65 protein-coding genes (1 of these 65 cut by a window edge) are annotated in these 53,434 nt (G+C 69.7%); 31 read left to right on the top strand and 34 right to left on the bottom strand.

The window, feature by feature from the left end; all coding sequences use genetic code 11:
• The 9 genes in view from BHQ18_RS22250 to BHQ18_RS22210 are tightly spaced (at most 21 nt apart) and all read right to left on the bottom strand, a layout consistent with a single transcriptional unit that may run on beyond the window.
• Positions 1 to 2 carry a 2-nt sliver of an Rv1363c family protein gene (locus tag BHQ18_RS22250; RefSeq protein WP_069415821.1) on the bottom strand. 652 nt of this gene lie to the left of the window's left edge, so only 2 of the gene's 654 nt are visible here; the start codon is cut by the window's left edge — 2 of its three bases fall inside, at positions 1 to 2; the stop codon falls past the left edge of the window.
• Positions 3 to 23: 21 nt separating this feature from the next.
• Positions 24 to 1,274: an MlaD family protein gene (locus BHQ18_RS22245; RefSeq protein ID WP_069415820.1), complete on the bottom strand. Its 1,251-nt coding sequence runs from the start codon at positions 1,272 to 1,274 to the stop codon at positions 24 to 26.
• Positions 1,271 to 2,521: an MCE family protein gene (locus BHQ18_RS22240; protein WP_069415819.1), complete on the bottom strand. Its 1,251-nt coding sequence runs from the start codon at positions 2,519 to 2,521 to the stop codon at positions 1,271 to 1,273. The genes BHQ18_RS22245 and BHQ18_RS22240 overlap by 4 nt, the downstream gene beginning before the upstream one ends.
• The gene (locus tag BHQ18_RS22235; protein WP_069415818.1) at positions 2,518 to 3,636 is read right to left on the bottom strand and encodes an MCE family protein; all 1,119 of its coding nucleotides are present in this window, start codon (positions 3,634 to 3,636) and stop codon (positions 2,518 to 2,520) included. Before BHQ18_RS22235 ends, BHQ18_RS22240 begins: the two co-directional genes overlap by 4 nt.
• Positions 3,633 to 4,661, bottom strand: coding sequence for an MCE family protein (locus BHQ18_RS22230; RefSeq protein WP_069415817.1), 1,029 nt, complete (start codon positions 4,659 to 4,661; stop codon positions 3,633 to 3,635). Before BHQ18_RS22230 ends, BHQ18_RS22235 begins: the two co-directional genes overlap by 4 nt.
• Positions 4,654 to 5,709, bottom strand: a complete 1,056-nt coding sequence (locus tag BHQ18_RS22225) for an MCE family protein (RefSeq protein ID WP_069415816.1) — start codon at positions 5,707 to 5,709, stop codon at positions 4,654 to 4,656. Before BHQ18_RS22225 ends, BHQ18_RS22230 begins: the two co-directional genes overlap by 8 nt.
• Complete coding sequence (locus BHQ18_RS22220) at positions 5,706 to 7,301, bottom strand: MlaD family protein (protein WP_069415815.1); 1,596 nt, start codon at positions 7,299 to 7,301, stop codon at positions 5,706 to 5,708. The genes BHQ18_RS22225 and BHQ18_RS22220 overlap by 4 nt, the downstream gene beginning before the upstream one ends.
• Positions 7,302 to 8,156 carry an MlaE family ABC transporter permease gene (locus tag BHQ18_RS22215; RefSeq protein WP_069415814.1) on the bottom strand — a complete coding sequence of 285 codons (855 nt, stop codon included), beginning with the start codon at positions 8,154 to 8,156 and terminating at the stop codon, positions 7,302 to 7,304. It abuts the gene before it with no gap.
• 1 nt (position 8,157) lies between these two features.
• A complete protein-coding gene (locus BHQ18_RS22210; protein ID WP_069415813.1) occupies positions 8,158 to 8,997 on the bottom strand; it encodes an MlaE family ABC transporter permease in 840 nt (279 codons plus the stop codon).
• Between the two features lie 287 nt (positions 8,998 to 9,284).
• Here BHQ18_RS22210 and fadD8 point away from each other — a divergent pair, with 287 nt between their 5' ends.
• Positions 9,285 to 10,883 (top strand): fatty-acid--CoA ligase FadD8, encoded by a 1,599-nt coding sequence (gene fadD8 / locus BHQ18_RS22205; protein ID WP_069415876.1) that lies wholly within the window; start codon positions 9,285 to 9,287, stop codon positions 10,881 to 10,883.
• A gap of 15 nt (positions 10,884 to 10,898) precedes the next feature.
• Here the strand turns inward: fadD8 and BHQ18_RS22200 are convergent, their stop codons facing one another.
• From BHQ18_RS22200 to BHQ18_RS22190, 3 genes are read right to left on the bottom strand one after another with little or no spacing between them, the layout of a single operon-like run.
• Positions 10,899 to 11,495, bottom strand: a complete 597-nt coding sequence (locus BHQ18_RS22200; RefSeq protein WP_069415812.1) for a nucleoside/nucleotide kinase family protein — start codon at positions 11,493 to 11,495, stop codon at positions 10,899 to 10,901.
• Positions 11,479 to 11,688 carry a ribosome modulation factor gene (locus BHQ18_RS22195; RefSeq protein ID WP_069415811.1) on the bottom strand — a complete coding sequence of 70 codons (210 nt, stop codon included), beginning with the start codon at positions 11,686 to 11,688 and terminating at the stop codon, positions 11,479 to 11,481. Before BHQ18_RS22195 ends, BHQ18_RS22200 begins: the two co-directional genes overlap by 17 nt.
• 41 nt (positions 11,689 to 11,729) lie before the next feature.
• Positions 11,730 to 12,332 (bottom strand): anthrone oxygenase family protein, encoded by a 603-nt coding sequence (locus tag BHQ18_RS22190; RefSeq protein ID WP_109789377.1) that lies wholly within the window; start codon positions 12,330 to 12,332, stop codon positions 11,730 to 11,732.
• A 122-nt stretch (positions 12,333 to 12,454) separates the two neighbouring features.
• On the opposite strand from BHQ18_RS22190, the gene BHQ18_RS22185 reads away from it, so the two are divergent.
• The 10 genes from BHQ18_RS22185 to BHQ18_RS22140 all read left to right on the top strand — a co-directional run bounded on the left by BHQ18_RS22185 (position 12,455) and on the right by BHQ18_RS22140 (position 20,923).
• On the top strand, positions 12,455 to 13,600 hold the full coding sequence (locus BHQ18_RS22185) for a sensor histidine kinase (protein ID WP_069415809.1): 1,146 nt from the start codon (positions 12,455 to 12,457) through the stop codon (positions 13,598 to 13,600).
• On the top strand, positions 13,597 to 14,253 hold the full coding sequence (locus BHQ18_RS22180; RefSeq protein ID WP_069415808.1) for a response regulator: 657 nt from the start codon (positions 13,597 to 13,599) through the stop codon (positions 14,251 to 14,253). The genes BHQ18_RS22185 and BHQ18_RS22180 overlap by 4 nt, the downstream gene beginning before the upstream one ends.
• A 62-nt stretch (positions 14,254 to 14,315) precedes the next feature.
• The gene (locus BHQ18_RS22175) at positions 14,316 to 15,506 is read left to right on the top strand and encodes an RNA polymerase sigma factor (protein ID WP_069415875.1); all 1,191 of its coding nucleotides are present in this window, start codon (positions 14,316 to 14,318) and stop codon (positions 15,504 to 15,506) included.
• Positions 15,507 to 15,516: 10 nt separating this feature from the next.
• The gene (locus BHQ18_RS22170; protein WP_069415807.1) at positions 15,517 to 16,203 is read left to right on the top strand and encodes an HAD family hydrolase; all 687 of its coding nucleotides are present in this window, start codon (positions 15,517 to 15,519) and stop codon (positions 16,201 to 16,203) included.
• Between the two features lie 2 nt (positions 16,204 to 16,205).
• A complete protein-coding gene (locus tag BHQ18_RS22165) occupies positions 16,206 to 16,646 on the top strand; it encodes a nitroreductase family deazaflavin-dependent oxidoreductase (protein ID WP_069415806.1) in 441 nt (146 codons plus the stop codon).
• Between the two features lie 10 nt (positions 16,647 to 16,656).
• Positions 16,657 to 17,115 (top strand): nitroreductase family deazaflavin-dependent oxidoreductase, encoded by a 459-nt coding sequence (locus tag BHQ18_RS22160; protein WP_069415805.1) that lies wholly within the window; start codon positions 16,657 to 16,659, stop codon positions 17,113 to 17,115.
• On the top strand, positions 17,112 to 18,023 hold the full coding sequence (locus BHQ18_RS22155; protein WP_069415804.1) for a 1,4-dihydroxy-2-naphthoyl-CoA synthase: 912 nt from the start codon (positions 17,112 to 17,114) through the stop codon (positions 18,021 to 18,023). Before BHQ18_RS22160 ends, BHQ18_RS22155 begins: the two co-directional genes overlap by 4 nt.
• 81 nt (positions 18,024 to 18,104) lie before the next feature.
• A complete protein-coding gene (locus tag BHQ18_RS22150) occupies positions 18,105 to 18,989 on the top strand; it encodes an SDR family oxidoreductase (protein ID WP_069415803.1) in 885 nt (294 codons plus the stop codon).
• 1 nt (position 18,990) lies between these two features.
• Positions 18,991 to 20,532 (top strand): long-chain-fatty-acid--CoA ligase, encoded by a 1,542-nt coding sequence (locus tag BHQ18_RS22145; protein ID WP_069415802.1) that lies wholly within the window; start codon positions 18,991 to 18,993, stop codon positions 20,530 to 20,532.
• 19 nt (positions 20,533 to 20,551) lie between these two features.
• On the top strand, positions 20,552 to 20,923 hold the full coding sequence (locus BHQ18_RS22140) for a VOC family protein (RefSeq protein WP_069415801.1): 372 nt from the start codon (positions 20,552 to 20,554) through the stop codon (positions 20,921 to 20,923).
• Between the two features lie 4 nt (positions 20,924 to 20,927).
• Here BHQ18_RS22140 and BHQ18_RS22135 read toward each other — a convergent pair whose 3' ends face one another.
• From BHQ18_RS22135 to BHQ18_RS22125, 3 genes are read right to left on the bottom strand one after another with little or no spacing between them, the layout of a single operon-like run.
• Positions 20,928 to 21,230: a DUF3349 domain-containing protein gene (locus tag BHQ18_RS22135; RefSeq protein ID WP_069415800.1), complete on the bottom strand. Its 303-nt coding sequence runs from the start codon at positions 21,228 to 21,230 to the stop codon at positions 20,928 to 20,930.
• A 13-nt stretch (positions 21,231 to 21,243) separates the two neighbouring features.
• Complete coding sequence (locus tag BHQ18_RS22130) at positions 21,244 to 21,516, bottom strand: hypothetical protein (protein ID WP_069415799.1); 273 nt, start codon at positions 21,514 to 21,516, stop codon at positions 21,244 to 21,246.
• Between the two features lie 4 nt (positions 21,517 to 21,520).
• Positions 21,521 to 22,762, bottom strand: coding sequence for an inorganic phosphate transporter (locus tag BHQ18_RS22125; protein WP_069415798.1), 1,242 nt, complete (start codon positions 22,760 to 22,762; stop codon positions 21,521 to 21,523).
• 223 nt (positions 22,763 to 22,985) lie between these two features.
• Between BHQ18_RS22125 and BHQ18_RS22120 the strand changes: the two genes are divergently transcribed.
• Genes BHQ18_RS22120 through BHQ18_RS22110 form a run of 3 tightly spaced genes read left to right on the top strand, consistent with a single transcriptional unit; the run spans position 22,986 to position 25,111 of the window.
• Positions 22,986 to 23,300 carry a DUF3349 domain-containing protein gene (locus BHQ18_RS22120; RefSeq protein WP_069415797.1) on the top strand — a complete coding sequence of 105 codons (315 nt, stop codon included), beginning with the start codon at positions 22,986 to 22,988 and terminating at the stop codon, positions 23,298 to 23,300.
• A 59-nt stretch (positions 23,301 to 23,359) separates the two neighbouring features.
• Positions 23,360 to 24,436 (top strand): o-succinylbenzoate--CoA ligase, encoded by a 1,077-nt coding sequence (gene menE / locus BHQ18_RS22115; RefSeq protein ID WP_069415874.1) that lies wholly within the window; start codon positions 23,360 to 23,362, stop codon positions 24,434 to 24,436.
• A 60-nt stretch (positions 24,437 to 24,496) separates the two neighbouring features.
• Positions 24,497 to 25,111, top strand: coding sequence for a pyridoxamine 5'-phosphate oxidase family protein (locus tag BHQ18_RS22110; protein ID WP_069415796.1), 615 nt, complete (start codon positions 24,497 to 24,499; stop codon positions 25,109 to 25,111).
• 11 nt (positions 25,112 to 25,122) lie between these two features.
• Here the strand turns inward: BHQ18_RS22110 and BHQ18_RS22105 are convergent, their stop codons facing one another.
• Together BHQ18_RS22105 and BHQ18_RS22100 are read right to left on the bottom strand one after the other, a co-directional pair.
• On the bottom strand, positions 25,123 to 25,884 hold the full coding sequence (locus BHQ18_RS22105) for an SDR family NAD(P)-dependent oxidoreductase (protein ID WP_069415873.1): 762 nt from the start codon (positions 25,882 to 25,884) through the stop codon (positions 25,123 to 25,125).
• Positions 25,885 to 26,044: 160 nt separating this feature from the next.
• Positions 26,045 to 26,626: a TetR/AcrR family transcriptional regulator gene (locus BHQ18_RS22100; protein WP_069415795.1), complete on the bottom strand. Its 582-nt coding sequence runs from the start codon at positions 26,624 to 26,626 to the stop codon at positions 26,045 to 26,047.
• A 348-nt stretch (positions 26,627 to 26,974) separates the two neighbouring features.
• Here BHQ18_RS22100 and BHQ18_RS22095 point away from each other — a divergent pair, with 348 nt between their 5' ends.
• A complete protein-coding gene (locus tag BHQ18_RS22095; protein WP_069415794.1) occupies positions 26,975 to 28,330 on the top strand; it encodes a hypothetical protein in 1,356 nt (451 codons plus the stop codon).
• Between the two features lie 9 nt (positions 28,331 to 28,339).
• Here the strand turns inward: BHQ18_RS22095 and BHQ18_RS22090 are convergent, their stop codons facing one another.
• From BHQ18_RS22090 to BHQ18_RS22080, 3 genes are read right to left on the bottom strand one after another with little or no spacing between them, the layout of a single operon-like run.
• The gene (locus tag BHQ18_RS22090) at positions 28,340 to 28,969 is read right to left on the bottom strand and encodes a methyltransferase domain-containing protein (RefSeq protein ID WP_069415872.1); all 630 of its coding nucleotides are present in this window, start codon (positions 28,967 to 28,969) and stop codon (positions 28,340 to 28,342) included.
• Entirely contained in the window at positions 28,969 to 29,625 is a 657-nt protein-coding gene (locus tag BHQ18_RS22085) for a TIGR04282 family arsenosugar biosynthesis glycosyltransferase (RefSeq protein WP_069415793.1), read from the bottom strand. Before BHQ18_RS22085 ends, BHQ18_RS22090 begins: the two co-directional genes overlap by 1 nt.
• A complete protein-coding gene (locus tag BHQ18_RS22080) occupies positions 29,622 to 30,278 on the bottom strand; it encodes a glycosyltransferase family 2 protein (protein ID WP_069415792.1) in 657 nt (218 codons plus the stop codon). Before BHQ18_RS22080 ends, BHQ18_RS22085 begins: the two co-directional genes overlap by 4 nt.
• Positions 30,279 to 30,379: 101 nt before the next feature.
• On the opposite strand from BHQ18_RS22080, the gene BHQ18_RS22075 reads away from it, so the two are divergent.
• From BHQ18_RS22075 to BHQ18_RS22065, 3 genes are all read left to right on the top strand, one after another.
• On the top strand, positions 30,380 to 31,081 hold the full coding sequence (locus BHQ18_RS22075; protein ID WP_069415791.1) for a response regulator transcription factor: 702 nt from the start codon (positions 30,380 to 30,382) through the stop codon (positions 31,079 to 31,081).
• On the top strand, positions 31,081 to 32,103 hold the full coding sequence (locus BHQ18_RS22070) for a sensor histidine kinase (protein WP_069415790.1): 1,023 nt from the start codon (positions 31,081 to 31,083) through the stop codon (positions 32,101 to 32,103). The genes BHQ18_RS22075 and BHQ18_RS22070 overlap by 1 nt, the downstream gene beginning before the upstream one ends.
• A gap of 133 nt (positions 32,104 to 32,236) precedes the next feature.
• Positions 32,237 to 32,689: a nitroreductase family deazaflavin-dependent oxidoreductase gene (locus tag BHQ18_RS22065; protein WP_069415789.1), complete on the top strand. Its 453-nt coding sequence runs from the start codon at positions 32,237 to 32,239 to the stop codon at positions 32,687 to 32,689.
• A 53-nt stretch (positions 32,690 to 32,742) separates the two neighbouring features.
• Here the strand turns inward: BHQ18_RS22065 and BHQ18_RS22060 are convergent, their stop codons facing one another.
• The 5 genes from BHQ18_RS22060 to BHQ18_RS22040 are packed head-to-tail and all read right to left on the bottom strand — an operon-like array spanning position 32,743 to position 36,709.
• On the bottom strand, positions 32,743 to 33,870 hold the full coding sequence (locus BHQ18_RS22060) for an NAD(P)H-dependent flavin oxidoreductase (protein ID WP_069415788.1): 1,128 nt from the start codon (positions 33,868 to 33,870) through the stop codon (positions 32,743 to 32,745).
• A gap of 10 nt (positions 33,871 to 33,880) precedes the next feature.
• Positions 33,881 to 34,690 (bottom strand): alpha/beta hydrolase, encoded by an 810-nt coding sequence (locus BHQ18_RS22055; RefSeq protein ID WP_069415787.1) that lies wholly within the window; start codon positions 34,688 to 34,690, stop codon positions 33,881 to 33,883.
• Entirely contained in the window at positions 34,690 to 35,721 is a 1,032-nt protein-coding gene (locus BHQ18_RS22050) for an NAD-dependent epimerase/dehydratase family protein (protein ID WP_069415786.1), read from the bottom strand. Before BHQ18_RS22050 ends, BHQ18_RS22055 begins: the two co-directional genes overlap by 1 nt.
• Complete coding sequence (locus tag BHQ18_RS22045; protein ID WP_069415785.1) at positions 35,718 to 36,494, bottom strand: S-methyl-5'-thioadenosine phosphorylase; 777 nt, start codon at positions 36,492 to 36,494, stop codon at positions 35,718 to 35,720. Before BHQ18_RS22045 ends, BHQ18_RS22050 begins: the two co-directional genes overlap by 4 nt.
• Positions 36,491 to 36,709 (bottom strand): hypothetical protein, encoded by a 219-nt coding sequence (locus tag BHQ18_RS22040; RefSeq protein ID WP_069415784.1) that lies wholly within the window; start codon positions 36,707 to 36,709, stop codon positions 36,491 to 36,493. Before BHQ18_RS22040 ends, BHQ18_RS22045 begins: the two co-directional genes overlap by 4 nt.
• 68 nt (positions 36,710 to 36,777) lie before the next feature.
• On the opposite strand from BHQ18_RS22040, the gene BHQ18_RS22035 reads away from it, so the two are divergent.
• Positions 36,778 to 37,650, top strand: a complete 873-nt coding sequence (locus BHQ18_RS22035; RefSeq protein WP_069415783.1) for a 1,4-dihydroxy-2-naphthoate polyprenyltransferase — start codon at positions 36,778 to 36,780, stop codon at positions 37,648 to 37,650.
• 41 nt (positions 37,651 to 37,691) lie between these two features.
• Here the strand turns inward: BHQ18_RS22035 and BHQ18_RS22030 are convergent, their stop codons facing one another.
• Together BHQ18_RS22030 and BHQ18_RS22025 are read right to left on the bottom strand one after the other, a co-directional pair.
• Positions 37,692 to 38,792 carry a DUF1214 domain-containing protein gene (locus BHQ18_RS22030; protein ID WP_069415782.1) on the bottom strand — a complete coding sequence of 367 codons (1,101 nt, stop codon included), beginning with the start codon at positions 38,790 to 38,792 and terminating at the stop codon, positions 37,692 to 37,694.
• Positions 38,789 to 39,364 carry a TetR/AcrR family transcriptional regulator gene (locus tag BHQ18_RS22025; protein WP_069415781.1) on the bottom strand — a complete coding sequence of 192 codons (576 nt, stop codon included), beginning with the start codon at positions 39,362 to 39,364 and terminating at the stop codon, positions 38,789 to 38,791. The genes BHQ18_RS22030 and BHQ18_RS22025 overlap by 4 nt, the downstream gene beginning before the upstream one ends.
• 105 nt (positions 39,365 to 39,469) lie before the next feature.
• On the opposite strand from BHQ18_RS22025, the gene BHQ18_RS22020 reads away from it, so the two are divergent.
• Entirely contained in the window at positions 39,470 to 40,636 is a 1,167-nt protein-coding gene (locus BHQ18_RS22020; protein WP_084294268.1) for a sulfotransferase family protein, read from the top strand.
• A gap of 9 nt (positions 40,637 to 40,645) precedes the next feature.
• Here BHQ18_RS22020 and BHQ18_RS22015 read toward each other — a convergent pair whose 3' ends face one another.
• From BHQ18_RS22015 to BHQ18_RS22005, 3 genes are read right to left on the bottom strand one after another with little or no spacing between them, the layout of a single operon-like run.
• Positions 40,646 to 41,260 (bottom strand): DUF5994 family protein, encoded by a 615-nt coding sequence (locus BHQ18_RS22015; protein ID WP_372516609.1) that lies wholly within the window; start codon positions 41,258 to 41,260, stop codon positions 40,646 to 40,648.
• Positions 41,257 to 43,008 (bottom strand): aa3-type cytochrome oxidase subunit I, encoded by a 1,752-nt coding sequence (gene ctaD, locus BHQ18_RS22010; RefSeq protein WP_084294253.1) that lies wholly within the window; start codon positions 43,006 to 43,008, stop codon positions 41,257 to 41,259. The genes BHQ18_RS22015 and ctaD overlap by 4 nt, the downstream gene beginning before the upstream one ends.
• A gap of 42 nt (positions 43,009 to 43,050) precedes the next feature.
• On the bottom strand, positions 43,051 to 43,389 hold the full coding sequence (locus BHQ18_RS22005) for a DUF2249 domain-containing protein (RefSeq protein WP_234794267.1): 339 nt from the start codon (positions 43,387 to 43,389) through the stop codon (positions 43,051 to 43,053).
• 47 nt (positions 43,390 to 43,436) lie between these two features.
• On the opposite strand from BHQ18_RS22005, the gene fdxA reads away from it, so the two are divergent.
• From fdxA to BHQ18_RS21960, 9 genes are all read left to right on the top strand, one after another.
• Positions 43,437 to 43,781 (top strand): ferredoxin, encoded by a 345-nt coding sequence (gene fdxA, locus BHQ18_RS22000; RefSeq protein ID WP_069415778.1) that lies wholly within the window; start codon positions 43,437 to 43,439, stop codon positions 43,779 to 43,781.
• Entirely contained in the window at positions 43,778 to 44,464 is a 687-nt protein-coding gene (locus tag BHQ18_RS21995) for a helix-turn-helix transcriptional regulator (RefSeq protein ID WP_069415777.1), read from the top strand. The genes fdxA and BHQ18_RS21995 overlap by 4 nt, the downstream gene beginning before the upstream one ends.
• A complete protein-coding gene (locus BHQ18_RS21990; RefSeq protein WP_069415776.1) occupies positions 44,461 to 44,760 on the top strand; it encodes a hypothetical protein in 300 nt (99 codons plus the stop codon). Before BHQ18_RS21995 ends, BHQ18_RS21990 begins: the two co-directional genes overlap by 4 nt.
• A gap of 142 nt (positions 44,761 to 44,902) precedes the next feature.
• Positions 44,903 to 45,901 (top strand): AAA family ATPase, encoded by a 999-nt coding sequence (locus BHQ18_RS21985; protein ID WP_069415775.1) that lies wholly within the window; start codon positions 44,903 to 44,905, stop codon positions 45,899 to 45,901.
• Positions 45,902 to 45,907: 6 nt separating this feature from the next.
• Complete coding sequence (locus tag BHQ18_RS21980; RefSeq protein ID WP_069415774.1) at positions 45,908 to 46,780, top strand: DUF58 domain-containing protein; 873 nt, start codon at positions 45,908 to 45,910, stop codon at positions 46,778 to 46,780.
• A complete protein-coding gene (locus tag BHQ18_RS21975) occupies positions 46,770 to 47,243 on the top strand; it encodes a hypothetical protein (RefSeq protein WP_069415773.1) in 474 nt (157 codons plus the stop codon). The genes BHQ18_RS21980 and BHQ18_RS21975 overlap by 11 nt, the downstream gene beginning before the upstream one ends.
• Before the next feature lie 53 nt (positions 47,244 to 47,296).
• Positions 47,297 to 48,238: a hypothetical protein gene (locus tag BHQ18_RS21970; RefSeq protein WP_234794266.1), complete on the top strand. Its 942-nt coding sequence runs from the start codon at positions 47,297 to 47,299 to the stop codon at positions 48,236 to 48,238.
• The gene (locus BHQ18_RS21965) at positions 48,235 to 49,167 is read left to right on the top strand and encodes a vWA domain-containing protein (protein ID WP_069415771.1); all 933 of its coding nucleotides are present in this window, start codon (positions 48,235 to 48,237) and stop codon (positions 49,165 to 49,167) included. Before BHQ18_RS21970 ends, BHQ18_RS21965 begins: the two co-directional genes overlap by 4 nt.
• A complete protein-coding gene (locus BHQ18_RS21960) occupies positions 49,164 to 49,868 on the top strand; it encodes a hypothetical protein (protein ID WP_084294249.1) in 705 nt (234 codons plus the stop codon). The genes BHQ18_RS21965 and BHQ18_RS21960 overlap by 4 nt, the downstream gene beginning before the upstream one ends.
• Here BHQ18_RS21960 and BHQ18_RS21955 read toward each other — a convergent pair.
• Complete coding sequence (locus tag BHQ18_RS21955) at positions 49,865 to 50,209, bottom strand: ester cyclase (protein WP_069415770.1); 345 nt, start codon at positions 50,207 to 50,209, stop codon at positions 49,865 to 49,867. The genes BHQ18_RS21960 and BHQ18_RS21955 overlap by 4 nt on opposite strands.
• On the opposite strand from BHQ18_RS21955, the gene BHQ18_RS30185 reads away from it, so the two are divergent.
• Complete coding sequence (locus BHQ18_RS30185) at positions 50,208 to 50,381, top strand: hypothetical protein (RefSeq protein ID WP_165614587.1); 174 nt, start codon at positions 50,208 to 50,210, stop codon at positions 50,379 to 50,381. The two genes, BHQ18_RS21955 and BHQ18_RS30185, sit on opposite strands and share 2 nt — an antisense overlap.
• Positions 50,382 to 50,450: 69 nt before the next feature.
• Here the strand turns inward: BHQ18_RS30185 and BHQ18_RS21950 are convergent, their stop codons facing one another.
• Together BHQ18_RS21950 and BHQ18_RS21945 are read right to left on the bottom strand one after the other, a co-directional pair.
• Positions 50,451 to 51,491 (bottom strand): aminotransferase class V-fold PLP-dependent enzyme, encoded by a 1,041-nt coding sequence (locus BHQ18_RS21950; RefSeq protein WP_069415769.1) that lies wholly within the window; start codon positions 51,489 to 51,491, stop codon positions 50,451 to 50,453.
• Positions 51,488 to 51,796, bottom strand: a complete 309-nt coding sequence (locus BHQ18_RS21945; protein ID WP_069415768.1) for a DUF4229 domain-containing protein — start codon at positions 51,794 to 51,796, stop codon at positions 51,488 to 51,490. The genes BHQ18_RS21950 and BHQ18_RS21945 overlap by 4 nt, the downstream gene beginning before the upstream one ends.
• Positions 51,797 to 51,846: 50 nt before the next feature.
• Here BHQ18_RS21945 and BHQ18_RS30180 point away from each other — a divergent pair, with 50 nt between their 5' ends.
• On the top strand, positions 51,847 to 52,008 hold the full coding sequence (locus BHQ18_RS30180) for a hypothetical protein (RefSeq protein WP_165614586.1): 162 nt from the start codon (positions 51,847 to 51,849) through the stop codon (positions 52,006 to 52,008).
• On the opposite strand, the gene BHQ18_RS21940 is transcribed toward BHQ18_RS30180, so the two are convergent.
• Entirely contained in the window at positions 52,005 to 53,198 is a 1,194-nt protein-coding gene (locus tag BHQ18_RS21940) for a MinD/ParA family ATP-binding protein (RefSeq protein ID WP_069415869.1), read from the bottom strand. The two genes, BHQ18_RS30180 and BHQ18_RS21940, sit on opposite strands and share 4 nt — an antisense overlap.
• Positions 53,199 to 53,434: the final 236 nt, after the last annotated feature.

The following is a 53,434-nucleotide window of genomic DNA, read 5'->3' as shown; positions in this document are numbered from 1 at the left end:
ATACTCATCTCCTAGCGTTGCGCTCAGCGCGGCGGCTCGATCGGAAGCGTCGGGCCACCGTAGGGCGTCGGAATCGTGTAGCGCCCCTTGGGTGTCGGATCGGTCTGGCGGCCGAGGTCGGCACCCGGCGGCGGTCCTGCGGTGTCGTCGCCGGCGGGCCGGGGCGCGTTCTTGGCGCCGCGGACCAGCACGCCCGGGTGGTCGTCGCGGCAGTAGGTGTACATGAACGGCTCCGGGTAGTCCGCCGATGACGGCGGGCGCTTCGGTGTGCCGTAATCACAGGTGTACCGCGGATAGATCTCGGCGGTGCCCCACAGCCCGCCGGTGTGCATCGCGGTGCCGAGCGCGTCGAGCACCGAGGTGCGGTAGCTCGGGAACAGCGCGTTGAGCGCAGGCACCCGCAGATACAGCAGCCGCGACGTGGTTGTCAGGTTGCCCAGCAGCTGCACCATGGTGTCGGAGTTGTCGACGAACAGGTTGTCGACCTTGGCGAGCGCGTCCGGGGTCTGGTTGGTCAGCCGCCGGTAACCCTCCTTCATCCGGTTGATGCCGTCGAAGGTCTCGGTGAGATTGTCTGAGGCGGCGTCGATTCCGGCGTTCTTGTCGGCGACCATGGTGAACACCACCTGGCTGGTCCGCAGCAGCGAACTGGTTTCCGGCAGCACCGAGTCCAGGGTGGACAGCAGGAACGTGCCGCCGTCGACGATGTCGGCTAGTTTCTGCGGTCCGGCTTCGCTGAGGCTCAGCTCTTTCCGGATGAGTTCGAGCTTTTCGGTGTCGGCCTGGGCCAGCGCGCCGTCGGCGTTGGCGAGCAGTTCGGCGAGGCTGACCGGGACGGTGGCGGTGCCCTGGCCGATGTGCGCGCCGTCGGCCAGGAACGGCCCGGTCTCCGCCTCGGGGACGAAGTCGATGTACTGCTCACCGGCCGGCGACAGCCCCGACACCCGCACCGCCGAGGACTGCGGGATCTGCACCGAGGACCTGACGTTGACGATCGCGTCGACCCCGTCGGGAGTGATATCGAGCCGTTCGACCCGCCCGACCTGCACCCCCCGCAGCGTCACGTCCTGGTTGGGCAACAGCCCCGCCGACTCCGGCAGCGCCACGGTGAGCCGGTAGCTCGAGGCGAACGGGTTCACCCGCAGCGCCCCGAACAACAGGTACGCGGTCGCGACGACGAGCACCATCACCAGCCCGATCGCCGAGAGCCAGGCCCGGCGGCGGTAGCCGAACCGGACGACGTCGACGATCCGGTCGGCGGCCGCGGCGATCATCGGGGCGCCTCGGCGGGCAGATGCGCCGGCGCCGCCGGCGCAGGTACTGCGGGTGGTGCGGGCGCTGCGGGCTGGGGCGCCACGATGATCTCCCCGGGTTCGGTGGGGCTCGGGATCACCGGAACTTGCGGCACGCCAGGGCCTTTGCCGACGACGCGCTCCTGCAGCCGCCACAGCGTGTACTTCAGCGTGCCGACCAGCTGATGCCAGTCGTGCCGTTTCGGACCGTGCAGGCCGGGGTCGCCGGCGTAGCTGATGTCGGGGATGGAGCCGAGCACCAACCGGTCCACGCTGGCGTCGAGGGCGATCGCGTTGCTGGTCATGGTCTTGATGAACGGCGGCAGCAACCGGTTCAGCGCGTACAGCGTGGCGTCCGGTGCCAGTGCCACGTCGTTCCAGGCCTTGGCGACGGTGTTGGCGTCGGCGATGACGCTGCGGCCGCTGGTGTCGGTGCCCGCGATCGAGGGGAACTTGCGGGCCTGATCGGAGACGCCGCCGAAACGTTGGATCAGATCGGCGATGTCGGTCGCGTGCGTGGCGAGGGTGTCGGTGGCCGGGCGGGCTTCGGCCATCACCTCGGCCAGCGCCTGGTTCTTCGCGGCGATCTCGTTGGCCAGCCGCGACGTCTCGCTCATCGCTGTCGAGATCTCGTCCGAGCGTGCGTTGAGCTTGCCCAGCGTGTGGTTGGTCTTGCGGATCAGCGTGCCGAAAGCCTGGCCCTGGTCCCCGGTGGCCTTGCCCAGACCGTTGATGATGTTGGTGAAGTTGCGCACCGCGCCGCCGTTGACCAGGATCGCCGCCGAACCCAGCACCGATTCCACGGTGGCCGCGGCCGTCGTCGACTCCAGGCCGATGGTGTCGCCGTCTTTGAGCAGCGGCGTGCTCGGCGGCACCGGACTCGGGGGCTTGAGCGCGACGAACACGTCGCCCAGCGGTGTGGCCGAACGCAGTTCGGCGGTGCTGCCCTGCGGCAACTGCACCCCGTCCATGATCCGCAGCGTGGTCACCGCGGTGTAGTTGCGGGCCACCATCGACTCCATCTGCCCGACGTCCGCACCGGCCAGTTTGACCTTCGCGTTGGCGGGCAGGTTCAGCGCGTTGGTGAACACCGCGGTCACTTCGTAGCCACCGCTGCCCACACCCGGCGCCGGCAGCGGCAGGCTGGCCAGACCGTCAGTGGCGCAACCGGATACGGCCAGACAACTGGTGGCCACCAACGCTGTGGCGAGCCTGCGCGCACCCGTCATCTCTGTCCCATCGCCGCGAGACCGTCCAGCATGTAGCTCAACCCGAAGTCCGGGCCGAAGTCCTGCAGTGTTCCTGTGCTGCAACCCAGTTGCCGCAGGCCCATCATGTTGCAGACCTCTTTGATCAGCTGGTTGTCGAACAGGATCTTGTCGGTGACCACCTTGACCCGCAGCGCGCCGTTCTTCTGGTCGGCGACGTTGTACAGGTTGTCCAGTGTCATCGGTGCGACGTCGAGGAACTCCATCAGATCCCGCTCGTGGTCGACCGCGGTGTTCAGCACGATGTCACCGTTGGCGACGAGGTCCTTGATCGAGTCGCGGTGGGTCTCGAGCACCTGGCTGGTGTTGGTGAGCACCTCGTTGATCTTGCGGCCGGTGGTGCCGGTGCCGAGGTCCTCGTCGGCCAGGATCTGGCTCATCGCCCGCACCGAGGAGCCGAATTCGCGCATCAGCTCGTCGTTGCGGGCGGCCGCGTCCGACAGCGAGCTCACGTTGCGCACGATCGTGGTCAGCTGGTCCTTGGTGACGGTGCCGCGGTCGGCGCTGAGCCGCAGCGCATTCGACAGTTCACCGAGCGCGTCTTTCATCTGCTGTCCGTTGCCGTCGACGATGGCGGCGCTGGCGTCGACGACGTCGGCGACCGGGCCGTTGCCCTTGCCGTCTCCGCGCAGCGACACCGCGAGCTTGTCGAGAACGTCGAGGACCCTGGCGAATTCGACCGGGGTGCGGGTGCGGTTCAGGCCGATGGTGTCGTGGTTCTCCAGGGTGGGACCGTCCTGGTAGGGCGGGGTGAGCTCGATCTGGCGGTCGGTCAGGATCGAGTTCGAGATGGTGGCCGCCTGGACGTCGGCGGGCACCTTGACGTCGTTGTCGACGGTGAACTCCACCTCGACGTACCCGCCCTTCGGGGTGATCTCGGTGACCGTGCCGACCGGCATCCCGAGCACCGCGACCACATTGCCGACGTAGAGCCCCGAGGCGCTGTCGAACTGGGCTGTCACGGTGATCACGTCGAGCCGGTCCGCGGTGAACTTCACCACCGTGACACCGACCGCGAGCACCACCGCCAGCCCGACGGCGACGATCGCGATGATCCGAGCTCTGGTGAATCTCATTTGCAGTCCTGGTAGTACTCGATCATGCCGAATTGCTTGGCGCGACCGCTGATTGCGCACATCCACGAGTCGACGAGCAGGCCGCTGGAGGCGTTGAAGTCGATGGCGTTGCCGGTGCCGGTGATGTTCGCGATGCCGCGCAGCGCGATCGGGCCGGTCTGCAGGATGCTGCGCACCATGCCGTCGTTGCGGCCCAGCAACGTGGAGAGCTCACGCAGGTTGGCGAGCAGCTCCTCGAGCTCGGGGCGGTCGTCGATGACGATGTCGCTCAACTTCTGCACCAGGTTGGTCAACGCGTCCATCATCGCGTGGAAGGTGGCGCGCCTGGCGACGAACTCGCCGAGCAGCGAGTTGCCCTGGTTGACCAGGTTGCCGATCGTGGACTGCTGACGGCGCAGCGTGGAGCTGACCAGTTCGGTGGTCTCGAGCAGTTCGCCGAGCTGGTCGCGGCGCTGCGCGATGATCGTCGAGAGGGTGTGGGTGTTCTCGAGCGCCTGCGGAATCACCGGCGGCAGCGTCTCGAGCTGCCTACCCAGGATCGACAGCGTCTCGGCGAACTGATCGGAGTCGACCTGTTCGTAGGTGGTGGTGACGTCGGACAGGGCTTCCTGCAGGTCGTAGGGGACCTCGGTGTGGGTGAGGTCGAAGGTGTTGTCCGGCAACGACCCCGGGCCGTCGGGGAACAGCGCGAGGTAGCGCGAGCCCAGGATCGTCGTGATCTTGATGGAGGCGCGGGAGTCCTCCCCGAGCACGACGTCGTCGCGGACCTTCAGGCCGGCCTCGACGTGGTCACCTTTGAGCTCCATGCTCGACACCTCGCCGACCGGGATGCCGGCCACGGTGATCGGGTTGCCCGGCTGAAGCGCGGCCGCCTGCAGGAAACGGGCGGTGTAGTGGTGGTACCCGATGTCGGCGACCTTGACCGCCAGCAGCGCTGCGACGAGCACGGCGACGACCGCGACGGCGATGACGCCCAGCCACGTCTTGCTGTAGCTCTCCAGGGTCTTCGGCGTTCGATCAGCCATTGGCCATGTTCCTGCACTTGGGGGTGTAGCGGGCCTTGTTGCCGGGGGTGGCGGCGTCGACGATGATCGGCGTCACGTCGTTGAGGCCGGGGAAGAACGCGGTGGCGTCGAGGTTGCAGGCGTACGCGTTGGCGTAGGTGCCCTCGCCGGTGATCCGCGCGAAACCCTTGAGCATCAGCGGCAGGTTGGCGCCAACGAACGCCAGCTGCGGCTCGATGCCGAGCATGTGCTTGGCGAATCCCGGCTGGCGCTGCACCATTTCGTTCAGCGGCGGGTACACCTCGTCGGAGATCGTCGACAGCTGGCGCACCACCTTGGCCATCGACCCCATCGAGTCGATCAGCTGGGGCCGGCGCGCGTCGAACGTCGACACCACCGAGCGGACCTCGCCGACGATGTGGTCGAGGTCGTCGTTGTGCCGGGCGAGGTTGGCCACCACGAGGTTGAGATCGGTGATCACGCCGCCGAGTTCCTCGTCCTGTCCGGCGAACGCGTCGGTTATCTCGGCGCTCTGGTCGACCAGCGCGGTGATCGACCCCTCGTCGCCCTGCAGCGACTGGATCACGCCCTTGGTGAGGTTGTCGGCGTGCCGCGGGTCGAGCACGCTGAACAGCGGCTCGTAGCCGTTGAGCAGCGTGCCGACGTCGAACGACGGATCGGTCTGCTCGACCGGGATCGTGCTGCCGGCCGGCAGCGGGTCGGGATCACCGAGGGAACCCAGCGACAACCCGAGGTAGCGCTGCCCGACGATGTTCTGGTAGGTCACCGAGGCGACGGTGGTACCGAGCAGCCGCTGCTCGCTCTGCACGACGAACGAGACCTTCGCGTGTTTGCCCTGCAGCTCAATGTTTTCCACGCGGCCCACCCGCACGCCGGCCATCCGCACGTCGTCGCCTTCGCGTAACCCGAACACGTCGGTGAACACCGCCGCGTACGGCACCGTGGACCCGGCGACGTCGCGCCGCAGCGTGACGTACACCAGCCAGGTCAGCGTCATCGCCACCACCATGAACAGCGACAACCCGATCAGCGCGCCGCGTGCCTTCATCGGGGCTCCTCTCCCGGCGCGACCGTGGTGCCGCGGGCCACCGGGCCGAGTAGCAGTTGCGTTGCCGTGCTGACGGGTTGGCCGGTGATGGCGCTGAGCGTCGCGCGCTCGGCCGGGCTGCCGACCGGACCGACGTTGCCGCCGAACGACGCGGGCGCGGCCTCGGCGGGCAGCGGGCCGGGCGGCGCGGGCGCAGCGGGTGGTGCGGGTGGCGGATCGCCCGGTTTGGGCGCCACCGGCGCCAACGGCGACTGGTTGACCGGCGGCGGGCCGACCGGGATCAACGCGTCGTTGGCCGTCAGCGGCACCGGCGGCGCGGGTGACATCCACGGCGGCAGCGGCGGATTCGGGTCGGCCAGGCTCGGGTTCGGGTTGACCAGCGGCGGGCCGACCGCGACGAGGTTGCCGTTCTCCCCCAGCACCGTGCCCGGCGGCGGGGCGAGATCCTTGGGCGGCTGGTAGTTCTGGGGCAGCAGCACGTCGGGCAGTTCGGGCCGGGTCACCACGAGCGGTGCGGTGTAGCAGCTCGGCGCCAGGAGCTCGCCGTACTTCGGGCAGTCCGCGCGGGTGTAGGTGTAGGTCGGCGTGAGCGACAGGTTCATCCGCATGTTGCCGATGTCGCGTTCGGGACGCCACACCTCGGTGAAGAACTTGTCGGACAGGCCGTTGAGTTTGACGAACGCCGGCAGCCAGTGGTGCGACGTGTCGGCGAGGTTGCCCATCACCGGGGTCAGCTCGGAGGTGATGGTGACCATCCGGTCGGTGTGGTTGTTCAGCGCGGTCTCCACGGTGCCGCTGGTGTGCAGGCCGCTGCTCATGAGCGCGTCGAGTTGGGCCCGCTGCTGGACCAGCGTCTGCATCGGCTCGACCGCCTGGTGCAGTGCGTCGATCAACTCCGGTGCGGTGGAGCGCAATCCGCGGGTCGCGTCGATGAGTGCCGACACGGTGGTCGGTCCCGGATCGGTGGCGACGATCGCGTCGACCTCGTCGATGAGACGGTTCAACTGCGCGCCGCTGGCCAGCAGCTCGGTGCGCCGGTCCTCGGTGGCCGCGTTCACCGCGGCCAGGATGCCGACCGTCTTGTCCTCGCGGCCGCGGCCGGTGGCGGCCAGGATGTCGCGCAGCTTGCTGATCGTGGTCTGGAACAGCACCGTCGGCAGCTCGGTGTCCTCGGGGATGTGCGCGCCCGCGCGGATCGGCGGGCCGGGATCGCCGGGATCGACGAGCTGCACCGACGACACCGCGAACACGTTGCTGGGCACCACCCGCGCGGTGACGTTGGCCGGGATCGCCCGGGCGTAGGTGGGATCGAGGTTGATGTGGACGTAGTTCGGCTCGCCGTGCGCGGCCGGGGTGACATCCTCGACCGCGCCGACCAGTACGCCGTGGTACTTGACGTCGGAGCGCTGCGGCAACCCGTCACCGACGTTGGCGAGGTCGGCCACCACGCGCACGAACGGATCGAGCCGTCCTGTCGACTTGACCAGCAGCGCCCCCGAAATCACCGCCAGCACAACGAGAACCACGACTCCCGTGGTCACCAGCTGACGGTCGGTGGGCCCGCGCCCGTCCAGGTCAAAGGAATTCGCCACTCAGCCCCCGAACCTCGCGCCGGCGTCGACGCTCCACAGCGCCATGGTGAGCAGCATGTTGACGATGATCACGACGGTGATGCTGGCGCGCATGGCATGGCCGGCGGCGACCCCGACACCCTCGGGACCGCCGGTGGCGTAGAAGCCGTAGTAGCACTGGATCGTCGTCGCGATCCACACGAAGATGATCGCTTTGATCAGCGAGTACAGGATGTCCTGACCCGACAGCATGAGCGTGAAGTAGTGCAGGTAGGAGCCCGTCGCGCCGCCACTGATGGCCATGACCACGAGCTGCGTCGTCAGATAGCTGACCGCCAGGCACACCACGTACAGCGGGATGACCGCGACGACGGACGCCACCAGCCGGGTGGTGACCAGGTACGGGATGGGCCGGATCGCCAGCGACTCCAGGGCGTCGATCTCCTCGGCGATCCGCATGGAGCCCAGCTGCGCGGTGAACCGGCAGCCGGCCTGCGTGGCGAACGCCAACGACAGTGCGATCGGCGCGAGTTCGCGGGTGTTCACCAGCGAGGAGATGATCCCGGTCGCCGGCCCCAGGCCCAGCAGGTCGAGAAAGTTGTAGCCCTCGATGCCGACCAGCGCGCCGACCGTGACACCGAGAACGATCGCCACGCCTGCGGTTCCGCCGCCCACCACCAAAGACCCGTTGCCCCAAACGATGTCGGACAGCAGCCGGACGAACTCGGTGCGATAGTGGCGCAGCGCCAACGGGATCGCCGCGATCGCGCGGACGAAGAACATCAGCATGTGGCCGAGCCGGCCGATCGGCGGGGTGGTCTTGCGGTACAGACGCACGAAAGGCGTCAGGACCGGCGGTACGAACGTCGCCGCCATCTCAGAGGCCGACCCGGGGGAACAGCATGATGTAGAGCTGGCTGATCGCGACGTTGACGACCATCAGGATCAGGATCGACTCCACCACAGCGGCGTTCACCGAGTTCGCCACCCCGGTCGGACCGCCCTTGGTGGACAGGCCCTTCTGGCAGGACACCACGGCGACGATCGCGCCGAACACCACCGCCTTCACCAGCGCGACGATCATGTCGCCCGTCGTGGTGAACGACGCGAACGTGGCGACGAAGCTGCCCGGGGCGCCGTTCTGGAAGTACACGTTGAACAGGTAGCTGGCCAGGAAGCCGACAAAGCACACCACCCCGGTGAGTGCGACGCCGATCATGATGGCGGCGGCGAACCGCGGCACCACCAGGCGCCGGATCACCGACACGCCCATCACTTCCATCGCGTCGGTTTCCTCGCGCATCTTGCGCGAACCGAGGTCGGCGGTGATGGCCGAACCGACGGCGGCGGCCATCAGGATCGCCGCGGTCAGCGAGGCGGCCTGCCGGATCACCGCCAGGCCGCTGGCCGCGCCCGCCAGAGAGGTGGCGCCGACCTGACCGGCCAGCAGTGCGAACTGGATCGACAGGGTGACGCCGATGGGCAGCGCGACCAGGACCGTCGGCAGCACCGCCGTTCCGGCCATGAACGCGGACTGCCGGACGAATTCCCACCACTGGAACCGTCCGGTGACCAGGTCCAGGAACAGGTGCTGAAGGGTGCGTACGCCGAGCACGAACTGGTCCCCGACCGTCGCCAGCGAGGCCATCGGGTGGCGCTTGACGTAGCCACCGGCCCAGTCGCCGATGACCTCGACACCGTCACCCCGTGTCGTCATCTCGAACCAACATTCACTTAATGCCTCAGTCCGTGCTCCGTTTTATTCCGCATGCCACCGGGTCGATGCAGCATAGTCGCTGGAATTTGCCGAAATATCATTTACGGCCGCCTCGACGCCCCACCTTCGGATCCCGCGGCCCCCTCAGTTCAGTGAGTATGCACATTAACTTATGCGGAGTCAGCAGAATCGCGGAAGTCTCGTCTCCGCGAGAGGTCACCCGCGCGGCGCTGGGCGTTTCCGGGGACCTGCTGACTGGAACTGGAACACGTTCTAATCTGATGGCCATGAGTGATCTGCTGCGCCATCCCGTCCACTCCGGCCACCTCACGGTGGGAGCGCTCAAGCGCAACAAGGACAAGCCGGTGTTGTTCCTCGGCGACACCACGCTCACCGGTGGTGAACTCGCCGACCGCATCAGCCAGTACGTTCAGGCGTTCGAGGCGCTCGGCGCCGGCTCGGGCACGGCGACCGGGCTGCTGTCGCTGAACCGGCCCGAGGTACTGATGATCATCGGCGCCGGCCAGACCCAGGGCTACCGCCGCACCGCACTACACCCTCTAGGTTCGCTGGACGATCACGCCTACGTGCTCAACGACGCCGGCGTCACGTCGCTGATCATCGACCCCAACCCGATGTTCGTCGAGCGCGCGCAGGGGCTGCTGGAGAAGGTGCCCGGGCTCAAGCAGGTGCTGACGATCGGCCCGGTGCCCGCCGAGTTGGAGGGTGTCGGCGTCGACCTGACCGCCGAGGCCGCCAAGTACTCGCCGCAGCCCTTGGTGGCGGCGGACCTGCCGCCCGACCACATCGGCGGCATGGCCTACACCGGCGGCACGACCGGTAAGCCCAAGGGCGTGATCGGCACGGTGGCCTCGATCACCACGATGACGACGATCCAGCTGGCCGAGTGGGAATGGCCGGAGCGGCCCCGGTTCCTGATGTGCACACCGCTGTCGCATGCCGGTGCGGCGTTCTTCGTGCCGACGATCATCAAAGGCGGCGAGCTGTTCGTACTGACCAAGTTCGACCCGGCCGAGGTGCTGCGGGTGATCGAGGAGCAGAAGATCACCGCGACGATGCTGGTGCCGTCGATGATCTACGCGCTGATGGACCACCCGGATTCTCGCACCCGCGACCTGTCGTCGCTGGAGACGGTGTACTACGGCGCCTCGGCGATGAACCCGGTGCGGCTGCGCGAGGCGATCGAGCGGTTCGGCCCGATCTTCGCGCAGTACTACGGGCAGTCCGAGGCGCCGATGGTGATCACGTACCTGGCCAAGGGTGATCACGACGAGAAGCGGCTGACCTCGTGTGGGCGGCCGACGGTGTTCGCGCGGGTGGCGCTGCTCGACGGCGACGGCAACCCGGTGCCGCAGGGCGAAGTCGGTGAGATCTGCGTGTCCGGGCCGCTGGTGTCCGGCGGCTACTGGAACAAACCCGAAGCGACGGCCGAGACGTTCCGCGACGGCTGGATGCACACCGGCGACCTGGCCCGCGAGGACTCCGACGGCTTCTACTACATCGTCGACCGGACCAAGGACATGATCGTCACCGGCGGGTTCAACGTGTTCCCACGCGAGGTCGAAGACGTTGTGGCCGAACATCCTTCGGTGGCCCAGGTGTGCGTGATCGGGACACCGGACGAGAAGTGGGGCGAGGCAGTGACCGCGGTGGTCGTGCTGCGGCCGGACGCCGACCGCTCCGAGGAGACCGTCGCGCAGATGACCTCGGAGATCCAGGCGGCGGTCAAGGAACGCAAGGGTTCGGTGCAGTCGCCCAAACAGGTGATCGTCGTCGACTCGGTGCCGGTGACCGCACTGGGCAAGCCGGACAAGAAGGCCGTGCGCGCGCAGTTCTGGGCGGGTTCGGATCGCGCCGTCGGCTGAGATTCCCTGCTCGCGCTAGACGGTGAGCACGAAATCGGCTTTGTAGCGGACGGATTCGATGCGTTCGGCGTTGGGTTCGTCGACGGCGCGCACCCACGCCTCGGCCTGGTCGGGCGACTTGCCGAACTCGATGTGGCGGGCGATCAGGCGGCGACGGCGTTCGGCGGGCTCGACGTCGACGAACCACACCGCGTCGAGTTCCGCCCGCACCCGAGGCCAGGGGGCGTCGTCGTCGAGCAGGTAGTTGCCCTCGGTGACGACGAGCCGGGCGTCGGGCGCGACGGCGATGGCGCCGGCGATCGGTTGTTCGATGTCGCGGTCGAACGCCGGCGCGTAGACGGTTTCTGCGCGTTCTCGAATGCGTTGCAGCACAGCGACATAGCCGTAGCCGTCGAAGGTGTCGATGGCGCCTTTGCGGTCGAGGCGGCCGAGCCGCTGCAGTGCGACGTCGGCCAGATGGAAACCGTCCATCGGGACGTGCACCGCGCCGTCGACGGCGGCGATTTGCTTGGCGAGCGTCGTCTTGCCGGCACCCGGCGGGCCGGTGATGCCGAGGATCACCCGTCGGTCGGTGCGCAGCAGCGCGTCGAGGCGGTCAGTCCAGGAGGGCATCGATCTCGGCGGCGAACCGTTTGAGCCGCTCCTGTTCGCTGGGAATGCGGTGGAGCTCCTCGGCGGCCCGTTGCCAGCCCAGTCGCCACATCCGTGCGGCCACCCGGTCCCCCAGTCCCGCATACGGGTTGGCCAGCGTGTGCGGGAACGCCTTGCGGCCCTCCCGGTACGCGGTGACGAACCTGTGCGTCATAGCTGTCCACTCTCCCACCGCGAGCAGACACACGATCGCACTCAGGTCGGCGTGTCGGGGCGATTCTGCCCCAGCTCGCGCGAAGCCGCGATCGCCTCCCGGTGCATCCGCAACATCGCCACGAAAGCCAGTGTCGCCGCCACGGCGCCGGCCCCGACGCGAACCCAATGTCCTGTTTGGAATTCGGCGGCGACCTGCTGCAGATACGCCGGGTCGTGCACGGCAGCACCCTCGACGAACATGATCTGGTTGCGGGGCCAGAAGAAGGCCGCCGAGAAAATGAACTGGCCGAAGAGCAACGACGCCACGGCCGCGATCTCCCACCACCGGACGGCCGCCCGGCGAACCGTGAGCGCGACGGCGGCAACACCGGTCAGCAGCGACGCCGCGCCCAGTGGCGGCAAGACATCCCCCGGCGCGATGACGGCCATGAACTCCATCGTCAGGGCCAACGAGTCGGGCACGTCGGCGAAGATGTTCGGGTACAGCAGCAGCGTTTCGCTCAGCAGCGTGCCGAATACGAACGTCGCTACGGCAGCGAAGGCGACGGTAGCGGCGACGGCGGGTCGTGCGGACACAAGACGCTCCTTCTGCGTGGTCAAGTCGATGCGGGCAACGCTAAGGACCGCGCCGAAGGCCGTCATCGGACCGAGCGCGTGACCGGATTACGTAATCGGACGTAGTGCAGCGGGTGGGGCGTACGTCGAACGGCGTGGTTTTCGCTTCGGCGCAGCCTGGTAGCGCCGAAGCCTCCTACTCTGATGCGGTGGGTCGCATACGCGCGCGAGAGTTGGGCGCCGACGTCGTCATCGCGCTGATCGTGTTTGCGGCACTGGTGGCGGCCATCGTCGCTCGGCTGGACGGAACCGAACCCGGCTGGCCTGCATACCTGTTCGCCTTCGCCATGGCGGCCGTGCTGCTGCTGCGCCGACGGTTTCCGGTCCAGGTGCTCGTGGCGGCGGCGGTGCTGCTGGTCGTCTATCACGCTTCGGGTCAGCCCGCGCTGCCACTGGCCTTACCGGTCGTGGTGGCGCTGTACTCCGCCGCGGAACGCGGACGGCTGCGATGGGCGGTCGGTACCGCCGCGATGCTGGTCGTCGTCTCCACCGTCGCCCGGTTACTCGAGGGCGACAGCCTTGCGTGGTTGGCGGGCTACGACCTGGTTTCGCAGGTCGGCTTGATGGCGGCGACGATCGCGCTCGGTGATGCGGTGCGGTCCCGCCGGGGGTGGCGCGAGCAGCTGCGTCGCCAGGAGGCCGCTGCGGCCGCGGAGCGGGAACGCGAGGCGACACGGCGCGCCGAGCAGGAGCGGCTGCGGATCGCACGTGACTTGCATGACGTTCTGGCGCACGCGCTTTCGGTGGTATCGCTGCACAGCGACGTGGCCCGGGAGGCGCTCGAAGACACCGAACCCGATACCGTCGCGGCCGCCTCGTCGTTGAGCGCTGTGCGCCAGGCGGCGCGCGCGGCGACGCGCGAGTTGCGGGCGACGGTCGGGTCGCTGCGCTCCTCGCCGCAGCCGGTGCCCGGCCTGGACCGGCTCGACGAGTTGGTGCGCGCCGCCGCCGACGGCGGGCTGGTGGTCGAGCTGCTGCGCGACGGCGACCTGCAAGACGTGCCTGCGGTGGTCGCCTCCACCGCCTACCGGATCGTGCAGGAATCGCTCACCAACGTGCGCCGGCACGCGGATGCCCGCAAGGTCACCGTGGACGTGTGCGATGGCCGCGACGCGCTGATCATCCGGATCAGCGACGATGGCACCTCCAGTCGCGTTGCGGCACAGGGCGCCAGCGGATATGGCTTGCTCGGGATGAGAGAGCGCGCCGGACTGCTCGGCGGCCGGGTCTGCGCAGGGCCCACCGAGAGCGGCTGGACGGTGGAGGCCGTCCTGCCGTTCGGTGGTGCGCCGTGATCAGGGTCGTGCTGGTCGACGACCAGGAACTGGTGCTGGCCGGGCTGCGCGCCTTGCTCGATCGCACCGACGACATTCGCGTGGTCGGGCAGGCTGCCGACGGCCGCAGTGCGCTCACCGTCGTGCGCAGAGAGCGACCCGACGTGGTGCTGATGGATATCCGGATGCCCGACATCGACGGAGTGGAGGCGACCCGGCGAGTCGTCGCCGACCCGCAGTTGGCCGGCGTGCACGTGGTGGTGTTGACGACGTTCGACACCGACGAGCACGTGTTCGAGGCGGTGCGCGCGGGGGCAGCGGGTTTTCTGATGAAGGACAGCTCGCCTGACGAGCTGCGCCGCGCGGTACGCGTCGTCGCGGCCGGTGACGCGATGCTGTCGCCGGCGGTCACCCGCCGGGTGATGGCCAGTGCCGCGTCCGGCCCGCGGCGAACCGACCCCGATCGGTTGACGGGACTGACCGAACGCGAACGCGAAGTGCTCGCCGAAGTCGGCGCGGGCCGCTCGAACGAGGAGATCGGGGCGCGGCTGTTCATCAGCCCGGCAACCGCACGGACCCACGTCAGCCGTTTGTTGGGCAAGTTGGGGGTGCGCGACCGCGCACAGCTCGTGGTGGTGGCCTACGAGAGCGGCCTCGTGGTTCCGGGATCCTGAGGGGTCCCGGCACAATTGCTCGGGTGGCCGACATCCAGCAGACCGTCGACGCGGTGTGGCGCATGGAGGCGGCGAAGATCGTCGCCACGCTGACCCGGGTGGTCGGCGACGTCGGGCTGGCCGAGGACCTGGCCGCCGACGCTTTGGTCGACGCGCTCGAGCAGTGGCCGAAATCCGGTGTGCCGCGCAACCCGGGCGCGTGGTTGACCACCGTCGCCAAGCGCAAGGCCATCGACCACTGGCGCCGACAGGACAACCTCGACGCCAAGTACGCCGCGCTGGCGCGCGACCTCGAGACCCACGAGTCGTGGGATCCCGACCGCATCGACGACGACGTGCTGCGGCTGATCTTCATCGCCGCGCATCCGGTGCTGTCGCAGGAGGCGCAGATCGCGCTGACGTTGCGCGTCGTCGGCGGGCTCACCACCGAGGAGATCGCGCGCGCGTTCCTGGTGCCGACGCCGACGATCGCGGCCCGCATCACCCGCGCGAAGAAGGCGCTGGCCGGCGTCGCGTTCGAAGTGCCCGACCCGACCGCCTACCCGCACCGGCTCTCGGCGGTGCTAGCCGTGCTCTACCTCATCTACAACGAGGGCTACTCGGCGTCGTCCGGGCAGCGCTGGATCCGCGACGAACTGTGCACGGAGGCACTGCGACTGGGCCGGGTGCTGGCGGCGCTGGTGCCCGACGAACCCGAGGTGCACGGGCTGGTGTCGCTGATGGAGTTCCAGTCGTCACGGTTCGCGGCGCGCACCGACGACGAGGGCAGGCCGGTGCTGCTGGAGGATCAGAACCGCACCCGCTGGGACCGCGCGCAGATCGGCCGCGGGGTCGCCGCCCTCGAGCGTGCCGCAAACGCGGTGCAACGCAAGGGGTCCGGTTGGGGGCCGTATGCGCTGCAGGCCGCGATCGCAGAGTGCCACGCCACCGCGCGGACCGCCGCCGACACGGACTGGCGCCGGATCGTCGCGCTGTACGACGGGCTGGCGCAGGTGTCGCCGTCGCCGGTGGTTGCGCTGAACCGGGCGGTGGCCGTCGCGATGGCCGACGGGCCCGCCGAGGGTCTGCGCCTCGTCGACGGGCTGACCGGGCTGGAGTCGTCGTACCTACTGCCCAGCGTGCGCGGTGAACTGCTTGCGCGGTTGGGACGTGGCGAGGAAGCCGCCGACGAGTTCCGCCGCGCAGCGGCCATGACCGACAACGACCGGGAACGAGAAGTGCTCCTGGACAAAGCCGCTCACAACCGCGGCTAGGGTGGCACCCATGAGCGACTTGCATGCGGTGCTGTTCGACTTCTCCGGGACGCTGTTCCGGCTCGAGGAGGACGACAGCTGGTTTCACGGCATCCAGGTCGACGACCGCGAAGTCGACGCGCATGTCCAGGCCGAGCTGATGCGCCGGATGACCGCGCCCACCGGCCAGCACGTCGCGATGGGTCCCGAGGCGCATCACGCGTGGGTCAACCGGGACCTGGCGCCACACCTGCACCGCGAGGCGTATCTGCATGTGCTGCGCGAGTCCGGGCTGGCCGACGAGCACGCCGAGTCGCTGTATGGGCTGATGATCGACCCGAAGAACTGGACGCCGTACCCCGACACCGCCGACGTCCTGCGCGGGCTGCGGGACCGAGGCGTCAAGACCGCGGTGGTCTCCAACATCGCGTTCGACGTCCGGCCAGCGTTCGCGTCGTTGGGTGTCGAGGAGTTCGTCGACGAGTTCGTGCTGTCGTACGAAGTCGGCGCGGTCAAACCCGACGCCGCGATCTTCCAGATCGCGCTGACCCGGCTCGGCGTCGACGCCTCCGCCGCGCTGATGGTCGGCGACAGCGATGAGGCCGACGGCGGCGCCCGCGACGTGGGCTGCGCGTTCGCGCTCGTCGACCCGATCCCGACCGTCGAGCGCACCGACGGGTTGCGCGCCGCGCTGGCGCAGCACGGCGTCGCGGTGTGAACATGGCGCCGCGGTGGCTCAAGCACGTCAACAAGCTGGTGATCGCGATGCTGCGGCTCGGGCTGCCGATCTCGCGGCACGAATCCCCGGTGGTGCTGACCGTGCCGGGGCGGCGCACCGGTCGACCGCGGTCGACCCCGGTCACGCCGATGCTGGTCGACGGTGATCGCTACGTCGTCAACGGCTATCCGGGTGCGGACTGGGTGCGCAACGTCCGCGCTGCGGGCGAGGTCACGTTGCGGCAGGGCAGGCACGCCGAGCGGGCGCGTCTGGTCGAACTGACCCCGGATCAGGCGCGGCCGGTGCTGCGGGAGTTCCCGACGCAGGTGCCCGTCGGCGTCGACCTGATGAAGCGCGCCGGCGTCCTGACGTCCGGTACGCCCGACGAGTTCGAAAGCTTGGTCCGTCGGCTGCCGGTATTTCGCATCGACGCCATCACGTAGCGTTTCTGCCATGTCTGACAGCGAGCGCATCCGACCGCCGTGGTGGCTGAAGTACGTCAACAAAGTGATGATCGGCCTGCAGAAACTGGGCGTCGGTGGCGACAACGGGCCCGTCGTCCTCGAGGTGCGCGGCCGCAAGAGCGGTAAGCCGCGCAAGACCCCGATCACCCCGATGACCGTCGACGGTCAGCGCTACGTCCTCGGCGGGCTGCCCGGCTCGGACTGGGCGGCCAACCTGCGCGCCGCCGGTGAGGCCACACTGCACGTCGGCCGGCGCAGCGAGCGGGTGCGGGTCGTCGAACTTCCCCCGGACGAGGCGCGGCCGCTGCTGCGCGAGTTCCCCGTCAAGGTGCCCACCGGCGTCGGCTTCATGAAGAACGCCGGGCTGGTCACCGGACCCAACCCCGATGAGTACGAGGCGCTGGCCGGCCGGTGCCCGGTGTTCCGATTCGAAACGGTGAATGCATGAGCGACAACCCTTTTGACCCGACCCAGTGGGAGCCGATCGACGGTTTCGGGCTGACCGACATCACCTATCACCGGCACGTCGCCGACGGCGTCAAACAGCCCACCGTGCGGGTGGCGTTCGACCGGCCCGAGGTCCGCAACGCGTTCCGCCCGCACACCGTCGACGAGTTGTACCGGGTGCTCGACCATGCGCGGATGTCCTCGGATGTCGGCGTCGTGCTGCTGACCGGAAACGGGCCCTCCCCCAAGGACGGCGGGTGGGCGTTCTGTTCGGGCGGTGACCAACGGATCCGCGGCCGCACCGGCTACCAGTACGCCGCGGGTGAGACGGCCGAGACGGTGGACCCGGCGCGGGCGGGGCGGTTGCACATCCTCGAGGTGCAGCGGCTGATCCGGTTCATGCCCAAGCCGGTGATCTGTCTGGTCAACGGGTGGGCCGCGGGCGGTGGACACTCGCTGCACGCGGTGTGCGATCTGACGCTGGCCAGCCGCGAGCACGCCCGGTTCAAGCAGACCGACGCCGACGTCGGCAGCTTCGACGGCGGCTACGGCAGCGCGTATCTGGCCAAGCAGGTCGGTCAGAAGTTCGCCCGCGAGATCTTCTTCCTGGGCCGGCCGTACACCGCCGAGCAGATGCACGCGATGGGCGCGGTCAACGAGGTCGTCGAGCACGCCGATCTGGAGAAGGTGGCGCTGCAGTGGGCCTCGGAGATCAACGGCAAGTCGCCGCAGGCGATCCGGATGCTCAAGTACGCGTTCAACCTCACCGACGACGGGCTGGTGGGCCAGCAGCTGTTCGCCGGCGAGGCGACGCGGCTGGCGTACATGACCGACGAGGCGGTCGAGGGCCGCGACGCGTTCCTGCAGAAGCGCGACCCCGACTGGAGCAGTTTCCCGCGCTACTTCTAGCGGTTTCGGCGTAGTTCGTCGGACTGAGCGCAACCAGCTACGCCGAAATCGCTCCGATGGGGGTCACTAGACTCAGCGCTTGTGAGCAAGAACCCGCTGCGTCGGCTGGCCGACCAGCTTGTCCTGACGACGATGCGTCCGCCGGTGGTCCCCGAGCTGCTGCAGTTCCAGCCCGGCCGCGACGTGGTCGAGCTGCGGGGTAAGCGGATCCTGCTCACCGGTGCCTCCTCGGGTATCGGCGAGGCCGCCGCCGAGAAGCTCGCCCGCCGCGGCGCGACCGTGGTGGTGGCCGCGCGCCGCGCCGAACTGCTCGACGCGCTGGTCGAGCGCATCAGCGCCAAGGGCGGGGACGCCTGGGCGCACGCCTGCGACCTGTCGGACCTCGACGCGGTCGACGAGCTCGCCGCCCGCGTCACCGAGGAGCTCGGCGGCGTCGACATCCTGATCAACAACGCCGGGCGCTCGATCCGCAGGCCGCTGGCCGACTCGCTGGAGCGCTGGCACGACGTCGAGCGCACGATGACGCTGAACTACTACTCGCCGCTGCGGCTGATCCGGGCGCTGGCCCCCGGTATGCGGGAGCGCCGCGACGGTCACATCATCAACGTCTCGACGTGGGGCGTGCTCAGCGAGTCGTCCCCGCTGTTCGCGGTGTACAACGCGTCGAAGGCGGCGCTGACCGCGGTGAGCCGGGTGATCGAAACCGAGTGGAGCGCCGACGGTGTGCACTCCACGACGCTGTTCTATCCGCTGGTGCGCACCCCGATGATCGCGCCGACCCGCGCCTACGACGGGGTGCCGGGGCTGTCGGCCGAGGAGGCCGCCGACTGGATGGTCACCGCGGCGCGGACCCGGCCGGTGCGGATCGCCCCGCGGATGGCCGTCAGCGCCCAGGTGCTCAACAGCTTCGCCCCCGCGGTCGTCGATGCGGTGATGAAACGTCAACGCGTGCAGCCGAACACCTGACATGCCGCATCCCGACGTCGCGACCGTCGCCGACATCGCCCGCGTGTTCGGGGCCGAACGCCCCGATGCCACCGCGCTGATCGCCGGTGAGCGCACCGTGACGTTCGCCGAACTGGACGCCAGATCCAACCGGGCCGCCCAGGCGTTCCGCGCCGCGGGCGTCGGGTTCGGCGACCGGGTCGCGTTCATCGAGAAGAACGGCGTCGAGTTCTTCGAAATCGTCTGTGCGCTGTCCAAACTCGGCGCGGTCGTGGTGCCGGTCAACTGGCGGCTCACGGCACCCGAGATGCTGCACATCATCGCCGACTCCAGGGCGCGGGTGGCCGTGGTGGGTGCGGAGTTCTTCGGCCCCGTCGAAGCGATCGAGCCGGAGTTGACGTGCTCGTTGGTCGCTGTCGGCGAGCACGCCCGCTGGCCCCGCTACGACGCCTGGATCGCCGCCCACCCGCCCGAAGATCCCTGTGCGGAAACGGGACCCGACGACATCGCGTTCCTGATGTACACCTCGGGAACCACCGGCGCCCCCAAGGGCGTGATGCTGACCAACGACAACTACTTCTGCAAAGCCACCGGCATCGCCGAGCGGTGGCGCTTCGACGCCGACAGCGTCAGCCTGGCCGTGATGCCGATGTTCCACATGGCCGGCTCGGGCTGGGCGCTGGCCGGGCTGTGCGAGGGCGCGCGCACCGTCGTGCTGCGCGACGTGGACCCGGCGGCGATCCTGGAAGCCGTTGCCCGGCACGGGGTCACGAACATGCTGCTGGTGCCGGTGGTGATCCAGCGGCTGCTCGACACCCCCGGCGTCGAGTCCACCGACTTCTCGCGGCTGCGCGCGATCGTCTACGGCGCCTCCCCGATCACCGACGACGTGCTGGGGCGCGCGCTGGCGCGGTTCAACTGCGACCTGCTGCAGGTCTACGGCCAGACCGAGACCACCGGCTCGATCACCCAGCTCGACGAGCACCACCCGGAGTTGCTGCGGTCGTGTGGAAAACCGTTCCCCTGGGTCGAGATTCGAATCGTCGACGACGCCGGCTCCGACGTGCCCGCCGGAGCCGTCGGCGAACTGTGGACGCGTTCGAGGCAGAACATGCGCGGGTACTGGAACAACCCCGACGCGACCGCGGCCACGCTGACCCCCGACGGCTGGCTCAGGACCGGCGACGCCGGCTACGTCGACGACGCGGGCTACGTGTTCCTCCAGGACCGCGTCAAGGACATGATCGTCACCGGCGGCGAGAACGTGTATCCGACCGAGGTCGAGAACGTGCTGATGACCCACCCCGCGGTCGGCGATGTCGCGGTGATCGGGGTGCCCGACGCCACCTGGGGTGAGGCGGTGACCGCGGTCGTCGTCCCCGCAGAGGGCCGGTCCCCCACCGCGGGCGAGCTGATCGATTACGCGCGGCAGCGGCTGGCCGGCTTCAAGCTGCCCAAATCCGTGGTGTTCACCGAGACACTGCCCCGAACCCCGAGCGGCAAGGTGCTCAAGCGGGCGCTGCGCGAACCCTACTGGGACGGTGTCGGGCGCCGGATCGGCTGAGCGTGATAGACACGATGTCATGGAGATACTGGCCAGCCGGATGCTCATCCGGCCGGCGGACTACCAACGCTCGCTGAGGTTCTACCGCGATGAGATCGGCCTGGCGATCGCCCGCGACTACGGCGCGGGCACCGTCTTCTACGCCGGGCAGTCGCTGATCGAACTCGCCGGGCACGGCGGTCCGGATGCCGGCGGAACGATGTGGCTGCAGGTGCGCGACGTCTACGCCACCGAGAAGGAACTGGCGGGCCGCGGTGTGCCGATCGCGCGCGAAGCACGGCAGGAGCCGTGGGGGCTGCACGAGATGCACGTCACCGACCCCGACGGTGTGCAGTTGATCTTCGTGCAGGTACCTGAGGACCACCCGTTGCGGCGCGACAGCAGGCAGTGACGCGTCACCGCGCAGGCGTGGCCAGCGGCCAGCCGACCGAGGCCAGCCGCGACGCGACCTGGTGCATCTCCTCGGGGTTGGGTTCCTGCGCGGTGACCTGACGGATCGCGGCGCGGATGTCGCCCTCGGTGACGGTGTCGGCCGTCGTGTCCTCGAGCACGGTCTGCGCGGCCCGGACGACGTCGTCCTCGGAAAGCGACCGCTTCAACAGCGCCAGCAGCGGGAAGTAGTCCGTCGACGGCACGCCCTCGGGGTAGCCGCGGCGCAGCCAGGACAAGATGTTGTCGAACACGGTGAACTCGGTCATGTTGCGGCCGTTGTCATTTCCGGGGCATGAAGGGGAACAGGTCGATGCCGGTGTGGTGGATGATCGTCGCCCTGGTGATCCACAACACCGCGGTGACGATCGCCCAGCCGACGAACACGAACAGCGCGATCCCGAGGTAGCGGCGGGCCGGGCGGACCGTGGCGGTGCCGTCGGCGGACTCGGTGCCGGAGAACGCCAGCAGGCCCGTCGCAAAGAGTGCGGGCAGCCCGGCGCCCAGCACCAGACCCACCACCAGGACCTTGAAAATGCTTTCCAGATACGTCATCTCGTCACACCGCCACCGGGGTCTTGACCGGCGCCTCACGCAGGTCGGCGGGCAGCACCGAGTTGGTGGCGTCGTCCCAGTCGGCGTTGACGTTGCGGTGGTCGACCTTCTGCTGCTGGGCGCGCCACCACATGTAGGCCGACAGCCCGACCAGGACGCCGAAGATCAGGCCGTTGCCGGCGAGCGCCGAGCCGGTCACCGCCTTCACCGCGTGCGCCAGCCAGTAGGACAGCGCGCCGACCAGACCGGCGGCCGGCAGCGTCACCAGCCAGGCGACGGCCATCCGGCCGGCGACCGCCCAGCGGACCTCGGCGCCGGGCTTGCCGACACCGCTGCCGAGGATCGACCCGGTGGCCACGTGCGTGGTGGACAGTGCCATACCGGCCGCGCTGGAGCTGAGAATGATTGCCGCCGAGGAGGCTTCAGCCGCGAACCCCTGCGGTGACTCGATCTCGACGAGGCCCTTGCCCAGGGTGCGGATGACCCGCCAGCCGCCGAGGTAGGTGCCGAGCCCGATCGCGACCGCGCAGCTGAAGATGATCCAGAACGGCAGCCCGGCCTCCTTGACGTCGCCGCTGAGGTGGCCGGTGGTGATGAGCGCGAGCGCGATGACGCCCATGGTCTTCTGCGCGTCGTTCGTGCCGTGCGACAGCGCGACCAGCGAGGCCGTCGCGATCTGGCCCCAGCGGAAGCCCTGCTTGCGGCGGTGCTCGACGACGTTGCGGGTGATCCGGTAGACCATCCACGTGCCGCAGCAGGCGACCAGCCCGGCGATCAGCGGCGCGGCGATCGCGGGGATGAGGACCTTCTGCGTGATACCGCTCCAGTTGACGCCCGCGACGCCCAGCGCCGCCAGGCCCGCGCCGATCAGGCCGCCGAACAGGGCGTGCGACGAACTCGACGGGATGCCGAACAGCCAGGTCAGCAGGTTCCACAGGATGCCGCCGATCAGCCCGGCGAAGATGATCGTCAACCCGGTCGAGGCGTCGATGGTCGGCAGCAGCGCACCGCTGGTGCCGTCCTGGACGTTGAGCACCGAGGTGGTGACCGTGACCGCGACCTCGACGGACAGGAACGCGCCGACGAGGTTGAGGATGCCGGCGAGCAGCACCGCGGTCTTGGGTTTGAGCGCGCCGGTGGCGATCGAGGTGGCCATGGCGTTGCCGGTGTCGTGAAAGCCGTTGGTGAAGTCGAAAGCCAGTGCAGTTGCGATCAGCAGCACCAGGATGATCAACTCTGCGGTCACGACGTCAATTCTGCTGCCATACGAGCGTCCCACCTAATCCGCGGCCACCATCCGACCGCGTGTCGAGCAGGCGATTTGCCTGTTCGGGCAATCTGTTCACCAACTGTTCACCCAACGGCGGCGTGATGTTCGTCTCTCGCGCGGACATCGCCCCGCCGTCGTGCGCACTAGCATCATGCAATTGCGGGCACACAGGCCCGGGACGACACGCGGAGAGGGCACGGTGACGAAATTTCTCGCGAAGATCGTCGCGTGGATCACCGCCGGCTATCCCGAGGGTGTGCCGGGTCCGGACCGGGTGCCGCTGTTCGCGCTGCTGCGCCGCAGGCTCACCGACGACGAGGTCCGCACGGTCGCGGTGGCGCTGAACCGCGGCGGTGAGTTCGACGACGCCGATATCGGGGTGCTGATCACCCAGCTCACCGACACGCTGCCGACCCCCTCCGACGTCGAGCGGGTGCGGGCCAGGCTGGCGGTGCGCGGGTGGCCGCTCGACGACCCGCGCGACCCCGAGGACGACCCCGGGGAGAAGCCATAGCGGTCCTACGCGCCGTCGCGGTCGGCTCTGCGCTGGAGGTCGTGCCGGTGGTGCGGCAGATGCTCACCGGCGACGACGCGGTGCTCCTGGTCCCCCCTGGCGAATCCGGCGCTTTGGCAACGGCTTTGCGGGTCGGCGAGCCGATCGACGACGACGTCGTGGTGGTGGTCTCGACGTCGGGCACCACCGGCACGCCGAAGGGCGCGATGCTGACTGCGGCGTCGTTGCGGGCCAGCGCCGAGGCGACCCACCGCAGGCTCGGCGGTCCCGGCCGCTGGCTGTCGGCGTTGGCGGCCCATCATGTCGCGGGTCTGCAGGTGCTGGTGCGCAGCGTGGTCGCGGGTACGTCGCCGGTGGCTGTGGCGCCGAGTTTCACGGCGGCCGAGCTGGTTTCGGCGGTCCACTCGCTCGGGCCGGGTCGACGGTACGCGTCGCTGGTGGCGGTGCAGCTGGAGAAGGCGTTGCGCGACGCGGAGGCGACGGCGGCGCTCGCGTCGTTGGACGCCGTGCTGATCGGCGGCGGCCCGCTGCCGGCCGGGATCGCCGAAAGAGCGGCTGCCGCCGGCATTCCCGTGGTCCGGACCTACGGGATGAGCGAGACGGCGGGTGGCTGCGTGTACGACGGTGTGCCGCTGGACGGGGTGCGGGTGCGCATCGCTGACGGCGGCCGGATCGTGCTGGGTGGCCCGACGATCGCTGCGGGGTACCGCAACCCGGTGCAGCCGGATCCGTTCGCCGAGCCGGGATGGTTCCGCACCGACGATGTCGGCGCCGTGGACGACTCGGGTCGGCTGACCGTGCTGGGCCGCGCCGACGACGCGATCAGCACCGGCGGGCTGACCGTGATGCCGCATCTGGTCGAGGCGGCGGTGGAGTCACATCCGGCGGTGGCGGGGTGCGCGGTGTTCGGTGTGCCCGACGACCGGTTGGGGCAGCGGGTGGCGGCGGCGCTGGTGCTGGCGCCGGGTGCGGTGGCGCCGACGGTGTCCGAGCTGCGCGCGCACGTCGCGTCCCGGTTGGACCCGACCGCGGCGCCGCGCGAGATCCACGTCGTCGACGAGCTGCCGCGGCGCGGGATCGGCAAGGTCGACCGGCGCGCGCTCGTCGAGCGGTTCGGGGCCACGGGGCCGGTTTGAGCGGACCCGGGTGCCGAGGGAGCTGACCCGCGCCGCGGGGTGGTCGGCCATGATGGACTCATGCGCCGCGAAGTCAGGACCGTCGATGAGCTGCGGGCCATCGTCGGCGAGCCGGAACACTACGTCGCCACCAAGGTCAAGGACCGGCTGTCCCCGGTGCAGCGCGACTGGCTGGCCCACTCGCCGCTGTGCTTCGTGGCGACGACGGACGCCGACGGGCGCGTCGACGTGTCGCCGAAAGGTGATCCGCCCGGCTTCGTGCACGTCATCGACGACACCACGATCGCGATCCCGGAGCGGCCCGGCAACAAACGGGTCGACGGGTACCGCAATGTGCTGCAGAACCCGCATGTCGGCACGCTGTTCCTGATCCCGGGCCGCGGTGACACGCTGCGGATCAACGGGACGGCCACGGTGCTGGCCGACGCCGACTACTTCGACGCGCTGGCCGTCAAGGGCAGGCGTCCGCTGCTGGCGCTCGAGATCGCCGTCGAGGAGGTGTTCTTCCACTGCGCCAAGGCTTTTCTACGATCGGACACCTGGGACCCGTCGACGTGGAACCCGACGGCGCTGCCGAGCGTCGCGCAGTTGCTCAAGGCGGCCCGGCAGGACCTGAACCAGGCCGACCTCGACGACTACTACAGCGAGGAGAGCGTCCGCTCGCGGCTGTACTGAGCGCTTCGCGGTCAGATCTGGTTGATGCCGCCGTCGACCGGGATGTCGGCGCCGGTGGTGTAGCTGCTGAGGTCCGACGCCAGGAACAGCACGGCGCCGGCGACCTCGTCGGGGGTGCCGCGCCGGCCCATCGGGATCACGTCGCGCTGCGACTGCTCGAACTCGGCCGCGGCGTTGGGTCCGGGGACGACCACGCTGGCGAGGTTGTTGAGCCCCGGGGTGTCCGTCGCGCCCGGGCTCACGGCGTTGACGCGAATTCCCCTGTCTTGCAATTCACTTGCCCAGGTGCGGGCCAGCGATCGCACGGCGGCCTTGATCGCGGCGTAGATGCCGATACCGTCGGAGCCTTTGGCGTTGGTGTTCGACGAGTTCAGGATGACCGAGGCACCGTCGTTCAGCAGCGGCAGCGCCTTCTGCACGGTGAACACGACGCCGTTGAAGTCGACGCCGAGCTGATAGTCGAGGTGCTGCTGGGTGATGTCCCCGATGCGCGCGACGTCGATCACCGCGGCGTTGGCGAACAGCACGTCGATGCGACGACCGCTGGCCGCCACCGCCTCATAAAGCCGGTCCAGGTCCTCGGCCTTGGCGACGTCACCCTGCACGACGGTCACGCGGTCACCGAGTTGCTCTGCGGCAGCGTCGAGTTCGGCCTGCCGCCGGCCGGTGATGAAGACGTGGGCGCCCTCCTCGACGAACCGCTTGGCGGTGGCGAGTCCGATTCCCGTGCTTCCGCCGGTGATCACCGCGGTCTTGTCCTTCAGTAGCGCCATGTCCGTGCCCTTCATTCTGTACCGGTTGGTCAAGAACTAGGGACGCGGGGGTGGGCGCGTTTATTCCGTCCCGCCGCGAGCGTGCACGAATGTCGACAAACGCGCGGCGTGTCGTGTTCCGACACGCACGCTCGCCACAACAGGGCCACCCCAGACAGGGCTACAGGAGCGTGATCATCTCCTCGACGCCCGCCTTGAGCTGAGCGGGTTTCACGCCGCCCTTGCGCAGCCCCTCCTGCCCGCGAAGAAACGCCAGCACCACCGTCGCGAGCGACCGCACGTCACGGCGGCTGTCGATCGCGCCGTCGCGCTGGGCCTCCCCGATGCACTCGGCGAGCAGGGCACCCCATTCGCGATAGGCCCGCCCGATCATGCGCTCTACCGCCGGGTCGCTGTCGCCGAGTTCGGCGGCGCTGTTGGCCATCATGCACCCGCGCCGCGTCGTGTCGGCGCAGGTGGCCGCCACTTGCGCGCGCAGGTGCCGCGTCAACCGGTCGCAGGCGGGGCGGCGCGGGTCGCGCAACTCGTCGCGGACACGATGCATCCGTTCACCGATGTAAGCGTCGAGAGCGCGCAGAAACAGCTCGCGTTTGTCGCCGAACGCGCCGTACAGGCTGCCCTTGCCCAGACCGGTGGCGGCGGTCAGGTCGTCGATCGAGGTGCCCGCGTACCCGCGCCGCCAGAACTGGTCACGCGCCGCGGCGATCACCTCGGCCTCGTCGAACTGTCGAGGGCGCGGCATGTTCGCGAGTTTACGTCGTTATGGACCGTCCGGTACGGATCTCACCGCACCATCACCGCGCGGGTGTAGCACCGGCTTTGAGCATGTCGCGGTCGGCGTTCTGGACGATCTCGCGGGGGAACTCCCCGCGCGATGTCGTCGGGCATGGGCGCACGCGGGTCCCCGGCGGTGGGCAGCCCGCCGAACCCGAGACCGACCACCTGGTTCATCGGGGACCCCGCGTCGGCGTAGCGGCCTCGGTCGCCGCGTAGATCAGCTGCGCTTCGGCGCCGTGCCGGCGAACCCGGGGTGACCGGGACCACTCATCGGAGGTCACCCTGCGTGCGGAGCCGCGCATATGGTGACGACATGGCAACCAGACGCAAGGAGATCGTGGCGGTCGCCGTCGGCGTGCTCCTGGTCGTCGCGGCGTTCGTCGTGCCGCACCTGGGGTTGGGCGTCGTCACACCGCTGATCAACGCCACGCCCGAACGGTTCCGCGCATTCGCCGACACCGCGCCGATCTTCGGATGGTGGGACGCCCACGTCGGGTGGGGCACCATCCCGGCCATCGTCATCGGCGCCGCGGTGGTGCTGTGGGGGCCGACCGTCGCACAGCGGCTGCCGTGGCGCGCGGTGCCGTGGGTGACGTGGGCGACCGCGTGCGCCTGGGCGTTCTCGCTGGCGATGATCGACGGTTGGCAGCGCGGTTTCGCGGGCCGGTTGAGCGCGCGCCACGAATACCTGCGGCAGGTCCCGACGGTCACCGACATCCCGCACGCGCTGCGCACATTCTCCGACAGAATCCTTGACTACCAACCGGATTCGTGGATCACCCACGTCTCCGGGCATCCGCCGGGCGCGCTGCTGACGTTCGTGTGGCTGGACCGCATCGGGCTCGGCGGCGGCGCGTGGGCCGCGCTGCTGGTGCTGTTCGTCGGGTCGAGCGCGGCGGCCGCCATCGTGGTGGCGGTGCGGGCGTTGACCGAGGAGTCGACCGCCCGCAAGGCGGCCCCGTTCGTCGCGGCCGCGCCGACGGCGATCTGGATCGCGGTGTCCGCCGACGGCTACTTCGCGGGCGTGGTGGCGTGGGGGATCGCGCTGCTGGCGCTCGCGGTGGGCCGCAGGACGCGGTGGCCGGTGCTCGCGTCCGCCGGCGCGGGCCTGCTGCTGGGCTGGGGGTTGTTCCTCAACTACGGGCTGGGGCTGATGGTGCTGCCGGCGCTGGCGGTGCTGATGTGCGCACCGGACCTGCGCGGCGCGGTCCGCACCGCGGCGCCCGCGATCGTCGTCGTGCTGGCCATGGTGGGACTGTTCGCGCTGCTGGGCTTCTGGTGGTTCGACGGTTATCACCTGGTGCAGGAACGCTATTGGCAGGGCATCGCCAACGACCGGCCGTTCCAGTACTGGGGCTGGGCGAATTTCGCGTCGGTGGTGTGTGCGATCGGGCTGGGCAGCGTCGCCGGGATCGGCCGGGCGTTCGACATCGCCGCGATCCGGCTGCGGCCGGGCCTGCACATGCTGCTGCTCGGCGCGCTGCTCGCGATCCTGTTCGCCGACCTGTCGATGCTGAGCAAGGCCGAAACCGAACGCATCTGGTTGCCGTTCACGATCTGGCTGACCGCGGCCGGGGCGTTGCTTCCGCCGCGGTCGCACCGGTGGTGGCTGGGCGCCAACGTCGTCGGGGCCCTGCTGCTCAACCACTTCATCCTGACGAACTGGTGACCGGTGGCACTAGGCGGCCGTGAGGCTCGCCACCACCCGGTCGCCGACGGGGTGGATCCGCGTGAGGTCCAGTCCGGCGGCCGCGGCGATGTCGGCGGCGCAGTCGATTCCGACCGACGCCCACCGGAACCACGGGCCGACGGTTGCCGGTGACTCCAGCCGCACCCAGCGGGTCCGGATGCCGTGCCCGCGCGACTCGAACTCGGCCACGCAGCGGCCGCCGCGCCGCAGCAACTCGGCGGCCCGGCGCAGAACGCGCAGCGGGTCCCCGCCCAGGCCGACGTTCCCGTCGGCCAGCAGCACCGTCTGCCACCGCCCCGTCGCGGGCAGGTCCCCGAACACGTCGCGGTGCAGCACCGGCGCCCCGTCCCGGCGCGCCAACGCCACCGCCGCGGCCGACTGGTCGACACCGAGCGCGGGTATCCCGCGCCGGATCAGTGCGCTGACCAATCGCCCTGGCCCGCAACCGAGATCGATGGTCGGGCCGTCGCAGAGCGCGATGACCGCCCGGTCGAACCGGCCGTCGGCGTGCTCACCTCCGAGCCAGCGGCGCACCGGCAGGTGGCGCACCGCGCCGTCGTCGTGGCGGATCCAACAGCTTTCGCCGTCGAGCGCGCGGTCGTAGAGATGGCCGTGCATCAGGTCCGCACCGTCTCGGTGGCGCGGGCGAACCGGCTGTCCGGTGCGCACATCCGGCGCACGGCAGCGATGTCGCCGATGGTGTCGACGTCGGCGAGTTCAGGCAGCGGGAGAACAGTGGCTCCGTTGTCCTGCAGCGCTTTCCGGGTCAGCGCGCCGGTGTCCGACCGCGACATCGGCACGCCGCGCAGGCAGTCGGCCAGCTCCGGGCGGGCGACGCCGAGGATCCACCATCCGCCGTCGGCGGCGAGACCGAGCACCGCGTCGGCGTCCATCAGCGTCCGCGCACAGCCGGCCAGCAGCTCGGCGCCGACCTGAGGAGTGTCCATCCCGATCTGCAGCACCGGTATTCCGGTGAACGCGTCGGCGTGCGCGTGGGCCAACCGGGCAGCGAAATCGTCGCCGCGCTGGGCGACGACGGTGAACGCGGTGAGCCGTTCGCGCAGTTCGTCGGCCCGGCACGCCCGGTTCAGGTCGCCGGTCAGCGCGACCACCCGGTGCTGCACCGGCGCGGCGGCCACCGCGTCGAGCGTGTCGAGCAGCGCGGCCGCGGCGATGTCGGCGGCGGCGCGCTCACCGACCGACACGGCAAGCCGGGTCTTGGCCAGTCCCGGCACCGGCGCCTTGGCCACCACCAACGCCGTCACCGCGATCACGAGATCACCCGCCAGAAGTCCAGTGCCGCGGTGAGGCTGCCCCGCACCGATCCGCTGATCTTGGAGCGGCCTCCGGTGCGGGGGCCGTAGTCCACGTCGCATTCGGCGACCCGCCAGCCCGCGGCGGCCGCGCGGACCAGTAGTTCCAGCGGGTACCCGGAGCGACGGTCGGTCACGCCGAGCGCCAGCAAGCCGTCGCGGCGGGCGACGCGCATCGGCGCGATGTCGTGCACCGCCAGGCCGTGCCGGCTGCGCAGTCGCCAGCACACCGCGGCGGTGCCGAGCCGGGCGTGCCACGGCCACCGCACCCCGCGGGCCGGGCGGCGCCGCCCGATCGCCATGTCGGCGCCGCGGTCGAGTTCGCCGACGAGTCGCGGCAGGTCACCGGGATCCAGTGAGCCGTCGGCGTCGAGCACCGCGACGAGGTCCGTCGTCGTCGCCACCACCCCGGCGTGCACCGCGGCGCCGTAACCCGGGCGCTTCTCGGTGACCACCGCGGCGCCGTGCCGCCGCGCCACCTGCGCGGTCGCGTCGGTGCTGTTGTTGTCGACCACCAGCGGCAGGTATCCGGGCGGCATCGCCGCGAGCACCCCGGGCAGCGAGTCCTCCTCGTTCAGACACGGCAGCACCACGGTCACCGGACTGTCGGACATGGAGCCGAGGCTAGTCACCGCCGCAGCGCCCCTGCCAGGGCAACGATGACGAATCCGTGACATCGGCGCAGGTAGCGGCGGCCCGCGGCTACCGTGGAGGGGTGACGCGGGTTCTGATCGCCGACGACGACGCCGTCGTGCGCGATGTGGTGCGTCGATACCTCGAACGCGACGGGCTCGATGTGGCGATCGCCAACGACGGCACCGAGGCGCTGCGGCTGCTCGGTTCGCAGCGCATCGACGTCGCGGTGCTCGACGTGATGATGCCCGGCCCGGACGGCCTGACGCTGTGCCGCACGCTGCGCAGGCGCGGCGGCTACGCGGTGCCGGTGATCCTGTTGACCGCGCTCGGCGAGGAGGACGACCGGATCGCGGGCCTGGAGGCCGGTGCCGACGACTACCTGACCAAACCGTTCAGCCCCCGCGAACTCGCTCTGCGGGTGCGTTCGGTGCTGCGGCGCGCCCCGGCGCCCGTGGGCCGGCCCGGCGTGGAGATCACCGTCGGCGAGCTGACCGTGTCGGCGGCGTCGCGCACGGTGACCATCCAGGGTGCGCCGGTGTCGCTGACCAACCGCGAGTTCGATTTGCTGCTGTTCTTCCTCACCCACACCGACACCGTGTTCACCCGCGAGGAACTGCTCAAGCGGGTATGGCAGTGGGACTTCGGGGACCTGTCCACCGTCACCGTGCACGTCAAACGGTTGCGTTCCAAACTCGGTGCGCACCACCGGGTTCAGACAGTGTGGGGCCGCGGCTATCTGTGGCGCGGGGAGGAACGCCCAGCGGACGAGCAGAGCGCGTAGTGCCCGCCCACCTGTGGGAGATCGTCGGGCTGGCGCTGGCGTGCTCGGTACCGGTGGTGCTCGCGGGGGCGCTGGTGATCCGGCTGGCGCGCTCGTGGTCGCTGGCGGTCAGCATGGTCGCGCTGGTGCTGATCCCGGTGCTGGCGACGTTCAGCGGCGTGCTGGGCGCCAGCCGCTTCATGATCACCGAGACGTTCGAGCAGACCGCGATCGTGTTGGTGATCGTGTCGGTCGTGACGATCCCCGCCGCGGTGATGCTGGCCCGCTACCAGGCCCGGCGCACGGTGTGGGAGCAGGAGATCCGCGAATCCGAACGCGCGGCCGAACACTCGCGGCGCCAGCTCGTGGCGTTCGTCAGCCACGACCTGCGCACGCCGCTGGCCGGAATCCGCGCGGTGTCCGAGGCCATCGCCGACGGCGTGGTACCCGACGCCGAGGTCCGCGTGCACGCGAAAACCATTGAGCAGGAGTCGGTCCGGCTGTCCGAGATGGTCGACGACCTGTTCGAGATGTCGAAGATCAACGCGGGTGCGGTACAGCCGGTGTTCGACTCGGTGGCGCTCGACGAGGTGGTCGACGACGTGCTGACCGCGCACCGCATCACCGCCGAACGCGCACGCGTGACGCTGACCGCCCAGTTGCCCGACGCGCCGGTGCGGGTGCTGGGCAGCGACCGCGCGCTGGTGCGGGTGCTGTCGAACCTGGTGGCCAACGCGATCGCCCACACACCGGAGGGCGGCCGGGTCTCGCTGTCGCTGGGCGCCGACGAGAACGGCGCGTGGGCGCGCGTCGACGACACCGGTGTCGGCATCGACGAGGGGGACCTGCCGCGGGTGTTCGACGTCGCCTACCGCGGATCCAACGACCGGGTGCCGCGCGCGGACTCGTCGCTGCCCAGCGGGTCGGGTCTGGGCCTGGCGATCGCCGCGGGCCTGGTGCAGGCGCATCACGGCACGCTGTCGGCGCGCAACCTGGGCACCGGCGCGCGGTTCGAGGTGCGGTTGCCGCTCGCGGCCGACTGACGGGCTGCTTGGCGCCATTCCCGGTCGCTGACCAGGCAATTTCACAACCACGAGTTCTCGTCGACGCCGTCAGCTTGTTCTTGAGTGATCACTCAAGTAACGTCGTTGACCTCACCCCACGGAGGAGGTTGCGATGGCAACGAAGACGGCGGACAAGGCGCTGCGCAAGTTCAAACTGGAGCGACAACTGGGACGGATGGTGATGAATCCCGTCGTTGCCGCGTTGGAGCGGATCGGGGTGCGGTCCTCACTCGTCGTCGATCTGGAGACCATCGGCCGCCGCAGCGGTGAACCCCGGCGGGTGCCACTCGCGGGTCGCGCCGACGACACCGGCGTGTGGGTGATCTCGCAGCACGGCATGCGCGCGGGGTGGGCCCACAACATCGCCGCCAACCCCGCGGTGCGGGTGCGTATCGGCGACGAATGGCGCACCGGCACCGCGACATTCGAACCCGACGACGACGTGCGGGCCCGGGCGCGCAGCTTCGGCGGCGCCGGCCGGTTCGGCCGCTCGGCGACCGCGCTCACGATGCGCGCGATGGAAAGCGACCCGATCTCGGTGCGGATCACCTTTACCGACCGGTGATTTCGGTGCGCTACCAGTCGGTGAGCGACCAGTAGGGCACCGAAATCGCAGGTTCAGTCCGGCAGGGAGTTGCTCAGCCGTTCGGTCGCTGCGACGTAGTCCTCGATGAACTCGCGCACCACCTCGCGCGCCGGTTTGACCTTGTTCATCAGCCCGACACCCTGGCCGACGAAGTAGGTCGCGAGCGCCTGCGCGCCCTCATGCCCTTGGGCGGCGAGCACGTCGATGCGACGCACGATCGGCTCGGCCAGCATCGACTGCAACGGCAGCGGCAGCGGCTTGTGCCCGCCGGGGTTCGGCGCCCACGCATTCGTCCAGTCCGAAACCAGCTGCCGCGCAGGCTTTCCGGTGCGACCCGCTGAGCGCACAGTGTCGCGGGAGGACGCGGCCAGGAACTTCTGCTTGGTGTGCGGCGCGGTCTCGGCCTCCTCGGTGGTCAACCACACCGATCCCGTCCACGCGCCGGCGGCGCCCATCGCCACCGCGGCGGCCATCTGCCTACCCGTCACGATGCCGCCGGCCGCCAGCACCGGGATCGGGCTGCCGATGGCCTCCAGCGCCTCGAGCACCTCCGGCACCAGCACCAGCGTCGTGACCTCACCGCAGTGCCCGCCGGCCTCGGTGCCCTGCGCGACGATCAGGTCGACGCCGGCCTGCACCTGCTTGACGGCGTGCTCCTTGGCGCCGACCAGCGCGGCGACCGGCACACCGTTGCGCTTACCCGCCTCGATCATGTAATCGGGCGGTACGCCAAGCGCATTGGCGATCAGCCGGATCGGATGGCTCATCGCGACCTCGAGCAACTCCTGGCCGGTGTTACCCGACAGCGCGGCGTTGCCGAGCCGCGGCGTGTCGTCGAGCGTGATGTCGTGTGAGGCCAGCAGCTCGGTCACGTAGTCGCGGTACTCGTCGGGGATGCGACCGGCCAGATCCGACGTCGACAGCTTCTCGCCCTTGCCCTCGAACTTGGCGGGCACGATCAGGTCGACGCCGTACGGCTTGCCAGAACAGTGCTCGTCGATCCAGGACAACTCCTGGTCGAGCTGCTCGGGGGTGTACGCGGTGCCGCCGAGCACCCCGAAACCACCCGCGCTGGACACCGCGGCGACCACGTCGCGGCAGTGGCTGAACGCGAACAGGGGGAAGTCGATGCCGAACTGCTCACAAATGGCTGGTTTCACCGCACCAGTATCACCAAGTGAGACCGCTGGCCGACACGAACCCCCGGATCGCGTCGAGCACCTGCGCACCGGCGAGCAACTCGAGGTCGTTGTGGCCGACGCCGGGCACCAGCACATACCGCTTGGGCTCGTCGGCCGCCTCGTAGAGCCGGCGGCTCATCGGCTCGGGCACGATGTCGTCGCGGTCCCCCGCGATCACCAGGAGCGGCACCCGCAGCGAGCCGATCCGGTCGATCGAGGGGTACCGGTCGCGCAGCAGCCACCGGACCGGCAACCACGGGTAGTGCGTCGCGCCGACGTCGGGCAGCGACGTGAACGGCGACCGCAGGATGAGCGCCTGCGGGGGCCGTTCGGTCGCCAACTCGACAGCGACTGCGGCACCGAGGGATTCGCCGAAGTAGCCGATCCGCTCGATGCCGGGCTGCGCGGCCAGCCACGCCTGCGCGGCACGGGCGTCGGCGGCCAGGCCCTCCTCCGACGGACTGCCCGGATTGCCGCCGTAGCCGCGGTAGTCGAACAGCAGCACCGACAGCCCCATCCGGTTCAGCGCCGCCGCGATCGGCACCCGCATCGAGCGGTCACCGCCGTTGCCGGGGCACACCAGCACCGCGGCCTCGGCTCCGGGCACCGCGAAATACCAACCGGCCAGCTCGATTCCGTCGTCGGTGCGGAAGCTCACGTCCTGACCGCCCGGCAGCGCGGTGGCCGCAGGCGGCAGCGGCCCAGGCGCAGGGAAGTAGATCAGCCGTCGCTGCAGCGACCACACCAGTGCCAACCCCACGAGCGCGACGATAACGAGCACGCCCACCGCGCGCCGCATCAGGTGCGCAGCGGCGCGAAAGCGAACTCGCGCAGACCGTCGCGCGGGTCGACGGCCGCCCGGAAGCCCAGCACGTCGGCCGCTCGGGCCGGGTCGGCGACGATGTGGCGGACGTCGCCGCTGCGGTACTGCCCGGTCACGACCGGCGGTGCCTCCCCGCGGGCCTCACACAGCTCGGCGGCGACCTCCATGATCGAGATCGGCCGACCCGAGCAGACGTTGAACGCGGCGAACCCGTCGGGACCCGACTGCACCGCCGCGACGTTGGCCGCGGCGACGTCGTCGACGTGGACGAAGTCGCGCATCTGCCCGCCATCCTCGAAAACCCTTGGCACATCGCCGGACTCGAGTTCAGAGCGGAAGATCGCCGCCACCCCCGAGTACGGTGTGTCGCGCGGCATGTAGGGGCCGTAGACGTTGTGGTAGCGCAGCGCGGTGACCGTGCCGCCCGTCGCCTCCGCCCACGCCAGCGCGTAGTGCTCCTGCGCGGTCTTGCTCGCCGCGTACAGGCTGCGCGGGCGCAGCGGCGCGTCCTCGTCGACGAGTCGCCATTCGACAAGTGAGCCGCACTGCGGACAGCGGTGCTCGAAGACCCCGGCGTCCAGATCGGCGCGGGTCCGCGGCGCGGGTTCGACGGGCCCGTGCTCGGGGCAGTCGTAGCGGCCCTGCCCGTAGACCACCATCGACGACGCCAGCACCAGTCGCCCGACACCGGCGGCGAACATCTCGGCCAGCAGCACCGTCGTCCCGAAGTCGTTGTGCGAGCCGTAGGCCGGGGCGTCGGCGGCGTTGACCCCCGCCCCGACCATCGCGGCCTGATGGCACACCGCGTCAACGCCGTCGAGCAGCGGGGCCAGCGCCGAGGCGTCGCGGATGTCGAGCGTCCGGCAGTCAGAGGGCACCTGCGCGCCGGGACCGTGCGCGGCGGGCAGCATCGCGTCGACCCCGACGACCTCGTGACCGGCGTCGCGCAACGCGGACCAGACCCGGCCCCCGATGAAGCCCGCGGCACCGGTCAGCAGGATTTTCACGGCAGATCGAACGGCAGCGATACGCCCGTGTGGGCCAGGCAGTGCTCACAGGTCCGCTCGAGCGCGACGCGGTTGATCGCGTCGTGCACGAGTTTGCGGAACGGCACCAGGTTGCGTTCGAACTCGGCGAAGACGTCGACCGCGCGCACCGCGGTTCCGCTGTCGATCCCCGCGTCCACATCGGTCACCAAAGCGATTGCCGCATAGCACATCTCGAGCTCACGGGCGAGCACAGCCTCGGGGTATCCGGTCATGTTGACCAGCGTGAACCCCTGATCGGCGAACCAGCGGCTCTCCGCGCGGGTGGAGAACCGCGGACCCTGCACCACCACCATCGTCGCGCCGTCGACGACGTCGGGCAGACCGGTGACCGCCGCGCGCAGGGTCGGGCAGTACGGGTCGGCGAACCCGACGTGGATGCCGCCGGAGTCGAAGTAGGTGTCGGCGCGGCCGCGGGTGCGGTCGACGAGTTGATCCGGCACGACCGTCGACCCCGGACCGAGGTCGGGGGTCAGGCTGCCGACCGCGCACGGTCCGAAGACGCGGCGCACACCGAGCGCGCGCAGCGCCCACATGTTGGCCCGGTACGGCACGGTGTGCGGGGAGAACTCGTGGTCCACGCCGTGGCGGGGCAGGAAGGCGACCTCGTGCTCACCGACGGTGCCGACGGTGATCGCCGCGCTCGGCGCGCCGTAGGGGGTCTCGACGGTGTGGCTGCGCGCGTCGGCGCCGAAGAAGCTGTAGAAGCCGCTTCCCCCGATGACGCCGATCAACTGCCGGACGGCTCGTCGTCGATGCGTTGCGACGCCCGGCGCACCCCGTCGCGGATCTCGAACGCGTCGGTGGCGAAACCGCCGATCGCGTAGGCGACGTCCTTGACCGCGGTGGTGATGATCGACGCGACTTCCCCGACGGTCGTCACGCCGGACTCGAAAATCTCCTGCACGGCGTCCTTGCGGATCTCCGCCTTGCTGAGTCGGTCCTCCATGCGATCAGTCTGCCACGGTCGGCCGCGGGCACCCGAGCCGATTTCGGCCGCATGCGAGACTGACGCACGTGGCGACATTCGCGCAGTGGCTCGAGGGCGCGCGGCCCCGCACGCTGCCCAACGCGATCGCGCCGGTGCTCGCCGGGACCGGCGCGGCGGCGTGGCTGGGGGCCGCGAGCTGGTGGAAGGCGTTACTGGCGTTGCTCGTCGCGATGGCGATGATCGTCGGGGTCAACTACGCCAACGACTACTCCGACGGCATCCGCGGCACCGACGACGTGCGCGCCGGGCCGCTGCGGCTGGTCGGCTCGAAGGTCGCCTCACCGCGGGCGGTGCTGACCGCGGCGGTGGTCAGCCTGGTGATCGCGGCGGTGGCCGGCCTGGTGCTGGCGGCGCTGAGCGCGCCGTGGCTGATCGCGGTCGGCGCGGTGTGCATCGCCGGCGCGTGGCTCTACACCGGCGGAAAGAAGCCCTACGGCTATCTCGGGCTCGGCGAGATCGCGGTGTTCGTGTTCTTCGGTCTGGTCGCGGTGCTCGGCACGCAGTACACGCAGGCGTTGCGGGTCGACTGGGTGGGCGCGGTGGTCGCGGTGGCGATGGGCTGCATGTCGTCGGCGGTGCTGATGGCCAACAACCTGCGCGACATCCCGACCGACAGGGAGTCCGGCAAGATCACGCTGGCCGTACGCCTGGGCGACGGCCGGACCCGCGGGCTGTTCCAGGTGCTGCTGGCGGTGGCGTTCACGCTGACGGTGGTGCTGATGCTCGCGACGCCGTGGGCGGCGGTCGGCCTGGTGGCGCTGCCGCTGGCGATGCGCGCCGCGGCGCCGGTACGCAAGCGCCTCGGCGGCAAGGACCTGATCCCGGTGCTGCGCGACACCGGGCTGACGATGCTGGTGTGGGCGGTCGCGGTGGCGCTCGCCCTGGCGATTTGTGCGTGAAAACGATCGCTGACCGAACGTGATCACTCACAAATCGCTCGTTAGGTGACGTCGGTCGGGGCGTCGGCGACCTTCACCAGCCGCACCTCCGGGCGGGCGGGCACCGCGTCGGCGAGGAACCACCGGAACGCCAGGTTGCCGCGCGGATAGTCCACCGTGGTGATCGAGTTCGGGTGGGCGGTCAGCCCGCGGGAGATCACCGCGGTCACCGAACCGTCGGAGTTGGGCACCGCGCTGTAGCCGTTGATCGACGTCTTCTCGTCGGTCACCGCGGCCATGAACTGGTTCCACACGACCAGGTTCCAGAACCGGCAGGCCGGTGGCCGGTGGGTGACGACGAGCGCCTCGTCGTCGTCGAGCACGAAGCTGCCGTAGGCGTAGCACGCGTCGCGCGCCGACCACCCGAAGTTCGCGTCGGGCACCTGGTACGGGTCGGCGAATTCGTTTGCGGCCTGGGCAATCTCGTGACCGAGCGTATGAGCGTCGTCGACCCGCACACCGACCGCCAGCGGCAGGATCGCGAACATCGTGCGCAGCCACGCCGCGCTGGCCCGCAGCCCCGCGGCCGTCTCGGCGTCCCCGTGCCGGATCGGGTCGGGCTCGTCGAGCGCCTCGATGTGCCACGACACCGGGCGCCCGGTCTGCGGGTCGGCCTGATAGTCGCGGGTCACCAGCACCACACCGCCGTCGGTCGGCCCGTACTCGAACGAGAAGTTGCCGTCCGAGTCGATGTCGAGGTCGTCGTCGCGCACCAGCGCCACGATCCGGTCCGACCACGCCCCGGGCGACGGCTCGTTGTACGCGGTCACCGAGAAGTAGACGCTGTCGCCCCGGTTTCCGCTGATCCGGTAGCGCCGCTTCGGGTCCACCGGGCACATGAAGTAGTACGCGTCGGTGTTGTCGCCGCCCCACCGCCGGTCGCGGCGCACCGGCGTGTTCAGTTCGATCCACACCGGCCGGCTCGGCTCGGCGAACAGGTAGGTGTCGAACGCCACCCCCAGCGTGGTGGCCAGCATCCGGTACCCGTCAGCGACGTGCCGGTCGTCGGTGACCGCGCGGTCACCGGAGAGGAACGTGCGGTCCAGCCCGCCCAGGGTGTCGAGCAGTTCGCGCCAGGCCGCCGCGGACGCGGATTCGGTCATGCACTGATTCCTCTCGTGATGAGCTCGGCGGTGCGGTCCACCCATTCGTCGTCGAGACCGTCCGCCCGGGTGATCAGGGCCAGGAAGGTCATCCCGGCCACCGCCTCGATGACCTCGCCCGCAGTGACACCGTCGCGCACCTCCCCGCGCTCGGCCGCGGCGGCCAGGCGCTCGGTCAGACCCCGCGACAGCACGTCGGCGAAGCGTTCGAGCAGCGCAGCGTGCAGGGCCGGGTCGGCGGCCATCTCGGCGACCAGCCCGGGCAGCGCAGCGCGCGCGGCCGGGGTGGTGAGCACGCCGACGGTGCGCCGCACCATCTCGCAGACGTCGCCGGCCAGGGTGCCGGTGTCGGGAAGCTCGGTGGCCGCGCTGACCGGGAAGGCCGCCTCGTGCACGACGTGCGCCTTGCCCGACCAGCGACGGTAGATCGCCGGTTTGCTGGTGCCCGCTCGGCGGGCGATCGCGTCGACGGTCAGCTCGGCGTAACCCGTCTCGGTCAGCAACTCGACCGTCGCGCGCAGCACCGCGGCGTCGATGCGCCGGTCCCGAGGTCGCCCGATCTCTGTCGCCATTACGAAACTGACAGTAACATAAAGGCTGTGACGCACACCACACCGGTCGTTCTCGACGACCTCGCCGAACCCCGCTTCCCCGCCGAGGTGGAGCCGATCCGCGCGATGATGGCGGCGCTGGCGCCGGAATGCCCGCTCGACGCCGACGTCCTGCACAACAAGGCCGCCGCCGAGACCGGGCTCGACGACTTCGGCGACGACGACTACCGCGAACGTCTCGACGTGTATCTTGCTGCGCTGCACGAGATCCCGACAATGCACGCCGCAGGCGTCGTCAACTTCCACGCCCAGATCCTGCAGTGGCTCAAGAACCGGCTGCTGTTGACCGACCTGCTTGAGCGGAACCCGCAGATCCACGACATCGAACTGGCCCCGCCGGTGGTCATCGCGGGACTGCCGCGCACCGGCACCACACACCTGCACAACCTGCTGGCGGCGGGCCCGACGTTCCGCACGATTCCCTACTGGGAGAGCAACGAGCCGTTCCCGCTGCCGTCGGAAGCCGGAATCGAACCCGATCCGCGCCGCACCCGGATGGACGCGGCCGTCGAGTTCATGAATGCGCAGATGCCGCACTTCGCGCTGATGCACGAGATGACGACCGACCATGTGCACGAAGAGATCCAGCTGCTGGCCAACGACTTCAGCTCGATGCTGTTCGAGACGCTGGCGCATGTGCCGCGCTGGCGCGACTACTACCTGGCCCACGATCAGACGGCGCACTACCGGCATCTGGCCACCCAGCTGCGGGCGCTGCAGTTCCTGCGTGGCGGGCGGCGCTGGCTGCTCAAGTCACCGCAACACCTCGAACAGCTGCCGGTGCTCAACGCGGTGTTCCCCGGCGTGGTGGTGATCGCCACCCACCGCGATCCGGTGCCGGTGGTGCTGTCGATGCTGGCGATGCTGACCTACAGCGCCCGGATGCATTGCGCGCCGGTGCCGGTCGAGCAGATCGCGGCGTGCTGGGTGGACCGGCTGGAGTTGATGCTCGCCGCGCTGATCCGCGACCGCGACGTCATCCCGGCGGACCGGTCGATCGACGTGCGTTTCGACGAGTTCATGGACGACGAGATCGGCACCGCCGCAGCGATTTACGATCTTACCGGGGAGGACTTCAGCGACGAGGTCCGCGATGCGGTCGGCCGGTACCTGGCCGGGCACCAGCGCGGCCGCCTCGGCCGGGTGGCGACGTCGGCGCAGATGTTCGGCCTCGAGCCGGATGCCCTGCAGGCGAGATTCGAGCCCTACATCAACCGCTTCCTGCCGGACTGAACCCAGCGGTCATGGGTGATGTCCCAAGCCTCGGCTCGGCGTTTTCAGCGCACCGCCTTCGCTCTCCCAGCGCTGCTGGGCGATCTGTGCCAGGTGTCTTTCCTCGGCCTCGTGCGCGCCGATACCGAGCAATTCGTCTGTGGTCGAACAATCGTCGGGATCAGCCGCGGTCACCACCGCCGAGTACGCGCGGACGGGGTCGGTGCAGGGCGGGACGACCAGCAGCGCCCGTGTCCCGAACACCGGGCCGCACAACGACACGATGTTGACAGCCCGGTCCCAGGAACCGTGCAGATGCACCGTGTGGCCGCCCACGGTCATCTCGGGAGGTCCGGGCGCCCAGAGGTTTCTGTCGTAGACCACGCGGTCGACACGGCCCCACCGCGATTCGAGGCGCCCGACCAACGCGCTGAGTTCGGCGACCAGTTCGATCGACCGTGGCCACCAGGCACCGATGACGTCACCTGTCGGCACGCGGCACGGTTTGAGCCGCAGTCGCAGCCCGACCGGGTATGACGAACCGGATGAGACTGCGGCCGTGCGGGCGGCTGCGAACCGGGCCGTGCTCACCCGTGTGCGGCGCGACCTATTCGAGGTGGTTTTCCTGACTTCGGACCCGCTCATCGCGTTCCCGCCTTCCGTTGTGTTGCGGCGCCACTGCCGGTCGACGCGGTCCCGGTGAGGCAGTTCTTGCGATGACGGCCGATGTTCGCCTCGTCATGCATCCGCACAGTCATGTGTGGGTAGTGCAGTTCGAATGCCGGCCGCTCCGAACGGATCCGGGGTAGCTCGGTGAAGTTGTGCCGCGGCGGCGGGCACGAGGTGGCCCACTCCAGCGAGTTGCCGTAACCCCACGGGTCATCCACGGTCACCACGTCCCCGTAGCGGTAGCTTCTGAAGATGTTCCACACGAAAGGCAGCATCGAGACGCCCAGGAGGAACGCGCCGACGGTCGAGACGACGTTGAGCGTGGTGAATCCGTCGCTCGGCAGGTAATCGGCATACCGGCGGGGCATGCCCTCGTTGCCCAGCCAGTGCTGCACCAGGAACGTGGTGTGGAAGCCGATCAGCGTCAGCCAGAAATGCAGCTTGCCCAGCCGCTCGTCGAGCCGCCGCCCGGTCATCTTCGGGAACCAGAAGTAGATGCCGGCGTACGTGGCGAAGACGATCGTGCCGAACAGCACGTAGTGGAAGTGCGCCACCAGGAAGTAGGTGTCGGTGACGTGGAAATCGACCGGTGGGCTGGCCAGCATGACACCCGACAGACCACCGAGCAGGAAGGTGACCATGAATCCCACTGAAAACAGCATCGGGGTTTCGAAAGTCAACTGCCCCTTCCACATCGTGCCGATCCAGTTGAAGAACTTGATACCGGTCGGAATGGCGATGAGATAGGACATGAAGGAGAAGAAAGGCAGAAGCACCGCGCCGGTCGCGAACATGTGGTGAGCCCAGACCGCGGTGGACAGTCCGGCGATGGTCACGGTGGCGTAGACCATCGTGGTGTAGCCGAACATCGGTTTGCGCGCGAACACCGGGACGACCTCGGTGATGATGCCGAAGAACGGGATCGCCACGACGTACACCTCCGGGTGTCCGAAGAACCAGAACAGGTGTTGCCAGAGGATCACGCCGCCGTTGGACGGGTCGTAGATGTGCGCGCCCAGGTGTCGGTCGGCCGCCAGACCCAGCAGCGCCGCAGTCAGCAGCGGGAAAGCGCTGAGGATCATGATGCTGGTGATCAGGATGTTCCAGGTGAAGATCGGCATCCGAAACATCGTCATGCCCGGTGCCCTCATGCACGCCACCGTGGTGATCATGTTGACCGCGCCCAAAATGGTGCCTAGTCCGGCGACGACCAAACCCATGATCCACAGATCGGCCCCGGCTCCCGGCGAGTGAAGCGCATCGCTGAGCGGACTGTAGGCGGTCCACCCGAAGTCGGCGGCCCCGCCCGGGGTCACGAAGCCCGCTACGGTGATCAGCGCGCCGAGGAGATACAGCCAGTAGCTGAGCGCGTTGAGTCGGGGAAACGCCACATCTGGGGCGCCGATCTGCAAGGGCACAATGCAATTGGCGAAACCAAACACGATCGGCGTCGCATACAGCAGCAGCATGATCGTGCCGTGCATGGTGAACAACTGGTTGTACTGTTCGTTGGACAGGAACTGCAGGCCCGGGGACGACAACTCACCGCGCATCAGCAGTGCCATCAGGCCGCCGGCCAGGAAGAAGCCGATCGAGGTAACCACGTACATGATTCCCAACAGCTTGGGGTCGGTCGTGGTCACCACCCGGTAGGCGAATGAACCTCGGAGCCCATGCCGGATCGGCATTGGTTGCGGCGCAGGACGTTCCGTGACGGTGATCATGGTCTGCCGTCACGAGGGGCCGCAAGGGTGCGGTCGCACCCCTCAGTCGACAGCACCGCTGTCGGCTCTCGTCGAACCGCTGAGGTCCGTCATCGGGATGCCAGCGCCGAACGGTACGCCCTCGGCGATCCGGGTGATACGGATACGCCACAGTCGTTGCGACTGGCTGCCTTCCAGGTAGCGCCAGGCATAGGCACCGGGTCGACAGCGAGCGAACTCCTCACGCAGACGGATCGGATCGTGGCAGTTGACGAGGACGAACGATTCGCCCGAGCGCAGCGCGTCGAATCGGGCGAAGGCCGTGGCGTGCCGTCGCGACTTGGGGATCCGGCGCACATCCAGCACGTCGGCGCTGTCAGACAGTGGTTCGGATTCAGTCACAATATTCATCCTATATCTACAAGTAGTATTTGTACTAATATGAGGCCATGACCTACGTGATCGGCGAACCATGTATCGACATCAAGGACCGGGCCTGCGTCGAGGAGTGCCCGGTCGACTGCATCTACGAGGGCGGTCGCATGCTCTACATCCATCCCGACGAATGTGTCGACTGTGGCGCGTGCGAACCGGTCTGCCCCGTCGAGGCGATCTACTACGAAGACGACCTGCCCGAATCCCTACAGCCCTACACCGAGGAGAACGCCAAGTTCTTCACCGAGACCCTGCCGGGCCGGGACGGTCCTCTGGGCTCACCCGGGGGTGCAGCCAAGCTCGGCCCGGTCGACGCTGATACTGACCTGGTGGCCAAGCTCCCGCCGCGCGCGCCGTGACGCGCCCCGTGAAGCCGGCGAAAAAGCCGTCGGCGCCCGGGCGGCGTGAACTGATCCTGCGGCTGCTGCGTGACTCGCCGCGACCGCGCAGCATCGCGGAGATCGCCGAAGAGATGGACGTCCATCCGAACACTGTCCGCTTTCATCTGGACGGGCTCGTACGCGCCGAACGCGTCGAGCAACTCATCAGCGAGAGCACGGGCCCAGGTCGCCCACCCGTGTTGTTCCGGGCCTCTCACCGGATGGACCCGGCGGGGCCGACGAATTACCGGCTGATCGCCAAGATTCTCGCCGACCATTTCGTCACGACGGCTGGCAAGCCCTCCGAAGCGGCCGCCGAGCTCGGCCGCTCGTGGGCGCCCTCACTCGTCGAGCACCGTCACGGCCGGGCCCCGACAAGATCCGAGTCCCTGGCCGCCCTGGTCGAGCTGCTCGATAAGCTCGGATTCGAACCCGAGCCCCTGCCCGACCGGCGGGTCACACAGATCCGCCTGCGGCACTGCCCTTTTCACGAGTTGGTCGAAGACCACGGGACCGTGATGTGCGCGCTGCACCTCGGCTTGATGCAGGGCGCCCTGACCGGAATGCGCGGACCTGTCACCGTCGACCGCCTCGACCCGTTGGTGAAGCCGGATCTGTGCGTGGCCCGCGTGGCGTCCGCATCGGCACCGTCAGAGCCATGAGCTGCGACCACCCGCGCATCGAAGCGCTCGGCGATCATGAATTCCTCATCCGGTTCACGCTCGACGCCGACACCGTCGCCATCCAGGTTCGGGCCGACCCGGAGATCGTGGCGCGCATCGCGGGTCCTGACCCCGATGAGGCCCGCGTCGTCGCCGCCACCGCGGCCTTCCTGATCGCGCGCCAGCGTCCCGACGATCTGCCGCCTCAACTCGACCTCGATGACGTGGCTGCCGCATACGACGGCTATGTCGCCGAGCTGCACGACCAGATCGGTTCCGCTCCCGCCGACGATTGATCCTGCGACCCCAACGGCAGGTGGGCGGTCATTCCGGTGGCCGGTGTGCACACTGAATGAGGCGGGTACCCACCCTCCGCTCACGGCGCCGTAGCCTCGCGACCCGGCGACGCACCGCGCAACCCCTAGTCGGAAGGCATCGATGACCGCAGCACGGACACTCGACCAGCGAGATCTCGCGGAGGCGCAGCGCGTCGTCGCCGCGATCTCCGACGCGTTCGCGGCCAAGGTCGTCGGCCAGGAGAACCTGCGCGAGTCGCTGCTGATCGGCCTGCTGGCCGGCGGCCACATTCTGATCGAGAGCGTTCCGGGCCTGGCCAAGACGACCGCCGCGCGCGTCGTCGCCGAATCCATCGACGGCGGGTTCCGGCGCATCCAGTGCACCCCGGACCTGCTGCCCAGCGACATCATCGGCACCCAGGTCTACGAGTCGGCGACCAACTCGTTCGTCACCCAACTGGGCCCGGTGCACACCAACATCGTGCTGCTCGACGAGATCAACCGCTCCAGCGCCAAGACCCAGAGCGCGATGCTCGAGGCGATGGAGGAACGCCAGACCACGATCGCGGGCACCGAGTACCCGATCCCCGAGCCGTTCCTGGTCATCGCGACCCAGAACCCCGTCGACCAGGAGGGCACCTATCCGCTGTCGGAAGCCCAGACCGACCGGTTCATGCTCAAGGACGTGGTGCACTACCCCACCGCCGACCAGGAGGTCGAGGTGATGGCGCGGATGGACGCCGGGCTCTACGACAAGGACCACCGCAGCCGGCCGGTCGCCGGCCTCGACGACGTGCACCGGCTGCAGCGGGTGGTCCGCCAGGTGCACATGGACCGCGCGTTGATGCACTACGCCAGCCAGTTGGTCAGCGTCACCCGCGAACCCGACCGGTACCTGCCCGCCCATCTGGCCCGGCTCGTCGAGTACGGCGCCAGCCCGCGGGCCACCATCGCGTTCTGCAACGCCGCTCGCGCACTGGCGCTGCTGTCCGGGCGCGGGCACGTCATCCCGGGCGACGTGGCCAAGCTCGCGCACCGGGTGCTGCGGCACCGCCTGATCCTCGGGTTCGAGGCGGCCAGCGCGAACATCACCCCGGAGACGATCATCGACGCCGTCCTGCAAGCGGTGCGAGTCCCGTAGCGGCGCATGGGTAGACATCTCACAACGGCGCGAACGTATTTCGGCACCGACACCCGCGGCATGCTCGAAGGCGGCCGCTACGCCCTTCTGCACACCCGCAGCCTGGAGTTCGACGATCTGCGGCCGTACGTGCCCGGCGACGACGTCCGCGACATCGACTGGAAGGCTTCGGCCCGGTCCGGGCACGTGCTGATCAAACGGTACGTCTCCGAAAAGCACCACAAGGTGCTGCTGGTCGCCGACGCCGGCCGCAAGATGGCCGCCGCGACCCCGACCGGTGAACGCAAAAGCGATGTCGCCGTGAACATCCTGGGCGCCATCGGGTTGATCACGCTGGGCCGCGCCGACCAGATCGGCATGGTGTTCGGCGACACCCGCGGGTGCGTCAACATCCGCCAGCGCCGCGGCGAGACCCACATCGAAAGCATGCTGCACCGCTACTACGGGCACGTGCGGTCGCGACCCGGCCGCAGCGACATCGTCTGCCAGTTGGATTACGTCGCAACGCATTACCGTCATCCGATGCTGATCGTCGTGGTCTCCGACGAGCCCGAGGTCGACGACCGCCTCAGCGACTCGGTGCGACGGCTGACCGGCCGCCACGACCTGCTGTGGGCGATGGTCACCGACCTGCCCGCCGTCGGCACGACCGGCGACGACCGCGCCGGATTCGACGTGTCCACCGGCCGCTACGTCCTCGACAGCGCGACGTTGGGGCCGCGGGTGGTGACCGCCTACCGGCGCGCCGAACAGCACCGGGTACACCGGCTCGCGGAGTTCATGACCACCCACGCGGTCCCGCACACCAGGATCGACGGCAGCGCCCAGATCCGGTCCCGGCTCGTCGAACTCACCGGGGTGTACGCGCGTGCCGGATGATCTGCTGCGGTTCGTCGGAGGTCCGTCGCCGTACTGGACCGGATGGCTGTGGCTGGGCCTGGCGCTGCTGGTGTTCGTGATCGCCTGGTATGCAGCCGTTTTCGTGTGGACGCTGCCGTCGGACCAGCTGCGGCGGCTGCCCGCGGTACGCGACATCCACGCCAGGCTGCTGCGACGCCGCTTCGCCGCGGCGGTGCGCCGCACCGTGGCCCGCCACCGCGACGGTGAGCTGACCGCGGCGCAGGCCGCAGCGGCGATGAGCCGGACGCTGCGCAGCTTCCTCGGTCAGGCGACCGGGGTTCGCGCGCAGTACCTGCACCTCGACGCAATAGGCGCCGGCGACCTGGCGCCCGCCGCGCCGGTGCTGGCCGCCCTCGACGACGCCCAGTTCAACAACGCGTCGGCGGTCCACGTCGACGAAGTCGGCGCCGAGGCCGAGGAGCTGATCCGTTCATGGCCCTGACTTGGTGGCCGGTCGCAGTCATCGGATTCGGTTGTCTGGCAGTCGCTGTCGCGATGGCTCTGTTGCTGCCGACCAGCCAGACGCAGCGGCGGCTGCGGCCGCTGGCCAACTCGGCGCGCCTGACCGCGCTGCCCGAGTACGCCAGGATCGCGCGCGCCAGGACCGTTTCGATGATCGTCACGATCGCGCTGCTGATCCTGCTGTTCGGGGCGGCGACGGTGGCCAGCGCCCGGCCCAATGGCGTGTGGTGGTCACTGCAGCCGCCCGACATCGGCGACGACATCATGCTGTGCGTCGGCGCGCCCGTCACCGACCCGACCACCGGCGCGTTTCTGAGCTACTTCGCCGAAGAGGCGAGAAGCGCCGGCCCCCAACGGATCGGGCTGACCTCCACCAACCGCCGGGTGATCCCGCTGACCCGCGACCACCAGTACGTCGTCGAACGCCTCGGCGACGCCGCGCGGGTGGCCACCCTTCCCGACGACGACGCGCTGCCGGCTGCGCAGCTGGCGGCCAAGCGCGCCACCGTCGCGGGCTTCACCGCGCCGGTGAGCTACGCGGACTACGCGCCCACCGCAGCCGACGTGCTGGCGTTGTGCCTGACCGGGTTCCCGCCGGGCGAGGCGCCTGCGGACCGCCGTCGCTCGCTGATCTATCTCGGTCCCGGCGAGCTGCGGGCCGCCGACGACACCCGCCCCTCGCTGTTCACCGACCAGCAGGTGACCGAACTGGCGCGTGAGCGCAACGTGCAGGTCAACGCGCTGGTCTCGTCCCCCGGCCCGATCCGCGCGGTGGTCCAGGAGACCTACGGGCGGTACGCACCGGTCAGCGACGACCTGGCCGCGCAGCTGTCCGGGATCCGCGCCCATCCGCCGCAGACCGATGCGTCGGCCACGCTCGCCGGCTTCCGCGGGGACGTCCCGACCATCCCGCTGGCGGTCGGGGTCGTGGTGACGCTGCTGCTGTGCCTGTCGCTGGCGGTGTTGCGGCGATGACGTTCTCACCTGTCGTGCCGCCCGCGCTGCTGCTCGCGGTGGCCGTGGTCGCGCTGCTGCTGCGGTTGATCACGATGGGCCAGCTGGCGCGCCGCTCCGGCCACCGGTGGACGACGGTCTGGCGCTGGTCCGGCCTGACCCTGGCGGTGCTGCTGATGCTGATCGCCGCGGCCCGGCCCACCCTCGGCGGCGGTGACGGCGCGGACCCCGGGGCCGCCGCCGCGGCCGACGACGTGCCCAACATCTTTTTGCTCGTCGACCGGTCCGCGGACACGGCGGTCGCCGACCACGGCGACGGTCCCCGCATCGACGGGATCCGCGACGACGTCACCGCGCTGATCGACCACTACCCGCAGGCCCGTTTCGCGCTGATCACCTTCGCGGCCCGGCCGTCGCTGGAATGGCCGCTGTCCGAGGATGCCTGGAGCCTCGCTCCGACCATCGCGGGGGTGCGGCCGCTGCCCGCCGAGGAGGTCGGGGTGAACGCGGCGGCCGCCTCCAACGTGCTGCGCTACCAGCTGATCGCGGCCGGCCAGCGCACCCCTGGCGCGCCGAACCTGGTGTTCTACTTCGGTCCGGGCGCACCCGGATCCAAGGCGCCGCAGGGCGAGTTCGAACCGGTCCCCGGCTCGGTCGACGGGGGCGCGGTGTTCGGCTACGGCGCCGCGCGTGACGACGCGGGGCTGCAGCGGATCGCCGATCAGCTCGGCGTGCCCTACGTGCCGCGCGACCCGGCGCAGCCCGTCGGCGACGCCGCACCGGAGGCGGCGGGGGTGGCGGCGGGGCCGGCGCCGGTCGAGCGCGCCGACCGCACCGACCTGTACTGGGTCTTCACGCTGGCCGCCGCCGTGCTGCTGCTGTTCGAGATCTTCCTCAACCTGCGCGAGTACCGGGCGGCCCGTACCGCCCGCCGCGAGGTGACGCTGTGAGGGCGCGGCCCCGCCGGTTGCGGCTGCGGCGGCGTCTCGTGTGGGCGTCGGCGCCGCTGGCCGTCGCCGTCGTCGTCGTGGCCGTCAAGCTCATCTCCGCGGTGCTCGCGGGCAACGCCGCGGTGTCGAACTTCGCCGACGGCGACACCGACGCGCTGCGCGGCAACGTCTCGAGGATGAGCACGCTCAACATCGTGGAACCGGCGAAGGCGCCGTTCGCCGCGGGCGCCCTGGCGGTACTGCAGAACCGGCTCGTCGACGCCGACCGCTACTTCTCCGACGCGCTGGCGCGCACACCGACCGAGCAGACGTGTCCGGTGCTGGTCAACCTGGAACTCGTCCGCGAGCGCCAGGGCGACATCGACGCCTGGGAGAACCGGCCCGCCGAGGCCCGCGACCGCTACCTGAGCGCGCTGGACCTGGTGACGTCCGCCCCGGCCGGCTGCTTCGAAGCCAACTCCGATCCCGATTCCGAGCGGCGGGCGGTCCGGGCCGACGCCGCACCCCGGCTGTCGGCGAAGCTGGCGGGGCTCGACGCGCCGCCACCCCCACCGCCGCCGCCACCGGCGGCCGCACCGGTGCCACCCCCGCCGCCGGCGGCGGCAGCCGCACCCGAATCACCGGAGAACGTGCTGCGCCTGAACCCCGGCGCCGGAGACCCCCTCGACAAACTCCGGCAGGTGCTGCGCGACGGTGCCTAACCGGCCGCGGTGCTGGTCCAGTACTCGGCGATCCGGCCGTCGGAGATGCGCAGGATGTCGTTGCCGGTGAACCGTTTCGGCCCGTCCTTGGCCGCACCCGTGCCGATCCACCGCGCCGCCATCAGGTCGCCGTCGATGAACGGTTCCACCTCGATGACGAACTTCAGGTCGGCCAGCATGCGTTGGGTCTCTCCCACCACGGCCTCCAACTCCGAGGGCCCGCGCACCTCCCGGCCCGGCCAGTGGCCGACGAAGTCGTCGGTGACCAGTTCGGCGGCGACGGGCTCTCCGGCCCACAACTCGTTCAACCACCGGCCATAGAGTTTCTTGGGAGAGGTCATGACCGTTACTTACCCGGCCGAATGCGGCGACGCAATCCGTTCCGCGAAGCGCGCGACCGAAAAGCGACGACTTGTTGTTGCTGATTTTGCTGGCGCTGCCGCGATTCGCGTTTTTCTACACCAGTCAACGGGCGCGCAGGATCCGGCGCGCGATGGCATCCCGATTAGCTGAGTTTTCGGTGCGTTATCCGCACAACGATGTTGCGCTTTTCGGGCGGGATTTTCCCGCCGGAGTGCCGAATTACCGCAGGGCCGCCAACAGCGAATCCACGTCGTCATCGGTGTTGTAGAGATGGAACCCGACCCGCACGGCGCCCGCCCGCACCGCCGCCCGAATGCCTGCGCGCGCCAGCTTGTCGGCTGCGCCGTCGACGGGCAGCGAGACGATCGCCGACTCCTCGGCCGGCAGGTCCAGCGTGGTCCGCAGCCGATCGGCGAGCCCGACGGTGTGTCGCTCCACCGCGGACCGGTCCAGCGAGGCCAGCCACGGCAGCGTCAACCCCGCACCGAGCACGCTGAACCACGCCGGTGAGAGGTCGAACCGCCGTGCGTCGTCGGCCAGCCGGAGTGGCAGCCCGTAGATCGACTGCCACGGGTCCGCACCGCCGTACCAGTTCGCGGCGTGCGGGGTCATCCGCCTGCTGACCCGGCGGCGCACCGACATGAACGCGGTGCCCCGCGGCGCCATCAGCCACTTGTAGACCGCCGCGACCGTGACGTCGGCCCAACTGAGGTCGAGGTGCTTCCAGCCCAGGGCCTGGGTGACGTCGATGACCGTGATGGTGTCGGTGCCGTCGACGGATCGCCGCAGTGCGTCGGTGTCGAGCACCGCACCGGTCGCCGACTGAACCAGGCTCACGGCGACGACATCGAATTGCGCTGCGGCGTCCACCAATTCGGGCGCGGGCAGCTCGGTCACCGTCACGCCGCGGGCCGCCTGGGCAGCGAACGGGAACGTGGTGCTGGTGAACTCGCCGGGCACCGTGACCACACGGCTGCCGTCGGGCACGGCGGCCGCGACCAGACCCAGCAGCCCGGACACGGTCGATCCCATCGTCACCGACTCACCGGGCACCCCGGCCAGCGTCGCGTAACCGTCGCGCGCGGCGCGCACGCTGTCGTCGAACGACGGGACGTCGATGGTCCCGGCCTGCCAGCGCGCGATGCAGCCCTGCAGCGCGTCGACGACGAAGTGCGGAGGCAGACCGTAGGTGGGACTGTTCAGGAAGCCGGCCGCGCCGGGGAAGCGCGCACCGAACACCTCCCGCCCGGCGGCGGTCATGAGGTCGACGGGTCCTCGCCGCGCAGGCGAGCCTGCAACTGTTCGCGGTCGCGACGGCGTCGTTCGTCGACGGCGGCAATGCTCGCGGTGGCCCGCCGGCGCAGCGGCGCCAGCAACCAGATGCCCAGCGGCAGGGCGATCACGAACGCGAACAGCAACGCCACGATGAGCGGGAACTCGCGCAGCCCGAGCACATGGCCGACGCCGAGGATCACCGCCGCCACGACGGCCACCAGGAGCAGCCGCGCCAGCACGTAGACCGCCACATCGAAGACGAGCCGGGTTCCCGGACGAGCATCAGACACGAACCGAGCCTACCGACGGCGCGTATATTCGAGACAAGGAGGTTTTTTCGGTGGCGTATCTGCTCCTGGCTCTCGTGCTGGCAACGCTGATGTACATCGGCTGGCGAATGACACGAGAATCTTCGAGCCGTCCGCGGACCCGCGTGATCGGGCCCGACGACGACCCAGAGTTCCTGCGTCGGCTCGGCCAGGAAGACAATCCGCGGCCCTAGCCGGGTCGACGGGCGCCGACGAATCCGGCGGCCACCACCGCAGCGAGTTCCAGCAGCGCTTCCCGCGTCTGCGGTTTGAGCCGCTCCAGGCTGATCTCGGCGCCCTCTTCCAGATGCGGGTCGAACGGCACCTGCAGCACCGCCCGGCAGCGCCGGTTGAAATGGTCGACGACCTTCTTCATGTCGACCTTGCCCGAGCGAGGCCGCACCGCGTTGATCACCGCCACCGAGTTGCGCACCATGTCCTGGTGGCCGTGCGCGTCGAGCCAGTCCAGCGTCGCCGACGCACTGCGGGCGCCGTCGACCGAACCGGAGCTGACCACCACCAGCGCATCGGCTTTCGACAACACCGCAGCCATCGCCGAGTGCATCAGCCCGGTGCCGCAGTCGGTGAGCACCAGGCTGTAGAACCGTTCGAGCACCTCGAGGGTGCGGACGTAGTCGTCGGAGCTGAACGCCTCCGACACCGCCGGGTCGCTCTCGGAGGCCAGCACCTCCAGCCGGCTCGGGCCCTGCGACGTGTAGGCCCGCACATCGCTGTAGGCGGCGATGCCCTCGGCGTCGCGCAGCAGATGCCGGACGGTGGCCGGGGTTTCCAGAGGCACCTTCTGGCTGAGCGTTCCGCGGTCGGGGTTGGCGTCGACGGCGATCACCCGGTCGCCGCGGACCGAGGCCAGCGTGGCGCCCAGCGTCGCGGTGATCGTGGTCTTGCCGACACCGCCCTTGAGCGAAAGCACCGCGATCCGGTAGCAACCCCGCAGCGGGCGCTGAACCTGCGCGGCCAGCGTGCGGCGGCGGACGGTCTTGGGGCCCTCGCCGAGGTTGATCGTCTTGGCCGACGCGAAGTACAGCCACCGTCGCCACCCTTCCGACGGCGCGCGCCTGCGCTCCCCGAGCAGGGCCACCGTGGACAGGTCCAGGTACGGCGGCGGGTCCTCGTAGGCGGGATCGCCGTACTGGGGCGCGCCGTAGGCGGCCGGCCCGTACACCGGGGGTTCGTAGGGCGCGGGCTCAGCAACCGGCGGGCCGTACCCCGGCTCCTCGAAGGGGGGCGGCCCGAAGGCAGCCGGCGACACCGGGATTCCGTTGGGCGGGGTGGGCGCCGTCCATTCCGGCGGCGGCTCGGCCGACGGATCGCTGAACCGGCTCTGCGCACGGAATCCGCCTGGCGCATAAGCGTTTTCGGGAATCACCGACGGCGAAGCCACGTCCCGTGAGCGGCGGTGCGCCGGCTGTTCAGACACGCTGAAGGTCTCCCGTGGCTTCGCTTTGGCTTTCGGATAGAGCTTAGCGAAGCCGACCGTTGATGGCCGGTTGCGCGCCGACCGGTGAGTCCCGCCGCGAGTTCCACCGTGCCGTTCTGCAGCGAGGTGCCGATGAACTCGCCGCTCTTGACCGCGTTGAGACCGTCCTCGATACCGTCGAT

It is taken from the genome of Mycolicibacterium flavescens (genome assembly GCF_001722335.1).
GTDB classification, from domain to species: domain Bacteria; phylum Actinomycetota; class Actinomycetes; order Mycobacteriales; family Mycobacteriaceae; genus Mycobacterium; species Mycobacterium flavescens.
Note: the sequence above shows the minus strand (reverse complement) of the source record. Positions and strands in the feature narration are given on the sequence as shown.

Coding starts and splice junctions, on each gene's coding strand:
- BHQ18_RS22245 (WP_069415820.1), bottom strand. CDS start 1,274: ATGATCGCCGCGGCCGCCGACCGGATCGTCGACGTCGTCCGGTTCGGC.
- BHQ18_RS22240 (WP_069415819.1), bottom strand. CDS start 2,521: ATGACGGGTGCGCGCAGGCTCGCCACAGCGTTGGTGGCCACCAGTTGT.
- BHQ18_RS22235 (WP_069415818.1), bottom strand. CDS start 3,636: ATGAGATTCACCAGAGCTCGGATCATCGCGATCGTCGCCGTCGGGCTG.
- BHQ18_RS22230 (WP_069415817.1), bottom strand. CDS start 4,661: ATGGCTGATCGAACGCCGAAGACCCTGGAGAGCTACAGCAAGACGTGG.
- BHQ18_RS22225 (WP_069415816.1), bottom strand. CDS start 5,709: ATGAAGGCACGCGGCGCGCTGATCGGGTTGTCGCTGTTCATGGTGGTG.
- BHQ18_RS22215 (WP_069415814.1), bottom strand. CDS start 8,156: ATGGCGGCGACGTTCGTACCGCCGGTCCTGACGCCTTTCGTGCGTCTG.
- BHQ18_RS22210 (WP_069415813.1), bottom strand. CDS start 8,997: ATGACGACACGGGGTGACGGTGTCGAGGTCATCGGCGACTGGGCCGGT.
- fadD8 (WP_069415876.1), top strand. CDS start 9,285: ATGAGTGATCTGCTGCGCCATCCCGTCCACTCCGGCCACCTCACGGTG.
- BHQ18_RS22200 (WP_069415812.1), bottom strand. CDS start 11,495: ATGCCCTCCTGGACTGACCGCCTCGACGCGCTGCTGCGCACCGACCGA.
- BHQ18_RS22195 (WP_069415811.1), bottom strand. CDS start 11,688: ATGACGCACAGGTTCGTCACCGCGTACCGGGAGGGCCGCAAGGCGTTC.
- BHQ18_RS22190 (WP_109789377.1), bottom strand. CDS start 12,332: ATGACGGCCTTCGGCGCGGTCCTTAGCGTTGCCCGCATCGACTTGACC.
- BHQ18_RS22175 (WP_069415875.1), top strand. CDS start 14,316: ATGGAGGCGGCGAAGATCGTCGCCACGCTGACCCGGGTGGTCGGCGAC.
- BHQ18_RS22170 (WP_069415807.1), top strand. CDS start 15,517: ATGAGCGACTTGCATGCGGTGCTGTTCGACTTCTCCGGGACGCTGTTC.
- BHQ18_RS22165 (WP_069415806.1), top strand. CDS start 16,206: ATGGCGCCGCGGTGGCTCAAGCACGTCAACAAGCTGGTGATCGCGATG.
- BHQ18_RS22160 (WP_069415805.1), top strand. CDS start 16,657: ATGTCTGACAGCGAGCGCATCCGACCGCCGTGGTGGCTGAAGTACGTC.
- BHQ18_RS22155 (WP_069415804.1), top strand. CDS start 17,112: ATGAGCGACAACCCTTTTGACCCGACCCAGTGGGAGCCGATCGACGGT.
- BHQ18_RS22145 (WP_069415802.1), top strand. CDS start 18,991: ATGCCGCATCCCGACGTCGCGACCGTCGCCGACATCGCCCGCGTGTTC.
- BHQ18_RS22140 (WP_069415801.1), top strand. CDS start 20,552: ATGGAGATACTGGCCAGCCGGATGCTCATCCGGCCGGCGGACTACCAA.
- BHQ18_RS22135 (WP_069415800.1), bottom strand. CDS start 21,230: ATGACCGAGTTCACCGTGTTCGACAACATCTTGTCCTGGCTGCGCCGC.
- BHQ18_RS22130 (WP_069415799.1), bottom strand. CDS start 21,516: ATGACGTATCTGGAAAGCATTTTCAAGGTCCTGGTGGTGGGTCTGGTG.
- menE (WP_069415874.1), top strand. CDS start 23,360: ATGCTCACCGGCGACGACGCGGTGCTCCTGGTCCCCCCTGGCGAATCC.
- BHQ18_RS22110 (WP_069415796.1), top strand. CDS start 24,497: ATGCGCCGCGAAGTCAGGACCGTCGATGAGCTGCGGGCCATCGTCGGC.
- BHQ18_RS22105 (WP_069415873.1), bottom strand. CDS start 25,884: ATGGCGCTACTGAAGGACAAGACCGCGGTGATCACCGGCGGAAGCACG.
- BHQ18_RS22100 (WP_069415795.1), bottom strand. CDS start 26,626: ATGCCGCGCCCTCGACAGTTCGACGAGGCCGAGGTGATCGCCGCGGCG.
- BHQ18_RS22095 (WP_069415794.1), top strand. CDS start 26,975: ATGGCAACCAGACGCAAGGAGATCGTGGCGGTCGCCGTCGGCGTGCTC.
- BHQ18_RS22090 (WP_069415872.1), bottom strand. CDS start 28,969: ATGCACGGCCATCTCTACGACCGCGCGCTCGACGGCGAAAGCTGTTGG.
- BHQ18_RS22080 (WP_069415792.1), bottom strand. CDS start 30,278: ATGTCCGACAGTCCGGTGACCGTGGTGCTGCCGTGTCTGAACGAGGAG.
- BHQ18_RS22065 (WP_069415789.1), top strand. CDS start 32,237: ATGGCAACGAAGACGGCGGACAAGGCGCTGCGCAAGTTCAAACTGGAG.
- BHQ18_RS22055 (WP_069415787.1), bottom strand. CDS start 34,690: ATGCGGCGCGCGGTGGGCGTGCTCGTTATCGTCGCGCTCGTGGGGTTG.
- BHQ18_RS22040 (WP_069415784.1), bottom strand. CDS start 36,709: ATGGAGGACCGACTCAGCAAGGCGGAGATCCGCAAGGACGCCGTGCAG.
- BHQ18_RS22030 (WP_069415782.1), bottom strand. CDS start 38,792: ATGACCGAATCCGCGTCCGCGGCGGCCTGGCGCGAACTGCTCGACACC.
- BHQ18_RS22025 (WP_069415781.1), bottom strand. CDS start 39,364: ATGGCGACAGAGATCGGGCGACCTCGGGACCGGCGCATCGACGCCGCG.
- BHQ18_RS22020 (WP_084294268.1), top strand. CDS start 39,470: ATGATGGCGGCGCTGGCGCCGGAATGCCCGCTCGACGCCGACGTCCTG.
- BHQ18_RS22015 (WP_372516609.1), bottom strand. CDS start 41,260: ATGAGCGGGTCCGAAGTCAGGAAAACCACCTCGAATAGGTCGCGCCGC.
- ctaD (WP_084294253.1), bottom strand. CDS start 43,008: ATGATCACCGTCACGGAACGTCCTGCGCCGCAACCAATGCCGATCCGG.
- fdxA (WP_069415778.1), top strand. CDS start 43,437: ATGACCTACGTGATCGGCGAACCATGTATCGACATCAAGGACCGGGCC.
- BHQ18_RS21990 (WP_069415776.1), top strand. CDS start 44,461: ATGAGCTGCGACCACCCGCGCATCGAAGCGCTCGGCGATCATGAATTC.
- BHQ18_RS21985 (WP_069415775.1), top strand. CDS start 44,903: ATGACCGCAGCACGGACACTCGACCAGCGAGATCTCGCGGAGGCGCAG.
- BHQ18_RS21980 (WP_069415774.1), top strand. CDS start 45,908: ATGGGTAGACATCTCACAACGGCGCGAACGTATTTCGGCACCGACACC.
- BHQ18_RS21970 (WP_234794266.1), top strand. CDS start 47,297: ATGGCTCTGTTGCTGCCGACCAGCCAGACGCAGCGGCGGCTGCGGCCG.
- BHQ18_RS21965 (WP_069415771.1), top strand. CDS start 48,235: ATGACGTTCTCACCTGTCGTGCCGCCCGCGCTGCTGCTCGCGGTGGCC.
- BHQ18_RS30185 (WP_165614587.1), top strand. CDS start 50,208: ATGACCGTTACTTACCCGGCCGAATGCGGCGACGCAATCCGTTCCGCG.
- BHQ18_RS21955 (WP_069415770.1), bottom strand. CDS start 50,209: ATGACCTCTCCCAAGAAACTCTATGGCCGGTGGTTGAACGAGTTGTGG.
- BHQ18_RS21950 (WP_069415769.1), bottom strand. CDS start 51,491: ATGACCGCCGCCGGGCGGGAGGTGTTCGGTGCGCGCTTCCCCGGCGCG.